This is a genomic window from Streptomyces sp. NPDC058697, from assembly GCF_042715345.1.
GTDB classification, from domain to species: Bacteria; Actinomycetota; Actinomycetes; order Streptomycetales; family Streptomycetaceae; genus Streptomyces; species Streptomyces liliifuscus.
This window is the reverse complement of record NZ_JBHXSU010000011.1, coordinates 1-57410: the sequence shown is the minus strand read 5'-3', so window position 1 is coordinate 57410 and position 57410 is coordinate 1. Positions and strand designations below refer to the sequence as shown.

Genomic DNA, 57410 nt, shown 5'->3' with positions numbered 1-57410 from the left:
GTTCAGGAAGACCTCGCCCGTCGGGTCACCCGCGGCGATGCGGTGAGCCAGCGGCTCCAGCCGGCGGGCGATGTCCTCGGCGTGCCGCGCCTGTAGCGCCTCGACCCCGGCGGCGACGACCGTGCCGAGGGCCACCTGGTCGTCGTGCGTACCGGTGCCGTCCCGTGTAAGGGCGCTCAGACGTCGGGCCTCGGCACTGTCCCGCAGGACATCGCGCAGGGCGGTGTCCTCGTCCTGCAGCGCCTTGACGTTGAACTCGACGCGGTCCTCGACCTCCCGGAGCCGATCGGTGAACAGCGACTCCTGGTCCGCGAGCGCGCGACGCACAGCGCCGTCGTCCGGAGCAAGGGTGCCGAAGCGCAGAGGCAACACGGCACCCGCGGCACCGAGCATCAGCAGCACTCTCTGATGGGCGATCAGATCTCTTCGCTTGGCGCGTAGTTGAGCCGGCGCCTCGCTGACGACGGCGGCCACGCGGGCGGCGCGCACCGCCCTCAAGGGCGCGGGCGAAGCCCCGATTCCGGTGGCACCGTCGACCGGCAGCGGATGGTCCGCGTCCGTGACCGCATAGAGGTAGAGCGGCATCCTCAGGCCCCCTCGCCCTGCTGCCCCTTGCCGCGCCGGGTCTTGTCGCGTGCGGCGGTGGGTGCCTTCTCTTGGCCGGTCGCGGCCGAACCCGAGGCGTCGGCCGCTTCCTGCGCGGTGGGCTCCGTCACCTGCTCCACGCCACCGACATCGTCGGCGCCGGGTACCACGGGATCCGTCACCGGGGCGGCGGTACCGGCCACTGGAGCCGCGGTACCGGCCACCGGGACGACAGCACTCACCCCGGCCGTCGTCGTCGGGACGACGGCCCCCACCACAGTGTCGGCCGTCCGGCCGACTGTGCCGACCACTCCACCGACGGCAGGCGCCACACCGCCAACCAGTCCACCGACGGTCGGGGTGACGGCGCCGACGACGCCACCGACCGTCTGTCCGACCGCCCCGAGTGCCTGCCCCACCGTCTGTCCCAGGTTCCCGACCTGTCCGACCGTCTGTCCGAGGTTCCCGACCTGCCCGACCGTCTGTCCGAGGTTCCCGACGACCGGGACCACAGCACCGGTCCCGGGCGGGCCGGCGGTGACGGGCGGCCCCTGCGTGACGACGGCGCCGGGAGCGGGAACCGCCGCGACGCCCGGCGAGACAGCGACCTGGCCTCCCGGCGCCACGGCAGTGGGCAGGACCGGTGCGAACACCGTGGGCGCCGGAGTCACCACGGGAGTACCGCGGTTCTCCAGGTCGAGGCGATTGGTCGCCGCTGCGAAGCGCAGATAGGTGTCGACACTGGCGATGACGATGCGGATGTCGACGCGCAGGATCTCGATGCCGATCACCGAGACCCGGATGAAGACATCGATCACGAGTCCGCGGTCAAGGATCAGGTCGAGGATGTCATAAAGGCCTCCGTCGGTCTTCTGGGCGCGGGGGGCGGCGGTCTGGGCGAGCACGGTCATCGGTGAGGTCCCCTCTCAGAGGTGGGGCGAGTGCGTGCGTGCGGGGCAGTCGTCGGCGCTGAGCTTCCGTGCGGTCGGCGTGCGGCAACCGGGCCGAGGACCCGGTCCGGCGCAACGGGGCCGGGGGGCAAGGACGTCGCGGACATGAACACTGCGACAGCGGGCGGGGCGGTCGCGCACAGGGGACCGCGTCGCGCGGAGAAAGCCGACGGACCGGCGTCGCGGTCACTGCGCGGGCCGCCTCGCACGCGCTCACTGCCGGTCGACCTGGCCTCGGGTGTAGCGGCGGCTGCGGGCGTAGCCGAGAAGCAGGCCGTCGGCGTCGAGCCTCACCTGGTAGACGGCAAGGACACTGGTGGAGTCGGGGATTCGCTCCAGCTCCACAACCTCGACATCGACCTGCCAGCCCGTCCCGTCGCGGCTGATGGCCGAGACCGACTCCGGTGTACGGCCCAGAAGTTCGGCAAGTTGGGTGCGCGCGTTGCGCATCGCGCCCACGGCATCCCCGACCACCGGGGTCCCATCGGCGGGTGGCGCCGGCGCCGAGGGCGGCGCGGGATCGGGTAAGTCGCTCGTGCTCATAGTTCGTCCGGTCCGTCCGACTGGAAAGTACGTCCGACAAGGTCACGACGTGCCGGCAAGCCTTTCGCGCGCCCACCGAGCGGCACGACCGACATGCTCCGACTCACCAAGCGTCATGCACATGATCTCAACACATCTTGACCACGCGATACCCACACCTTCGACATACTAAGCACACGAATTTTCGCGACCCCACCCGTCACACACGGGACACCCGCACCCACAGCAGATGAAACCGCAGGCCAACTGGACGCACCCGTCATGGAGTTCGGCACGGAGTGCCGGTGATCAGCCGCGCAGCGCGTTCAGCCGGCGCCGGGCGGGTCCGAGCGCGCGCCCTCTGCGGAGCAGCCCCGCCCAGGGGTTGGTGCGGGCCTGGTCGACGGCGTCCGCGATGGTCCAGCGGCGGGGGCCGAGTCCGGGGTCGTCGAGCTGTTCCCAGGTGAGAGGTGTGGCGACCGGGGCGCCCGGCTTGGCGCGGACGGTGAAGGGGACGACGGAGGTCTGGGCGTAGGCGTTGCGCTGGATGTCCAGGTAGAGGCGGTCGCCGCGGTCCTTCTTGCGGGCGGCCGTGGTGAGCCGCTCGGGGTGTGCCTCGGTGAGGGTGTCGGCGACCGCCTTGGCGAACTCCCGTACCTCGTCGAAGTCGTGCCGTCCGTCGAGCGGTACGACGACGTGCAGTCCGCGGGAGCCGGTGGTCATCAGGGCGGACGGCAGCCGGAGTTCGCCGAGCAGCTCGCCGACCAGCCGGGCGGCCTCACGCACCGGCTCGAAGTCGTCGCCGGAGGGGTCGAGGTCGAAGACCAGCCGGTCGGGACGGTCGACCCGGCCGTCCCGCGAGACCCGCGACAGCCATCGGTGCAGGGTCAGACATGCCTGGTCGGCGAGGTACACGAGGGTCGCGGTGTCGTCGCACACGGGGTGGACGACGGTGCCGCCCTCCTTGGACACCTCGACCCGCCTGACCCAGTCCGGGTCGTGGTCCTGGACGTTCTTCTGCATGAACCGGGGCCCGCCGAGCCCGTCCGGGTACCGCTCCAGCATCAGCGGCCGTCCCCGCAGGTGCGGCAGCATGTACGGGGCGACCTCCCGGTAGTACGCGACCAGGTCGGCCTTCGTGTACTCCTTCGCCGGCCCGTCACCGGGGAACAGCACCTTGTCGGGCCGGTGGACCTCGACGGTCCGCCGTCCGGCCCGTACGGACCGTGTGCCGGCCATGGTCACTCCTTCCGGACGCCCGTGTCCCGTACGGACCGGGCGGGACACGTCACCGCATGTTCCGGGCGGCCCGGGTCATCGCACGATCGCGTTCTCCACCAGCAGCTTGGCCGCGGCCGCGATGGACTCGGCGTCGATACCGGCGGCGTGCAGCTGCTCCTCGGGCGAGGCCGAGCCGGGCATGGTGCGTACCGCGAGCCGGACCAGCCGGGGTGTGGGGCGTCCGTCGAGGAAGGCGTCGAGGACCGCGTCGCCGAGGCCGCCCTCCTCGTGGTGGTCCTCGACGGTCAGCAGGCAGCCGGTGTGCTCGGCGGCCTCGCGCAGGGCCCGACGGTCGACGGGCTTGACCGAGTACAGGTCGATGACCTGCACGGAGATGCCGTCGGCGGCCAGCGCGTCCGCGGCCTTCAGCGCCTCGTGCACGGTCACTCCGGCGGCGACGACGGTGAGCCGGTCCTGTGGGGAGACCCGCAGCACCTTGCTGCCGCCGACCGGGAACTCCTCGTTCGGGCCGTACAGGACCGGCATCCCGCCGCGCGAGGTGCGCAGATAGCGGACGCCCTCGCAGCCCGCCATCTCGGCGACGAGCTTGGCGGTCTGGTTGGCGTCGCACGGGTAGAGCACGGTCGAACCGTGCACCGCCCGGAACATCGCCAGGTCCTCAAGACCCATCTGGGAGGGCCCGTCCTGCCCGATGGCGACACCCGCGTGGGAGCCGACGAGGTTGATGCCGGCCCCGCTGACGGACGCCATCCGGACGAAGTCGTACGCACGTGTGAGGAAGGCGGCGAAGGTCGACACGTACGGCACCCAGCCGCGTGCGGCGAGCCCCACGGCGGCCGCGACCAGCTGCTGTTCGGCGATGTAGCACTCGAAGAACCGGTCGGGGTGCTCCTTCGCGAAGAACTCGGCGCGGGTCGAGTCGCTCACCTCGCCGTCGAGGGCGACGACGTCTCCGCGGGCGGTGCCGAGCGCGGCGAGCGCCTGCCCGTAGGCGTCGCGGGTGGCGACCTCGTCGCCGGTCTCGTAGCGCGGCAGTTCCAGGTGCCCGGCGCGTACGGCGTGGAGCATGCGGGCGGCGGGCGGCTGCCGGACGTCGACGCGCAGGTCGCGCACCCCGCCGAGTTCCCCGATCGCCTCGTCGGCGTCGGGCAGCGGCTTGCCGTGCAGGCCCTCGCGGTCCTGGACGGATGCGACGCCCTTGCCCTTGAGGGTGCGGGCGATGATCGCGGTCGGCTGCCCGACGGTGGAGGCCGCCTCGCCGTACGCGCGGTCGACCGCGTCCACGTCGTGGCCGTCGACCTCGATGGTGTGCCAGCCGAAGGCCCGGAAGCGGCGGGCGTACGCGTCGAGGTCGTGGCCGTGCCGGGTGGGGCCGCGCTGGCCGAGCCGGTTGACGTCCACGATCGCGACGAGGTTGTCGAGGTGCTCGTATCCGGCGTGCTCGGCCGCCTCCCACACGGAGCCCTCGGCCATCTCGCTGTCGCCGCACAGCACCCACACCCGGTAGCCGACCCGGTCGAGCCGCTTGCCGGACAGCGCGATGCCCACGCCGACGGGCAGGCCCTGCCCGAGCGATCCGGTGGCCGTCTCGACCCACGGCAGCCGGCGCGGGGTCGGGTGCCCTTCGAGTCGGCTGCCGAGCCTGCGGAACGTCATCAGCTCGGTGTCGTTGATCGCCCCGGCCGCCTTGTACGCGGCGTACAGCAGCGGTGAGGCGTGTCCCTTGGACAGGATGAGGCGGTCGTTGCCGGGGTGGGCGGGGCGTTCGAAGTCGTAGCGCAGATGGTTGGCGAACAGGACCGCCAGCAGGTCGGCGGCGGACATCGACGAGGTGGGATGCCCGGACCCCGCCGCGGCGGCGGCCCGCACACTGTCCACGCGCAACTGCTGCCCCAGTTCGGTGAGCTGACGGGTTTTCATGACTCTCCTTCGGCAGGGCGTACGGGGCCGGGGGCGGCGGGCTCGTCGGGATCGAGGCCCACGGATTCGGCAGGGCCACGCGAGGCCGGGCTGCCCGGGGCCGCACCTGCCGGACGGGCGGAACCACCGCCCGCCGGGCCACCGGCCGCCGGACCCGCGGGACGGCCGGGAGCCGGAGCGCGGGGGGCGTCGGGATCCCGGGCCGCGAGAGCGTCGGGCTCCGGGACCGGGCGGTTGCCCGGGTCACGCACCGCGGAGGCCTTGGCCCTGGGCACCCGGACCGCACCTGACCCACCGGGGCCACCGGCCCCGGAGTCCGCCGGGCTCCCGTCCCCGCCCGCGGCGGCCGCCCGCTTCTCCGGGCCGCCCGCCACCCGCGCCAGCTCCGGCGAGGCGGACTCCAGGGGTACCGACCAGGAGCGGACCAGGCCCAACTGGACACCCTGGCGCGGGAGTACGGCGTCCAGGAGCCAGTCTGCGGCGACCCGGACTCGGTTGCCGGGCATCGCGGCGAGGTGGTAGCCGCGGGCGACGACTCCGGCGAGCGGCCCGGACAGCGGGATGCCGAGCGGGTTGGCGGCGGCCTTCACCCCGCCGAGGTCGACGACGAAGCCCAGGTCGCGGTGCCGGTAGACACGCCGGGTGCCGACACCGAACGAGGCGGCGACGTTGTGGCCCGCGACCTTGCCGTGCCGCCAGGCGTGCTGCGCGGTCATTGCCGTGTACTCCCCGGGCTTCTCCAGATCGGGCACGGCGGCCGCGTCACCGCAGGCGAACACCTGGGGGTGGCCCGGCACCTGGAGGTACGGGTCGACGAGCAGCCGGCCGCGCTCCATCGGCCGCCCGACCCCCGCCACCAGTGGGTCGGGCCGCACGCCCACGCACCACACCAGGGTCCGCGTGTCGACGAACTCCCCGTCGCTCAGCCGCACTCCGGTCGAGGTGGCCTCCTCGACGGACGTTCCGGTGCGCACGTCGACACCGCGTTCGCGCAGCACCCGGTCGGCGGTGCTCGACAGCCGTTCGTCGAGTTCGGGCAGCACACGCGGGGCGATGTCGAGCAGCAGCCACCGCGGCCGCATCCCCTCCCTGAGCGGCTGTTTGCGCACCAGCTGATCGGTGAACAGCTGTCCCTGCGCGGCGACTTCGGTGCCGGTGTATCCCGCGCCGACCACCACGAAGGTGCAGCGGGAGGCACAGTTCTTGAAGTCGTCCGTGGCGGCGGCGAGTTCGATCTGCCGGGTCACGTGGTCACGCAGGTACAGCGCCTCGGGCAGTCCCCGGAAGCCGTGCGCGTGCTCGGCGACACCGGGCACGGGCAGCAGTTTGTTGACGCTGCCGACGGCCAGGACGAGCCGGTCGTACGACAGGGTGCCGCCGTCGCCCTCGGGGTCGGTGTAGTGCACGGTCCGCGCTTCGAGGTCGATGCCGTCGGCCTCGCCCAGCACCAGCCGTACGTGCGGCAGGGTGCCCGTCAGCGAGACGGTGACGCGGCGCGGCTCCAGGACACCGGCGGCGACCTGGGGCAGCAGGGGAAGGTAGAGAAAGTAGTCCGTGGGGTTCAGCAGGACGATGTCGGCCTTGTTCCGGGTCAGCCGGGACAGCGTGCGCGCCGTCTCGTACCCGGCGAATCCTGCTCCGACGATCACGACACGAGGTCGGCTCATGGGGCGCCTCCGGCGGAGTCATCCTTCGGGGCCTTCCGCGTCCCCCCGGCCGGGACACCCAAACGTCGCTTTCCCCGCGCGAGGGCGTTTCGCGCCGGGCGCCGGGCACACCGGAAAATCCGGCGGGACCCGTTCGGGCTCGGTTCCGGCCGTGCGGATCCGCGGACGGTGTCTCCTCCCCCGATTGTCCGGGGCGCGGCCCCTCACCGCATCCCACGCGACGAAGACGCACCGGTTCGGCACGCCTCCATGGGTTCACCGGGCCGGGTGACGCGGTCCCCCGGGATCCGTCGCACCCGGCAACTGGGTCGTGCCCGCACTGGAGGGGCCGGGCGCCCCGCTCACGCCGCCGGGGGGCCGACGCGGGTGGAACCGGCGGGGCGGAGGACCCGGCGAGCCCACCGGGCGGCGTTCCGGGAGCCGTACTGCCGGCGACCCTCGCCGCCTGCTCCTCGGCGGCCTGTCCGGCAGCGGACTGTCCCGCAGCAGCCTGCCCCTCGGCGGACTGCGTCGGCACGGGCCGGGATGCCGTCGGCCTCGCCGCGTCGCGCAGCGCGTAGGCCGCGGCTCCGGACGCGGCGTACAGCGAGGCCGTACGGCGCTGCCTGCGGGTCCGCTCCCGCAGTTCCTCGCGCACGGCGTCGCGGGCCGCCCGTGCCAGTTCGTCGACCAGGCGTTTGTCCAGACGTTCGGTGTGTTCGGTGTGATCGGTGTGTTCGATGCGGTCCGTGGCGGCCGGGTACCCCTACCCCTTCGCCCGCGACGCCGGGCGCCCCGGCTCCGTCCGCCCGGCAGGGCCCCGGCCCGCGTCCCGGGATCCGTGCGAAACGATCTCGTTCCCGGCCGGCCCCAACTAGGCTCGTCCGCATGGACATTCTGGGAGCCACGCTGCGCATCTGCGTCGACGACCTGGAGACTGCGGTCCCCTTCTACGAGAAGCTGGCGGGCGGACCGGCGCTCCGCTTCGAGCGCGGCGGGGTCTCCGTCGCCGCCGTCGGCTGCTTCCTGTTGATGAGCGGGCCGGAGTCGGAGCTGGAGGTGCTCCGCAAGGTCTCCGCGACCATCGCGGTCACGGACGTCGACGAAGCCCACCGGGTACTCACCGACTCGGGTGCCCACGTCGTGGCCGGCCCGGTGGCGACACCGGGCGGCCGCAACCTGATCGCGATGCACCCGGACGGCTACGTGTACGAGTACGTGGACCGCCGCGCGGCCGAGTAGGCCACCCGGCGCCCACGCCCACGTCACTCCACGTCACCCGCGCTGTCGGTGCCGGGCGGCCGCATCCGGAAGTCGTAGCGCTCCGGCAGGGGTTCGTCGGCGATACGGGACCATGCCACGCCGATCGCCTCGGCGCCCTCGCGCAGGTCGGCCACCTCGAAGCCCGCGTCGAAGACGGCCCGTGCCGCGTCCGTGTCGCCCTCGGCGAGCAGCAACTCCGCCTCGATCAGCCGGAACCGGCCGCGTTCGCGGGTCGCCGGGCGCAGCCGCTCCCACACCGAGCGCCCGTCCGCCGTCCGCCGCACCGCGAGGAGCGCGGCGATGGCCTCCCGTCCGAGCGCGGCCGTGGCGGCCGTCCAGGCCTCCCCGTCGTCGCGCCGCTCCCGGCACAGGTCGTCGAAGGCTTCCGCGTACCGCTCGGCGGCCCGTTCCCGGTTGCCCGCGTCCTGGTCGGCGACGGCGAGGCACCGCAGCAACGGCCAGAGGGACGGGGCGAGTTCCAGGGCCCGCTCCCAGCTGCGCACGGCCTGTGCCCGGTCGTCGGCGTGCCACTGGGCGACGCCCAGGTGGTACTCGGTGAGCGGCTTCGCGGGCGCCGTCTCCAGCATGTCCCGCCAGTGCCGGGCGACGAGCGTCTCCCCGGGCGGTCCCACCCGGCGGGGCTCCGGGAAGGCCCCGGACCGCAGCAGCTCCGCCCAGGGCGCCTGCGCTTCCCCGAGCGTGTCCTCCTCGAAGGGAGTGCCGGGCAACTTGAGGTCGCCGCGCAGGACTTCGAGCGCGCCCCAGCCGGATCCGACGGCCAGCACCTCACCGGGCTCGGTGTCGGCGGACGCCCGCCACGCCTCGTACGCCCTCTCGAACTCCCCGCGTGGCAGGACCTGTTGGAGCCGTTCCTCGACTCCGGAGCGTGCCGCGCCCCAGTCGGTGCCGTGCACGGTCTCCGCGTCAGCCGTCAGCGGGCCGTACGCCTCCAGCCACGCCGTCTCGCCCTCCGCGTCGAGGCGGAGGTGCTCCAGCTGGGTGCGGGCGAGCCCGGCCTGGATCTCGCAGTAGCTGCCGGTGCCGGGCTCGGTGAGCCACTCCTGCCAGCGCCGGCCGCCGGTGCCCGATCCCCACACGAAGAGCTTGCGGCCGCGGAGCACGTCGGTGGACGTCTGCACGAGCCCCTGTCCCGTCTCGTCCAGGGCGGCGATCCAGCGCCGCTGTCCGTCGGGCACCTCGTAGAAGTAGTCGGCCGGGTACTCGCCGCGCAGCGGATACGTCCGGTCGGCGCCCTCCCACACCGGAACCGGCACCCGGCGCAGCCGGCGCTCGTACCCGAAGTGCCAGGCCTCGTCGGCGGGCGCGAGCACCCTGCGCTCCTCGGGGACGGCGGTGTTGGACCACCAGTACAGCGGCGCGGCCTTCTCGTGCGGATTGCGGACGCGTACGCCGACGTACAGGAAGTCGGAGCCCTCGGGCAGCCACAGGTCGACCTGGAACGGCAGGTCGCGCAGCCGTTCCCACTCCCACAGGCGCAGCATCTCGCCGCCGTCGGGCGCGGTGACCCGGGCCGCGTGCAGGGGTGCGCAGGCGAGGGCCGAGTGTCCGGTGGCGCCGATGTTCCATTCGATGCCGCCGGAGAACCAGGCGCCGTTGAGCGCGAAGTCGGCGGGCTGCAACACCGGGTTGCGGTAGAGGAGTTCACGGTCGGACGGCTTGTGGAAGAGGGACACGACACGGCCGCCGTGGCCGGGCAGCACGGTCGCGCGCAGCCGGTCGTTCTCGATGACGAGCGCCTCGATCTCGCGGGGCTCGCGCGTTCTCCCGTATCCGTCGCGGACGCGTTCGGGCAGGAGGCTGCGCAGCGGCTCGTAGCCGATCTGACGGGCCATGTCGCGGGGCAGGCCCTCGCGTTCCCGCTCGTCCACATGGTGCGTCTCGTCGAGCGGACACAGCGGGGGGAGTGGGTTGCTGGGGCCCAGCTCCGCGGCCGGCAGCGTCAGTACGTCACGTCGGATGGTCGTCACGTCGACCATGGAACAGCGTGGACGGCGAGCCGACCAGGGGCACTCCCGGTCAGGATTGCGCAAAGGCCTCGACGACGATGTCGGCGAGCAGGGCGCCGGCGGTCCCGTCCGGGTCCAGGTCGGGGTCGTAGATGGTGACGTTGAAGCCGGCGCAGTGCGGGGAGTTCACCAACGGCCGCAGCAGTGCGGTCAGTTCGTCGGGCAGCAGTCCGCCGGGGTCGGGGCTGTCGACGGCGGGCATCACGGTCGGGTCGAGCACGTCGGCGTCGAGGTGCACCCAGAAGCCGTCCAGCTCGGGCACGTCGAAGGCCTCGGCGGTGGCCCGGGCCAGGGCGTCGGCGCCCCACTCGCGCACGTCGCCGACGGTCACCGTGGGGATCTTCAGCGCGGCGAGTTCGGCCCGGTCCTCCTCGAACTCGTCCCGGATGCCGAAGAACCGTACGTCCTCGTCCCGCAGATAGGGCTTCAGCCCCTCCAGGTCCGTCAGGTCGTCCTGCCCGCGTCCGGTCGCCAGGGCCACCTCCTCGCCGCCCGCCGCGCCGACGCTCTCGGAGTTGCCCGGGTGCCGGAAGTCGTGGGAGGCGTCCACCGCCACGAGCCCGTACCGGCCGATCCGCCGCAGCGCGAGCGAGGCGCCGAGCTGGATGGAGCAGTCGCCGCCGAGGACGACGGGCAGTTCCCCGGCCCGTACGTGACCTTCGATCCGGTCGGCGAGCGTGCGGGTGTAGGTGGCGATCGCGGCGGCGTTGAAGACGCCGTCGCCCTCCTGCCAATCGCCCCGGTCGTAGCGCGGCGGTACCACCACACCGCCCTCCAGGGCGTGCAGCCGCTGTACGATCCGCTGCTCGCGCAAGGCGCCGGCGAGCTTGTAGCAGCCGGGGACGGTGCCCGGGACGGGCGGGCGAAGGCCCAGGTTCGACGGGGCGTCCAGGACGACGAGATTCCGCATAGGACTCATGTTCGAATCATATCGCCGGTGATGGCCCAGCGTTCGTGGTCCCGCCAGGCCCCGTCGATGAAGAGGAACTCCGGCGAGAAGCCCTCAAGGCGGAAGCCGCAGCGGCGGGCCAGGGCGATCGAGGCGGCGTTGTCCGGCTGGACGTTGATCTCCAGCCGGTGCAGTCCGAGCCCGCCGAACGCGTATCGCACCACCAAGTCGAGCCCCTCGCCCATCAGCCCGCGTCCGGCCGCGTGCGCGAAGGCCCCGTAGCCGAGCGCCCCGCACTGGAAGGCGCCCTCCACGATGTTGTTGATGTTGATGAACCCGGCGATCCCTCCGCCGTCCCGCTCACAGACGAGGAACCCGGCCTTCGTCGGATCCTCGATCAGCCGTCGCGCGTACGAGGCGTAGGAGTGCGCGTTGACCGGCGGGAACAGCCAGGGCTGATGCAGCGCCTTGCTCTCACGGGCCCGGGCGATGAACTCGGCGCCGTCGTCGTGGGTGTAGTGACGTATCCCCACGGTGGTGCCTTCGGCGAGGTAGGGGGTCGTGCCGTCCATCCCACCACGGTACGCGCCGGGATGGAGACGGGGTGATGAACCTGCGGGTCCGGTGGGGGCTGGGCGCGCAGTTCCCCGCGCCCCTTCAAAGGGGCTCCCGCCCTTTGAAGGGGCGCCCCGGGCCGTCAGATTCGGCGCTTCATGAAATACGCCCCGCACAGCGCACCGATCACCGCCGTGCCGAGGAGTGCCATCCACAGGGGCATGGTGACCTCGGGGATCAGTAGGCGGATCTTGGTGGCGCGGGTGTTCTCGAAGATGAAGATCAGTCCGAGCACGGCCAGCGCGATGACGGACACCCGCCCGGGCGTCATCAGGTTCCGTCCGCCTGCCTTGCCGCCGCCACCGCTGCTCTCCGAGGTCTTCGGGCTCATGCGACCAGGATGGGCCGGGGAACGGGGGTCACGCGCGGTGAGAGGTTCCTCCGGGTGAGGCGCGGGGCCACTGGGGTGACGCGGGCGTCACGTGCACGCGGCCGTCACCGGCGGCACGACCGCCATGGCCCGCACGGCGGCGGCCGGCGTCAGGCCAGCGCGGGCACGTCCAGCGTCAGCGTCCCGGCCCCCGCGTCCAGCTCCGCCGGCACCCCGAACGGGACCGTCAGCGCCCCCTCGCAGTGCCCGAAGCCGAACTCCTCGGCGATCGGCACCCCGAGCCCGCCTAGCCGGTCGAGGGCGAGGGCCCTGATCCGGTCGTACGGGTCGCACCGCTCCCAGGAGCCGAGCAGGATCCCGGTGACGCCGTCGAGCCAGCCTGCGCGCAGGAGTTGGGTGAGATACCGGTCCAGGCGGTAGGTCTCCTCGCCCACGTCCTCCAGGCAGAGGAGGCCGCCGCGCGCCGAGGGCCGGGCGTGGGGTGTGCCGAGGTCGGCGGCGAGCAGGCTGAGGCAGCCGCCGAGGAGGACACCTCGGGCCCGCCCCGGCACCAGCGCGCTCCCGGCCGAGGTGAGGGTCCGCACCGACTCCGGTTCGAAGAGCGTCGCCCGCAGATGCTCCTGGGCGCGGGCGTTCTTGACGAAGTCGACGCCCGCGGCCATCGGCCCGTGCAGGGTGACGAGCCCCAGCCGGGTCGCGAAGGCCTCGTGCAGGGCTGTGATGTCGCTGAAGCCGAGGAACACCTTGGGGCCGGCGGCCCGCAGCGCGTCCCAGTCGAGCAGTTCGGCCATGCGCTGCACGCCGTAGCCGCCGCGGGCGCACAGCACGGCGTCCACACCCGGGTCGCACCAGGCGGACTGGAGGTCGGCGGCCCGGTCGGCGTCGGTGCCCGCCAGGTAGTCGAACGTGCCGTGCCGGTCGAGGACATGGGGTGCCACGACCGGATCCAGGTCCCAGCCGCGCAGGATGTCGAGGCCCGCCTGCAGCCGCTCCTCGGGCACGGGACCGCTCGGCGCGACGACGGCGACACGGGCTCCGGGAGCCAGCCGCCGGGGTCGCACCAGTGCCTTCACTTGGCGAGCTCCAGGGTCGGGACACCGGGCGGATTCAGGCCGAACACCTGGGCGTACAGGGAGAGTTCGGACTCCAGGGCCCGCACCATGGTGTCGGCCCGCCGGAAGCCGTGGCCCTCGCCCTCGAAGGCGATGTAGGCGTGCGGCAGCCGTCGTGCCCGCTCCTCCAGCCTGGCCAGGAACCGCTCGCACTGCGCGGGCGGGCAGATGACGTCGTCGAGGCCCTGGAGGAGCAGGAAGGGCACGGTGACGCGGTCGGCGTGCTCGGTGGGCGAGCGCTCGGCGTACCGGCCGGGGACCTCGGCGAGCGGTCCGACCAGGGTCTCCAGGTACTGGGACTCGAAGTCGTGGGTCTCGCCCGCGCCCCAGCCCGCCAGGTCGAGGATGGGGTAGATGATGGTCCCGCAGGCGTACACGTCGGTGCTCACCAGGGACGCGGCCGTGGTCCAGCCGCCCGCGCTGCCGCCGCGGACGGCGAGCCGGTCACGGTCGGCGGTGCCCTCCTCGGCGAGGGCGAGCGCGACGGCCGCGCAGTCCTCGACGTCCACGACACCCCACTGCTCGCGCAGCCTGTTGCGGTACTCCCGGCCGTACCCGGTGGATCCGCCGTAGTTGACCTCGGCGACCCCGATGCCCCGCGAGGTGAAGTAGGCGATCTGCAGGTCCAGGACGAGCGGAGCGCGGCCGGTGGGGCCGCCGTGCGCCCAGACGACGTACGGCGGGAGTTCGTCGCCGGGGGCGACATGGCCGGGGTGGTGCGGCGGGTAGATGTGCGCGTGGATCTCGCGCCCGGCGGGCCCGCTGAACGTGCGGATCTGCGGTTCCGGGTAGTGCGCGGGGTCCACCGGGTCGTCGTGCGGGGCGCCGATGACCCGCGCCCGGCCGGTGCGGGCGTCCAGTTCGACGACCTCGTAGGCGCTGCGCGGGCTGGCCGCGACGGCGGCGACCCGGCTGCCGTCGGCGGCGAGCGTGGCCGCGTACTCGGTCCAGGGTCCGGCCGCGTCGACGACCTCGCCGGTCTCCGGGTCGAGGATGCCGAGCGCGGTGGCGCCCCGCCCGTGCACGACGGCGATGAGTCCGCTGTCCAGCGGCGCGAACCAGCGCCGCCCGACCGTCCACAGCGGCCCGGCGAACTCCTCCTCGCGCGTGCAGACCGCCTCGCCGTCGCGGTAGAGGTTCCACCAGCCGGAGCGGTCGCTCGCGTACAGCAGGGTGCCGTCGGCGCACCAGTCGGCCTGGGCGATCGCCTCGTCCGGGCCGCCCGCGGCCTTCCGGGTCCCGCGCAGCGTGCCGTCGGGGCCGACGTCGGCCACCATCAGTTCGGTCCCGTCCCACGGCATCCGCGGGTGGTCCCAGCCCAGCCAGACCGCGCGCCGCCCGTCGGGCGAGAGGCGCGGCCCGGTGACGAACCGGTGCTGCCCGTCGGTGAGTTCACGTACCGCGTCCTGGTCCTGCGCGGCCGAACCGTCCAGCGGCACCGCGGCGACGACCCGCCGCACATCGGTCGGTCCGTCGCCAGTGAACTCCTCCAGTACGCACCAGACTTCGCCGAGTTCGAGATGCATCCGCGGGTCCACCCACCGCAGTCCGCCGCCCACCGGCGACACGGGGGTGAGGGGGCGCGGCTCCTTGTCGGGGCGGGCGGGCTCGTACGCGTACAGGCGCTGGTCGGCGAAGTTGACGAAGACCACCAGCGGGCCGTCGTCGCCGACCGCCCCGGCCCAGGGGTGTCCGCCGTACTCCATGACGCGGCTGCGCACGTTCCACGGGGCGGCCAGCACCGATTCCTCGGTGCCGTCGGCGCGGCGGCGCACCAGGGTGCGGCGGCCGCCCTCGGTCGGCCGGGGCTCGGTCCACCAGACCTCGTCGCCGACGAAGCCGACGAAGTCCGGATGTCCGTCGTGCGCGGCGGCGAGCGCCGCGTCGATGGGCGAGGGCCAGGAACCGTAGGCCAGGGTCTGCACGATGTCCCCCATTTTTTCCCTAGGCCGTGCGCAGAAAGCGGTCGAGTACCCGGACACCGAAATGCAGCGCCTCGACGGGCACCCGTTCGTCGACCCCGTGGAAGAGGGCCTGGTAGTCGAAGCCCGGCGGGAGCTTCAGCGGCGCGAATCCGTATCCGGTGATGCCGAGGCGTGAGAACTGCTTGGCGTCCGTACCGCCCGACATGCAGTACGGCACGACATGCCCCTCGGGCGCGAACTCCTCCACGGCGGCACGCATGTTGGCGTACGTCGTCGAGTCCACCGGTGCCTGCAGGGCCACCTCACGGTGGTGGAACTCCCACTCCACGTCCGGACCGGTGAGCCGGTCAAGGGTCGCGCGGAACTCGTCCTCGGTGCCGGGCAGATAGCGTCCGTCCACGTGGGCGACGGCCTCACCCGGAATCACGTTCACCTTGTAACCGGCGTTCAGCATGGTGGGGTTGGCGCTGTTGCGCACGGTGGCCTCGACGAGCGAGGCGGCAGGACCCAGCTTGTGCAGCAGGGCGTCGACGTCGTCGAAGTCGGGCTCGATGCCGTACACCGCGGCCATCTCGGTGAGCGCGGCGCGAACCGTCGGGGTGATCCGTACGGGCCACTCGTGGGCGCCGATCCGCGCGATCGCGGCGGCCAGCCGGGTCACCGAGTTCTCCCGGTTCACCTTGGAGCCGTGACCGGCCCGGCCGCGTGCGGTGAGCTTCAGCCAGCCGGTGCCGCGCTCGCCCGCCGCGACGGGATACAGCTCGCGGCCGGAGCCGTCGTGGAAAGTGAAGGCGCCGGACTCGCTGATGCCCTCGGTGCACCCCTCGAAGAGTCCCGGATGCTCGTCGGCGAGGAAGCCCGAGCCGTCCTCGGCGCTCGCCTCCTCGTCCGCGGTGAAGGCGATCACGAGGTCACGCCGGGGGCGCACGCCCGCGCGGGCCCACTGCCGTACGACGGCGAGGATCATCGCGTCCATGTTCTTCATGTCGACCGCGCCCCGGCCCCAGACGACCCCGTCGCGGACCTCCCCGGAGAACGGGTGCACGCTCCAGTCCTCCGCCTGCGCCGGTACGACGTCCAGGTGACCGTGGACGAGCAGCGCGTCGGCGGACGGGTCGGTGCCCTCCAGGCGCGCGACGACGTTCGCACGCCCCTTCGTGCGCTCCAGGAGTGTCGGCTCCAGACCTGCCTCGGCGAGCAGCGCGGCCGCGTACTCGGCGGCCGGCCGCTCCTGGCAGTCACCGCCGCCACGGTTGGTCGTGTCGATCCGGATGAGGTCGGAGGTGAACCGGACGACCTCGTCCAGGGCCTGCCCGTCGACCGATCCCACACCGGCCGCGTGCTCGTCGGCCGCCTGCGCGTCGGTCGCGTTCCTGCTGTCAGCCATAGGTCTCCTCCACGGCGGCCGAGACGATCGTGGTGACCGCCTTGAAGGTACGAATCCCCTCGTACATGGTCGGGCTGGTGTACGCGACCTTCCGCTCCCCGATGCGCTCGACGCCCGGGACGACGGTGGCGGCCATCGCGAGGTGCTCGGCGTCGAACTCCAGGGCCACGGTGAACGGACCGCCGTCCACGGGTTCGTGCCGCACCGCGAGCCGCGTGGCCTCCTTGGCCGCGGCGCGGATGTCGGACGCCGTACGCGCCGGTGTGCGGCACACGGCCGCGTACCGCGAGACATGGTCCTTGACGGCGACCTTCAGCGCCTCGGGGGCATAGCCGAGCGCGTCCTCGCAGGCCACGTCGTCGCCGGTGACGAGGACCACGGGGACTCCGTACTCGGCGACGACATGCGCGTTGAGCAGGCCCTCGCTGGCCCGTACGTCGTTGATCCAGACGCCGGTGATCGAGTTGGCGAGGTAGGTGTGGGCCAGGACGCCCTCCATGCCCGCTCCCGCGTGGTAGCCGACGAAGGCGATGCCGTCGACGTCACCGTGCTGCACGCCCTCCACCATGGACAGCGACTTGTGCCGCCCGGTGAGCATCTGCGCCCGTTCGTCGAGCTGCTCCAGGAGCAGGTTGCGCATGGTCCAGTGGGCCTCGTTGATGAGGACCTCGTCGGCGCCGCCGTCGAGGAAGCCGAGGACGGCCGCGTTCACGTCCGAGGTGAACATCGACCGGCACCGCTCCCACTGCGGTGTGCCCGGCAGTACGTCGGCCGGCCAGGTCACCCCGGTGGCGCCCTCCATGTCGGCGCTGATGAGGATCTTTGCCATGCTCCAGTTGTATCGCAGTCGGGAGGAGCCCCACAGGGGAGGGCGGTCAGCCGGACGAACCGACCGAAACCTTCACTCGGCCGTCGGGGTACTCCTCGTCCACGGTGATCGTGGTGCCGTCGGGTCCGGCGAGCACCGGGACGCCCGGCCGGGACGGGATCGTCGTCTCCACCCCGTTCTGGTGGAAGGTGAGCGCGGCGGTGGGCCGGCGGCCGAAGGGGGCGTCGTACGTCTGGAGGCGGCCCCGGATCACGGCCCCGGAGGTGGCGAGGGCGGGCTCGGCGTGCGCGTCGACGGGCAGGATCTGACCGTGGCCGCCGTTGGCCTTGGTCCTGTTGTCCCGGTACTTGGTGTTCCAGTACCAGATCAGCGTGCCGCTCTCGTAGTGCAGCCGTTCCTTGAGCCGGGGCAGAGTGGAGCGCCAACCCAGCTGGAACGGGCCGGCCTTGAGGTACCTGTCCTCGCCGACGTACTGCCGGTTCTCGACGACGTAGTAGCGCGCGTTGCCGTCCGCGTCCGCGGGGAGCTTCACGAGGAGGGCTTCCTTGCCCTGCTTCGAGGAGTCGACCGACAGCGGGTTCAGGACGACGGTCGAGGCCGTACCCGCCTGCGCGGTCGCATGGTCGAGCCAGCCGAGCCGCAGTTTGGCCCACGCGCCCAAGTCGGCCGGATGGGCGGACAGTTCGGCCTCGTTCGAGAGCAGTGAGCCGTGCGACATGACCGACCAGAAGCCGGTCGAGTTCTCGCCGCCCGAGGTGTCGTACAGATCGGGCAGACCCAGGTCGTGGCCGTACTCGTGGGCCAGCGTGCCAAGTCCCCTGTTCTCGTTGGTCATCGTGTAGTCGTTGACCCAGATGCCCGAGTCGCCCACCTGGCTGCCGCCGTCCCGGTTTCCGTTGGCGGGACCCAACTTGCCCTCGCCTGCCTGGAGATAGCTGACGGAGCCGCGGTGCGAGCCGATGGCATCGGTGCCGTTGACACCACCGCCGTTGGCCTGCGACTCCCCCGCGAACGTCAGCATCACCCGGTCGAGATAGCCGTCGGGTTCGTTGAAGATCCCGTCCCGGTCGTGGTCGTTGCGGTCCCAAGTGTCGTACGTGGCAAGGTACTTGGCCAGCGAGGCTGCGGTCCGGCCCGTCGCGCGCTGGTCCTCGTACCAGCTGTTGAGGCCGTCGGTGACGAGCTGCTCGTTGCAGTAGTACGTCGAGATGGCCACGCCGTTCTTCCGGCAGGTGTCGGTGCCGTAGTGCGCGAGGGGGTGGTCGACTCGGGTCCAGTCGTGGACGGTGCCGGTGATCGAGTAGACGCCGCTGGACTGGCGACGGAAGTACGACTTGAGGGTGTCGCCCGCGGCCTCGTCCGCCGTGCCGAAGATCTGCCGCTGGTAGTAGGCCCGGCTGTAGTCCCGGGTCCACACCGTGGCGTTGTCGGTGGCACGGTCGGGCTCGGGGATCCGGTTGTGCGTGTAGTCGCTGAACTCGACCGGCAGCACGAAGATCCGGTCCGCGGTGCGGGCCGTCTCCGCGTACGAGCCCTGGCGGTACTCGATGCGCTGCGAGGAGCCGCGTGTCTCGGGCGTCGCCTGCCCGGCGGCGACCTTGGCGAGGGCCAGCGCCCGGGCGCGCTGGGTCCGCTCGCCCCTCTTGCTCAGCAGATCGTGGTCGGGCGCCTCCGCGGCGGCCTCGGTCTCCGGGGAGGCGGTGGCGGCGGAGGCGCCCGGGGCGTGGACGGCCGGCGCGGCCACGGCGACGGCAGCGACGGCGGCGACCAGGGATCCGCGCAGGCGCGGGGATCTGTAGGGGAGCGCGGATCTGTGGAGGAGCGGAGACCTGCGGATGCGCTTGCTCAACGTGCGTCCTTCTCGCGGCTGCCGGGGCGCACTCAGGAGAGCATGGAGGTGCGGACGAGACGGGTTGCCCGGCAGCGTGTCGCCGCCGAGGTCACTCGGCCGCCCACAACCCCCGTACGTGTCCGAGGTGACGGGTCATGACGGCCCGTACCGCCTCCTCGTCGCGGGCGATGAGCGCGTCGAGGATGTCCAGGTGCTCGGCGGCGGAGGCCTCCAGGCGGCCCGCCTTCACCAGCGCGTGCAGGCCGTAGAGGCGGGAGCGCTTGCGGAGGTCGCGGACCACCTCGACCAGGTGGTCGTTGCCCGCGAGGGCGAGGAGGCCGAGGTGGAAGCGCATGTCCGCCTCGACGTGCGCGATGAGGTCACCGGTCGCGGCCGCGGTGACGCTCTCCTGGGCGGCCGGGCGCAGTGCCTCCAGGGCGGCGGGGTCGGCGGTGGCGGCGAGCGAGGCGGTCGTGGGGATCTCGATGAGCGAACGGATGTGCGTGTACTCGTCGAGCTGCTTCTCGGACACGGCGGTGACCCGGAAGCCCTTGTTGGGCACGGTGTCGACCAGGCCCTCCTTGGCAAGGTCGAGCATGGCCTCGCGGACGGGCGTGGCCGAGACACCGAAGCGGGCGGCGAGGCCGGGTGCGGAGTACACCTCGCCCGGACGCAGTTCCCCCGCGATGAGGGCGGCCCGCAGCGCGTCCGCGACTCGCTCGCGGTAGCTGGGCTTCTTGCCGCCCAGCGAGGGCAGGGCGGGGGCGCTGGCGCGCTGGGCGGGCATCGGGGATTTCCTTGTCGTGGTGTCGTTGGCTTCGGTGTGTCGTGGGCTTCAGAGGACGAAGCCCGCCGGGAACGGGTCGCTGGGGTCGAGCAGATACTGGGCGGTGCCGGTCACCCAGGCACGCCCGGTGAAGCTTGGCAGGACCGCCGGGATCCCGGCGACCTCGGTGGTGTCGAGGAGCCGGCCGGTGAAGTGGGTGCCGATGAAGGACTCGTTCAAGAACTCGGTGTTCAGGGGGAGTTCGCCACGGGCATGCAGCTGCGCCATGCGCGCGGAGGTGCCCGTACCGCAGGGCGAGCGGTCGAACCAGCCGGGGTGGATGGCCATCGCGTGCCGCGAGTGCCGGGCCGTCGAGCCCGGGGCGGTGAGCTGCACATGGTGACAGCCCCGGATGGACGGATCCTCGGGATGGACGGGCTCCCCCTCGGCGTTGATCGCGTCCATCAGTGAGAGCCCGGCCGCGAGGATGTCGTCCTTGCGGGCCCGGTCGAAGGGCAGGCCGAACTGGTCCAGCGGAAGGATCGCGTAGAAGTTGCCGCCGTACGCCAGGTCGTAGGTCACCGTCCGCCCGTCGGCGAGCTGGATCTTGCGGTCCAGGGCGACGGAGAAGGACGGTACGTTCCTGAGCGTGACCGCCTTCGCGGCACCGTCCTCCACCGCCACCTCGGCGACCACGAGCCCCGCCGGGGTGTCCAGGCGGATGGTGGTCACCGGCTCGACGACCTCGACCATGCCGGTCTCCACGAGGACGGTCGCGACCCCGATGGTCCCGTGCCCGCACATCGGAAGATAGCCGGACACCTCGATGTAGATGACGCCGTAGTCGCAGTCGGGACGGGTCGGCGGCTGGAGGATCGCGCCGCTCATCGCCGAGTGACCACGCGGCTCGTTCATCAGCAACTGCTTGATGTCGTCGCGGTGTTCACGGAAGTACAGCCGCCGCTCGTTCATGGTCGCGCCCGGGACCGTGCCGATCCCTCCGGTGATCACCCGGGTCGGCATGCCCTCGGTGTGCGAGTCGACGGCGTGCAGGACGAGTTTGCTGCGCATGGGTCTCCCTGAGGGTGAGGTCTCCCGCGAGTTCGCGATCGCCGGTGTGTCGCCGAAGTGGTGGGACGGGTGGATCGCCGGTGTGGTGGGACGGGTGGATCGCCGGAGTGGTGGGACGGGTGGATCGCCGGAGTGGTGGGACGGGTGGATCGCCGGAGTGGTGGGACGGGTGGATCGCCGGAGTGGTGGGACGGGCTCAGGCGAGCCCGGCGGCGACGGCCCGTTCGGTGGCCTCGCGCACGGCCTGCTCCTGCTCGGGAAGAAGCGGCACGCGCGGCGCCCGTACGGGACCGCCGTGCCGCCCCACGATGTCCATCGACAACTTGATGGCCTGCACGAACTCGGTCTTCGAGTCCCAGCGCAGCAAGGGGTGCAGCTGGCGGTAGAGCTTGCCCGCGGTGTCCAGGTCTCCCGCGACGGCGGCGCGGTACAGCGCGACGGACGCGGAGGGCAGCGCGTTCGGGTAGCCGGCCACCCAGCCCTTGGCTCCCGCGACCGCCAGTTCCAGCAGCACGTCGTCGGCGCCGATCAACAGATCGAGTTCCGGGGCGAGTTCGGCGATGCGGTAGGCACGGCGTACGTCACCGGAGAACTCCTTGACCCCGTGGATGTACCCCTCGCCGTGCAGCTTCGCCAGCAGTTCGGGCACGAGGTCGACCTTGGTGTCGATGGGGTTGTTGTACGCGACGACCGGCACGCCCGCCTTCGCGACCTCCGCGTAGTGGGCGAGGACCGAGCGCTCGTCGGCCCGGTAGGCGTTCGGGGGCAGCAGCATCACGGAGGCGCAGCCCGCGTCGCGTGCCTGCTCGGCCCAGCGGCGGGCCTCGGCGGATCCGTACGCGGCCACGCCCGGCATTACGCGCCGCCCGCCGATCGCGGCCACGGCGGTCTCGACGACCTTGGTCCGCTCCTCCGGAGTGAGCACCTGGTACTCGCCGAGCGAGCCGTTCGGTACGACCCCGTCGCAGCCGTTCTCGACGAGCCACGTGCAGTGCTCCGCGTACTTGTCGAGGTTGACGGAGAGGTCGTCGTTGAGCGGGAGGGCGGTGGCGACGAGGAGGCCGCGCCAGGGCCGGTTGTCGGTGACGTTGTCGTCGGTCATGAGAGTCCCATCCGGATTCGGTAGAGGGATTTCGGATTCGGCAGAGGCTTCTCGGTAGAGAGTTCTCGGCAGAGGGCTTTCGGTGGAGCGTGACGTGTCATGAGGGTGCGCCGGGCTCGCGCGCGAGCACCCCGAGGGGCACCGGCCGGGCGAACGGCCGTCGGGAGGGTGTCTCCGGACAGCCCGCGAGCCCCGCCACGGCCGGGCCGCACATCCGCCCCTGGCACCAGCCCATCCCGGCCCGGGTCAGCAGCTTCACAGTGCGTACGTCCCCGGCGCCGCCGAGCTCCTCGACGGCCTCCCGGACCGCGGAGGCGGGCACCTCCTCGCACCGGCACACGACGGTGTCGTCGGTGACCTGCTCGGTCCAATGGGCGGGCGGGGCACAGACCGTGTCGACGGCGGCGAAGAACTCCCGCAGCCCGGCACGCGCCTTGGCGGCCGATGCGTACGAACTCCTGTCGGGCGTACGGGAGTCGAGTCGCGCCGCGATGGACAGTCCGGCGATCCTGCCCTCGGCCGACGCGAGCGCCGCGCCGCCGATCCCCGTGGTCTCGCCGGCGGCCCAGACGCCGGGCACGTCGGTGCGCTGTTCGTCGTCCACGGCGACGTCGACCCCTTCGAGACGACAGCCGAGTGCTTCGGCGAGGTCGGTGTGCGGGAGCATGCCGTGGCCGACGGCGAGGGTGTCGCAGGGGATCCGCCGCCCGGTTCCCGGCCGGACGCGTCCGTCACCGTCGAGGGAGGCGACGGTGACGGCTTCGAGCCGGCCGCCGCCGTGTGCGGCAACGACCGTGCTGCGTACCTGGACCCTGACCCGGTGACGTGCCAACTCGGCCGCGTAACGCGCACCTTCAGCGAGTTTCGCGGGATGAGCCCCGAGCACGCGGGCATGCCGGACGAAGCCCCTGGGGTCGGCGGACTCCACGAGGGCCGCGACCCTCGCCCCCGCCGAGGCGAGCCCGACGGCCACGGGCAGCAGCAACGGCCCTGTCCCTGCCACCACGGCGGTACGCCCCGGCAGCACGAGCCCGCCCTTGAGCATGGCCTGTGCCCCACCCGCGGTGACCACTCCGGGAAGGGTCCAGCCGGGAAAGGGGAGCACCTTCTCGTACCCACCGGTGGCGAGCAGCACGGCGTCCGCGTGAACGGTGACGGGCTCTTCCTGCTCGGGCCCGAGCAGAGCGTGGACGGCGAAGGAGCCTTTGGCGGTGTCCACGGCGGCTTCGGTGCCGGACTGCCGCTCCACGAACCACACATGATGATCCGTCAGGTGAGTGATACGTCCTGCGCCGATGTGCGCCGCGAGCCCGTCACGAAGCAGTTCCCAGGTACGCCACTGGTGGTGCAGGGCCTGCGGACGGCGGGCCCCGAGTCCCGGGGCGGTCTGGCGGTAGAACTGCCCGCCCGCCTGCGGGGCGGAGTCGACCAGGGTCACCCGCACACCGCGAGAGGCGGCGGCGAGGGCGGCCGTGAGCCCGGCGGGGCCGGCGCCGATCACCGCAAGGCGGCGGCGTTCAGTCATGGTGCCCGGTCCCTTCCTGTGTGCGGATCACGTCCCCGGCCTCGGCCGGGACCAGACAAGCCCGTTGGTTCACCCGCCCGTTGACGCTCACCAGACAGTCGAAGCACACCCCGATGCCACAGAAGACACCGCGCGGCTCGCCGCTCCCCCGTGTCGTACGCCAGGACGTGATGCCCGCCGACCAGAGCGCGGCGGCGACCGTCTGACCGGGCAGGACGGCGATCTCCCGGCCGTCGAAGGTGACGGTGAAGGGGGGACCGGGCCGGGCGTCGACCAGGTCGAGCGGAGTGCGGGGCGTCACGGAGCCTCCTGGGTCACCGGATCCGGAAAGCGGTCGGGGCGGAATGGCGCGAGGTCCAGATCGGGGGACTTCTCCGCCAGCACCTGCGCGATCAAGTGGCCCGTCCCGGTGGCGAGTCCGATGCCGGCGCCCTCGTGCCCGCAGGCGTGGAAGAGCCCGGGCACGCGCGCGTCCGGCCCGATCGCGGGCAGATGGTCGGGCGTGTACGGACGGAAGCCGAGGTAGGCGCGCATGGCCCTGACCTCCGCCAGGAAGGGGAACAGCCGGGTCGCCCCCGCCGCGAGCGCCCGGGCGACGGGCAGGGAGAAGGAGCGGTCGAAGCCGACCCGCTCCCGGCTGGCCCCGATCAGTACCGGTCCCGCCGCCGTGCCCTCCACCACCGGGGAGGTCTGCAGCGCGGCCGAGTCACTGGCCACGTCGGCCACGTAGTCGGCGGCATACACCTTGTGCCGCACCCGGCGGGGCAGCGGCTCGGTGACCAGGACGAATCCGCGCCGGGGCAGCACGGGCAGGGACACCCCGGCCAGCGCGGCCAGTTCCCCGCCCCAGGTCCCGGCGGCGTTGACGACGGCGGGCGCGTGGACGTCACCATGCGATGTACGGACTCCACGCAGGGCCCCCGCCTCTGTGCGCAGCACCTCCGTGACCGTCCAGCCGGTCCACAACTCGGCACCGGCCGCGCGGGCGAGCCGTACGAGATGTGCGGCGGCCAGGGTCGGCATCACCTGGGCGTCCTGCGGATAGAGGACCCCGCCCGCGAGCCCGTTCGCCAAGCAGGGCTCCAGTTCATGGAGTTCACCGGCGGCGACGGACACGGCCTCGACACCGGCGGAGCGCTGCCCGACGGCGAACCGCTCCAGCGCCGCGAGCCCCTCGGGCGCGGACGCCACGACGACCCCGCCCTTGGCCTCGTACTCGACGGCCCCGGCCACTCCGGTCTCGGCGGCAAGATCGGCCCACAATCGCCCGGAAAGCAGGGCGAGTTCGAGCTCGGGCCCCGGTTCCTTGTCCGAGACGAGCAGGTTGCCCTCCCCCGCCCCGGTCGTACCCCCGGCCACCGGCCCCCGGTCCACCAGGACGACACTCAGCCCCGCCCGAACCGCGTACAAAGCACAGGCCGCCCCGACCATCCCGGCCCCGACGACCACAACATCGCAGGTCAGCGACTTGGTCACGCCAGTACTATGTCACATAGCTCTATCCGGGCCAAGGGTGCGCCAACTTACATCCAGCGCGCCGAGATACTCCGATCACCGGCGCCCCGATAGGGGCGCGGGGAACTGCGCGATCAGCCCCCACGCACCCGCACCCGCACCCAACCTTCAAACCCCACACCTCAACTGAGGATCACTCGAACCCTCAGCCCCGCCCCACCACAACCCACTTCGAAGGCAACTCGATCCGCGTACCGTCCGCCAAGAACTCCGTCGTCACAAGCGGCAACTCCCCACTCGCCAGAACAACAAGCCCAGCAGCCCGCAGATACTCGGGCACAGCGCCATCAGCCACCGCCCCCGGCGCGATGCCATGCCGAAAGACGGGCGCAAGCTTGGCCGGCGGCCCCCCGGGCCCTTGGGCGATACCTCGCAACAGCGGCCCCGCCGCCTCCGCAAGCTCGACGACAAAGGCCCGCCCCCGGTCACCCACAAGGGCGGCAAGCCCATCGACCAACGGCTGCCGGTCATCCGGCTCGCACTGATGCAGAACACCCCGCATATACACGTTCGCGTCACCGAGCTCCGCGTGCAGCGTCTCCGCCTCGGCCTTCTCGACCGCGTCGAACAGCCGGTAGGAGGCCTGCCCCGCCCGGTCCGCGAGCCGGGCGTGATCGAGGGCGGCAGCCGACAGATCGGCACCGATGACATGCGGATAGCGGTCGGCGAGGAACCGGGTCTGGGTCCCGTTGCCGCACCCGAGGTCCACAAGAGGCAGCCCGGGAGCCGCCAGGTGCGGTTCGAACAGCGCGAGGTGGACCCCGGCCGTCACCGCGGGCTCGGCGTCCCAGAAGACGGCCCCCTGCTCGCCGGGAGCCTCACGCCAGAAGCCCTCCCAGGCCTCTCTGTACCGAGTCGTCACACTCATGAAAGCTCCCCAGGACGCGACCGCGGACCGCCGAAAAGTGACGGGCAGTCCGGTTTATCGCGCCCGGAGTGAAGCGACAAGCACGCGGCGCACACCTTCACCGCTCATTCGGCAGCCGTACGCCGATGTGCGCCCCTCGTGCCCCTCGCTCCCCAGAAACCGGCACTCCCCAGGACCCGGCTGCGGTGGCCCGGGCAGGCAAGGCCGACAGCGCTAGCGGCGAGGCAGGGTCAGCTCGAACCACACCGTCTTGCCGGAGCTCGTCCGGCTGGTCCCCCACTCCCGCGCCAGCGTGCTGACGACACGCATCCCGCGCCCGGACTCGTCGAGCGGGCGCGCGCTGAGCAGCGTAGGCAGGGTGTGGTCGTCGTCGTCCACCTCGCACAGCAGCGTCTCGCCCCGGACGAGCCGCAGCTCGATGGGCCGGCTGTGGGAGTGCCGTACGGCGTTGGTCACGAGCTCGCTGACCATCAACTCGGTCAGATCGACAAGGGAGTTGAGCCCCCACACATGGAGCTGTTCGCGGACCACGGCACGTGCCCTGCCGACCTCCATCCGGTCGTGGCCGATCCGCCACCGGGCGACGTCCTCGGGTTCGATGCCGTTGAGCCGGGCCATCAGGAGCGCCACGTCGTCCTTGCGGCCGCCGCGGGTGTTGAGAGCGCGGATGATGGTGTCGCAGGCGTCGTCCATGGACGCGGCCGGGTGCGCGGCGGACTCGCAGAGCGTGGCGAGTCCGACACCGATGTCCTCGCCGCGGACCTCGACCAGGCCGTCGGTGCACATCACGAGCCGGTCGCCGGGCGCCACCGGGATCCGTACGGACTCGAAGGGCACCCCGCCGACGCCGATGGGTGCGCCCGTGGGCAGGTCGAGCAGATCACTGCGGCCGTCCTCGGCACGGACCAGCACCGGTGGGATGTGGCCCGCGTTGGCTATCTGCAGCTCGCTCTCGATGGGGTCGTACACCGCGTACAGGCAGGTCGCGAGGTAGTGCTCGCCGAGGCGCTGGGCCAAGTCGTCGAGGTTGCGCAGGAGTTGGGCGGGCGGCAGGTCGAGGGCGGCCATGGTCTGGACGGCCGTGCGCAACTGCCCCATCATCGCTGCGGAGTTGAGACCGTGGCCCATCACGTCGCCGACGACGAGCGCGGTCCGTGACCCGGGCAGTTTGACCGAGTCGAACCAGTCGCCGCCGACCCGCCCCAGCAGCGTGCCCGGCAGATAGCGGGTCGCGATGTCGCAGCCCGCCATGCGCGGCGCGATGTGCGGCAGCATGCTGTCCTGGAGGGTCTCGGCGACGCTCTCCTGGTACGTGTACATCCGGGCGTTGTCGAGTACGAGCCCGGCGCGGGCGGCGAGTTCGGCTCCGGTGACGCGGTCCATGTCGTTGAACTCGACGCGCTCGGGGTGCCGCAGCAGGATCATGAAGCCGAGGACCACATTGCGGGCCTTGAGGGGCACGACCAGCATGGAGCGGCCCGTGATGAGGGGCCGGATGTCGCGCTTCTCGAACTGCGCGGCGATCATGTGCCCCATCTGCTCGCTGATGCGGGGCACCAGGACGGGGTCGCCGGTGGTCATGCACTGGAAGAACGGGGTGTGTGCCGGGAACGGCATGGCCTCGCCGACGGGTACGACGTCGTCCCAGCGGCCAGGCTCGTCGGTGTGCTCCACGGCGACCCGGTGCCACATGGTGGTCGTGTCGGGCACGCCCTCGGGGAAGCCCTCACCCGCGACGACCTGTTCGCGGAGATAGGTGCCGGCCACGTCGGTGAAGCGCGGGACCACGGCCCGGCTGACCTCGACGATGGTGCGGGACAGGTCGAGCGAGGTGCCGATGCGCCCGCTGACCTCGTTCAGGAATTCCAGGCGCTCGCGAACGGCCGCGTATTCGAGGTCCTCGCCCTCGTCGGGTTCGTCCTGCGGCACGGGTGCGCCGGCCGCGGCGGCAGCGGCCGCCCGCTCCTGGCGCGCCTTGCGCTCGGCACGCCGGGGCACGCCCCAGTCGGGAGTGACGGGCACCCGGTCGTTCTGGCTGAACTCCAGGACGGGATAGCCCAGTTCGAGGACCTGGGCGACGATGCGGGCGCTCTCGCCGACGCTCATGCTGGGGAGGATCTCGGGCAGCCTGCGGGCCAGTTCCTCGGCGCCGGGGAAGTCGGTGTGGAGCGCGAACCCGGGTGCGATGCGCTCCACGGCGAGCCCCGCGCCGGTGTCCTCGTGGCGCAGCCCGCCCGCGTCGGCGGCGAGCACGAGCAGCCGCTCGGGCCCGGGCCCCACCAGCGGATACGCCCACCACAGCACGTCGATCCGGTCGCTGTCGGGCGCCGACAACCGCGCACGCCCCGCAGCGGGATAGGACAGCCGCCCGTCGAGGGACGACTCCAGGTCGGGCCCGAGGCCGTCGTACGGCGAGTACGCGCCGTAGGGAGCGACCTCGTCGTCATCGGGCAGGGCACCGGACACGGGCAGCAGATCGACGGCGGGCCGTCCGACCGCTTCGTCCTTGACGGCTCCGAACAGCCGCCGGGCGCCCCGGCTCCAGTGCGAGACCAGACCCTCACGGTCGACGACCACCACGGCCAACGGAATCCGGCCCGCCGCGACCCCGTCACCGCCCGCAAGGCCGTGAGCTGTGCCCCTCTCGGTGCCACGGTCCATGGCCCAGGCCCTCTCTCCCCACGGTCCGCAAGATCTGTACCACCACAACCACGTTACGTCCGCGCCCGGTTGCCATGTGTGGCATTGAGGGAAATAACTCCGGCGCACACCCGCGCCCCGTCAGGGGCTCTTTTGGGGGCGCGGGGAACTGCGCGCCCAGCCCAATACGCCCCGCAGCCAACAACGAACCCTCAAGCCACTGTCTTCAGTCCTCATGCCCCAACTGAAGATCCCGCTCGGTCCTCCCACCCCCGGCCACCTGCAAAACAGTAGCCACCGGCGGGTACCCGGCGGCGATCACCGTGTACTCCCCCGAAGAAAGATCAACGAACCGGAACGTTCCGTCACCCCCGGTGGTCAACGTGTCCACCACATTCCCCGCGGCATCCAGCAGCGTCACCCGCGCATCCTCGACAGGCCGCCCCCCACTGGCCCGCACGGTCCCCCGAAGCACCGCCCCACCGGCGAGCTCGACATCCTGGCGGGTCTCCCGCGCGGCCTGCACGCTCACCGGCAGGGCCGCGGGCCGAAAGGCCGGAGCGCTCCCGGCCAGCGTGTACTCCCCCGCCACCAACTCCGTGATGACGTAACCCCCTTCACGCCCACTGCGTGTCGTGGCGACCACCTCACCGTGCACGTTGGTGAGCGTGACGGTCGCGTCCCGTACGGGCGTCCCGTCCGCCGTCACCACGCTCCCGGCCAGCCGTCCGGCGCCGCCGAGGACGACGTCCAGCTCGACCGGCCGCTCCCCGACGGTGACGCTGACGGCCTGCGGCTGATGCCCGCCGGCCGCGGCGATGAGGACGTACGACCCGGCGCCGGGCGTCGACAGCGCGTACCGTCCGTCGTCCCCGCTCGCGCCCCGTCCGATCTGCTGTCCCGCGACGTCGATGAGGGTGAGCGCGGCGCGGGGCACGACGGTGCCGTCGGGGTGCTGGACGGTGCCGCAGACGGGCACCCCGGAGGCGTACGACGAACGCGCCTGCGGGACCGAGGAGTTGTAGGACGCGGTGGTCTCGGGGGCGGCAGAGGTGTGGTGGGACACCAGCGGTTTCTCCTTGAGGAAGAAGGCGACGAGCAGGCCCAGGACGAGCACCGGCACCAGGTAGAGGAAGATCCGCGGCATGGCGTCGGCGTAGGCCGCGATGTAGCCGTCGCGAAGCTCGGCGGGCAGTGCGTGGACGAGCTGCGGGGTGATGGACTCGGGGTCGGGCAGGCCGGCCCCGGCGGGCAGCCGTTCGGCGAGGGAGTCGGCGAGCCGGTCGGCGAAGAGCGTGCCGAAGATCGCGGCGCCGACGCTGCCGCCGATCTGCCGGAAGTAGTTGTTGGCGCTGGTCGCGGTGCCGAGGTCGCGGGGTTCCACGGAGTTCTGCACGGCGAGGATGAGTACGGGCATGACCAGGCCGATCCCGGCACCGAGCAGTGCCATCCAGATGCTGTAGTGCAGCCGGGGCGTGTCGACCTCCAGCCGCGACAGGAGCCACATGCCGAGGACGGAGAGAACGCCGCCGACGATCGGGTAGATCTTGTAATGGCCGCTGCGGCTGATGAGTTGGCCCGAGACGACCGAGGCGCCGACGATGCCGGCCATCATCGGGAGCATGAGCAGGCCGGACTCGGTGGCGGTGGCGCCGTCGACCATCTGCAGGTAGGTGGGCAGATAGCTGGCCGCTCCGAAGAGGGCGACCCCGACGATCACGCCCACCAGGCCGGTGACGTTGAAGACCCCGTCGCGGAACAGCCGCAGGGGCATGAGGGGTTCGACCGCGAAGTGTTCGACGACGAGGAACAGGACCGTCGAGACGACGGCTCCCGCGCCGAGTCCGAGGATGACGCGCGAGCCCCACGCGTACTCCGTTCCGCCCCAACTGGTCAGCAGGACCAGGCAGGTCGAGGCGGCGGCGAGCAGCAGGGAGCCGAGGACGTCGAGGCGGCGCCGGGCGGTCGGCTTCGGCAGTTTGAGCACGACGGCGACGACGACGAGCGTGACCAGGCCGAAGGGCACGTTGATGTAGAAGCACCAGCGCCAGGAGAGATGGTCGGTGAAGTAGCCCCCGAGCAGGGGTCCCGCGACCGACGCGAGGCCGAAGGCGGCGCCGATCAGGCCCATGAACCGGCCGCGTTCCCGGGCCGGCACGATGTCCGCGATGATCGCCTGCACGCCGATCATGAGTCCGCCGGCGCCGACGCCCTGGAGTGCGCGGAAGGCGATCAACTGGTCCATGGTGCGCGACCATCCGGCCAGCGCGGAGCCGATCACGAAGACGACGATCGCGAACTGGAAGACGCCCTTGCGGCCGTAGAGGTCGCCGAACTTGCCGTAGACGGGCAGTCCGACGGTGGCCGTGAGCAGATACGCGGTGATCGCCCAGGACATCTTGTCCAGGCCGTGCAGCTCCCCGACGATCTTCGGGAGAGCGGTGGCGACGATCATCTGCTCCAGTGCGGCGAGCAGCAGCGCGAGCATCAGCGCGAAGAACACCATCCGCACGCGGCCCGGGCTGAGCTCCTCGAACTGCGGTGGTTCCGGCGGCCCTTGGGGTGTGTCAGGGGCCGGGGCCGAAACGCCGCGTTCGCTCGCCGCCAGAGTCGTCCCGCCCACGTGCTGCTCCCCTCGTCGCGCCTGCGCGGCCCATTTCTCGCATTACGCGACAACTGGGAGCAAGCGCGACGAGTCGCCCGTCAGTGGAGCTCAAGGGGCGTAACCGCCGGTGGGAGCCCTACGGCGTACGACGGAGCCATACCGAAAACCACTCGAAACGGTGAGCGTGAGAATCGCCCGGCCGAGCGCGTCCGCGCGCTCACCGGGACTGCCCCGAGAGCTACTTCTCGACCTCGGTGGCGAGCTTCGCCAGCACCTCGTCGTAGATCCGCCCGAGACCCTTGGGCGCGAAGGTCTTCTCGAAGAAGCCGCCGATGCCGCCGGCGCCGTTCCACACCGAGGTCACGACGACCCGGGACCGGCCCTCGCCTGCCGGGGTGACCCGCCAGGTGGTCACCATCGAGGAGTTGCGGTCCTTCTCGACGAGCTCGCCGTCGGTGGGCTCGCTCACTTCGAGGAGGCAGTCGCGGACGCGCTTGCTCGTGGCCTGGAGCCTCCAGTGGACGAGGCTGCCCTCGCCGTCACCGCCCTCGCGCACCTCGTACTCGCTGAAGTGCTCGCTCAGGAGCTTCGCACGCGTGCCGGTGTAGTCGGCCAGCGCATCGAACACGTCGTCCGGCTGAGCCGCTACGACTCGCTCAGTGGTGGCCTCGACCTGCGCCATTGCGTTCCTCCAGCACTCGGGATCTCGGGGGTCAGCGCTCAGCCAACCATCAGGCGGGCGAGCCGCCCAAATCGGGGTCCCCTCAGGGCCCCTGAGCCTCGGACGCCACGCCCGTCGAAAGTGAGTTCGCACGATCAAGGGAACATGTGTTCTATTCTGTGTTCAGTGCTACCGAGGAGGCGTCATGCGCTGGGAGAACCTCACAGTGGAGTCCGAAGGCAACCTGCCGAAGGACGCCGCGCTGTTCGGCGCGGACGCGGTGACCACACGAACGTTCGACACCCCGGAGTTCCGTGGAATCACGTTCCACGAGATCCGGGCCAAGTCGATCGTGAACCGGGTGCCGGGCGCCTCGCGCATGCCCTTCGAGTGGACGGTCAACCCCTATCGGGGGTGCACGCACGCGTGTGTCTACTGTTTCGCCCGCAAGACCCACAGCTATCTGGACCTCGACACGGGCCTCGGCTTCGACAGCCAGATCGTGGTGAAGGTGAACGCCCCGGAGCTGCTGCGGCGGCATCTCGGCTCGCGGCGCTGGCTCGGCGATCACATAGCGATGGGCACGAACGTGGACTGCTACCAGCGCGCCGAGGGCCGCTACCAGCTGATGCCCGGCATCATCGCGGCCCTGCGCGACCACGCGAACCCCTTCTCGATCCTCACCAAGGGCACGCTGATCCTGCGTGACCTCGACCTCCTGAAGCAGGCGGCCGCGGTGACCGAGGTCGGGATCTCCGTCTCGGTGGGCTTCACCGACCACGAGCTCTGGCGGACCGTGGAGCCGGGCACGCCCGCCCCCGAACGCCGCCTCGACGCCGTCCGCACGCTGAGCGAGCACGGCATCGACTGCGGGGTCCTGATGGCCCCGGTGATCCCCTTCCTGGGCGACGACCCGTCCCAGCTGCGCGCGACGGTACGGGCGATCGCGGCCTCCGGCGCGACCTCGGTCACCCCGCTCGTGCTGCATCTGCGGCCGGGGGCGCGCGAGTGGTTCATGAGCTGGCTGGGGCACCACCACCCGTATCTGGTACGCCGTTACGAGCGGCTGTACGCGGAGGGGGCCTACGCGCCGAAGTGGTACCAGCGCCGGATCACCCGTCAGGTCCATGAACTGGCCGAGGAGTACGGGATAGGTCCCACGCGCGCGGGGATGCCGCGCAGGATCCCGGCACCCGCCGAACCGGCCCTCCCGGAGCCGACCCAGCTCACCCTCCTCTGACCGGCACCGCTTTTCCCGACCGGCACCGCCACCCGCTCCGACCAGCGCTTCTCAGCTGCATCCGGGCGCATCGCGCGGCCCGATCGGGTCAAACTCCGGTCAGAACCGGTTCTTCCGGGCGCCCGCTCCGGGACGATACGGCGAAGGCCGTGGAGTGCACGGCCCACACCCTCCGTCCTGGGAGGTCCGATGCTGCATCTCCCCGGGGGACACCCCCCGGACCCCCGGCCCGAGGATCAGGCCAGAATCCCTGCCCGGAAGATCCTTGCGAGGCGATTCATCGTGAACCGACGCGCAACCGCCCTGTGCGGTGCCGCTGCCGTGGTGGCCGGAATGATCACCGCGATCCCGGCCGGTGCGAGCGCGGACTCCGCGACCGCACCGCGCACCACGCTCTCCGCCGACCCGGCGAAGCTCACCTGGAAGAAGTGCGGCACCACCTCCTATCCGACGCTCCAGTGCGCGTCCCTGAAGGTGCCGCTCGACCACACGCACCCGGGCGGCGAGCGCATCACGCTCGCGCTGTCGCGGGTCCCGCACACCGCGAAGAAGTCCCAGGGACCGCTCCTGGTGAACCCGGGCGGCCCCGGCGGCAGCGGTCTCACGCTCGCCGGATTCGTCGCGGCCACGCTGCCGAAGGCGGTGGCCTCGCAGTACGACGTCATCGGCTTCGACCCGCGCGGCGTCGGCGCCAGCAAGCCCGCCCCGAACTGCAAACCGGGGCACTTCACGCCCGTGCGCCCCGACTCGGTGCCGAGCACCCCCGCCCTGGAGAAGGCCAACCTCGACCGGGTCAAGGCCTTCGCGAAGGCGTGCGGCACGAAGTACGGCAAGCTGCTGCCGCACCTCGACACCGTGAGCGCGGTCCAGGACATGGACGCGATCCGGCACGCCCTCGGCGCCAAGAAGATCAACTACTTCGGGTACTCGTACGGCACCTACCTGGGCGCCGTCTACGCGAAGCTCCACCCGGACCGCGTACGGCGCATGGTGCTCGACTCCATCGTCGATCCCACCGGGGTCTGGTACGAGGACAACCTCGCACAGGACTACGCCTTCAACGACCGTCACCGGGCCTTCATGGCCTGGGTCGCCAAGAACAACGCGACCTACAAGCTCGGCACCGATCCGGAGAAGATCGAGACCAAGTGGTACGCGATGCGGGCGGCGCTGGCGAAGAAGCCCGCGGACAAGACGGTGGGTGCCTCCGAACTGGAGGACACGTTCGTCCCCGGCGGCTACTACAACGGCTACTGGCCCTACCTCGCCGAGGCGTTCGCGGCCTTCGTGAACGACAAGAACGACGACCCGCTGGTCGAGGCGTACGAGAACTTCGGTGCCGTCGACCCCGCGGGCGACAACAGCTACAGCGTCTACACCTCGGTGCAGTGCCGTGACGCGACCTGGTCGCGCGACTGGGAGCAGTGGCGCGAGGACAACTGGGAGGTGTACGAGAAGGCGCCCTTCATGACGTGGAGCAACGCCTGGTACAACGCGCCGTGCGCCTTCTGGCCGACGGACTCCCTGGAGCCCGTGGACGTCTCCAACGACTCGGTGCCGCCGGTGCTGCTGTTCCAGGCGACGAACGACGCGGCCACCCCGTACGAGGGCGGTGTCATGGTCCATCATCTGCTGGGCGACTCCAGCCTGGTGGTCGAGCAGGGCGGCGGCAACCACGGCGTCACCCTGAGCGGCAACGCCTGCCTGGACAAGCATCTGGCCACGTATCTGGCCGACGGCTGGGTGCCCCGCAGTGGCGGTGAGGTCGACGCGGTCTGCAAGCCGCTGCCCGACCCGTCACCGCTGAGCAAGAAGGCCTCGGGCTCGTCGCGCGGCGCGACGCTGCACGGGCTGCTCGGATTCCGGGGCTGAGCCCCGGCAGGTGAGCGGCGGCGGCCCGTCGGGGGCGTTGTCAGTGGCGTGGTGCACGATGGATGCATGGCCGAACTGACACGCATCTCCGCCCCCGACGGGGTCGCCCCCGCCGCCGCCTACACCCACGTCGTCATGGGCACGGGCCGCTTCGTGGCGGTCTCGGGCCAGCTCGCGCTCGACGAGGACGGCAAGCTCGTCGGGGAAGGTGATCCTGCGGCGCAGGCCCGTCAGGTCTTCGAGAATCTGCGGCGCTGTCTCGCCTCGGCGGGGGCCGGCTTCGACGACGTGGTCAAACTGACCTTCTTCGTCACGGACATGGCGTACATGCCGGCCGTCCGCGCGGCCCGGGACGAGCACATATCCCCCGGCCGCCTCCCGGCCGCCTCGGCCGTGCAGGTCGCCGCCCTGGTGGGCCCGGAGTTCCTGATGGAGATCGAGGCGTTCGCGCTGCTGCCCGAGTGATCCGCGGGTGCGGCCCGGGCGCTCTACGGGCCCGCCGGAATTCACGGGCCCCCTCGCCCACGGCCGCCTAGGGTGCCGCCATGGACGAACGCCTCCGCTCCCCCTCTCCTGCCCTTCCTCCCCTTCCTCCGGCCCTTCACGTGCGCGAGATGGTCCTGGCCGACTGTCCCCGCGTTGCCGAGATCCGCGTGCGCGGCTGGCAGAAGGCATACCAGGGGATGATGCCGCAGGCGTACCTGGACGGACTCGACCCGGCGGACGACGTCGGGCGGCTGCGGGCCCGCTTCGAGCAGGCCGGTGAGAGCGTGGTGAGCCTCGTCGCGGAGTGGGAGGACGATGTCGTCGGCTGGGCGTGCCACGGCCCCTACCGGGACGGTGAAGTCCGCACCGCGGCAGCCGAGTTGTACGCGATCTACGTGGACCCCGGCCGGCTCGCGCGCGGTGTGGGCCGCGCCCTGCTGCGGGAGTCCGTCGCCCGCTGCACGGCCGCCGGGCACGGCCGGATGCTGCTGTGGGTGCTCCAGGAGAACGCGAGCGCACGCCGCTTCTACGAGAAGGCCGGTTTCGCACCGGACGGCGCGGAGGAGCCGTTCGAGGTGGCGGGTGTGGAGGTGCCGGAGGTGCGTTACGCCCTTGTGCTGGGCGGCTCCTGAGGGAGGCTCATGTCTGGGACTCACGTCCTGGGGCTCAGGTCGGAGGGCTCGTGTCGTCGGGGTCGCGTCCTTGGGGCAAGCTCACGCAGAACACCGCGCCGTTCGGGCGGCCGGGCTCGTACCAGGCATCGCCGCCGTTCGCGCGGGCCAGGCTGCGGGCGATCCACAGGCCGAGGCCGGTGCCCTCGGTGGCCGCCGCCGTGGCGGGGTCTCGGCGGTAGCGCTCGAAGAGGTGAGGGACGAAGGACTCGGGCACACCGGGGCCGTGGTCCGCGACGGACAGTTCGATGCGTCCGCCGGTGGCGCGCGCCGTGATCTCCACGGGCTCCCGGCCGTAGGCGAGGGCGTTCTCCAGGTAGTTGGTGAAGATCTCGGCGAAGCCGACCCGGTCGACGCGGGCCACCAGTTGCGCCGGGACGGCGAGTCGCAGATCACGGCCGCGGGCCGCGGACTCGGCGAGCCGTTCCAGGAGGAAGTCCAGCACCGCCACCGCCTCCGGCACACCCTGCTGCCACGCCCCGTCGATGCGGGCGGCGGTGAGCAGCTTGCGGACGAGCGACTGCAGCCGGGCCGTGCGCTCGGCGATCCGCTCGACCAGTTCCGCGCGTCCCTCGTCCGTCAGGTCGGGCGGCGGCTCCTTCAGTACGTGCACGAGGGCGCCCAGGGCGGCGAGCGGGTTGTGCAGTTGGTGCGCGGCCACCGCGGCGACCACGCTCTGGTGTTCGAGGGCGGACTGGAGGACATGGTCAGCCTGCCGTCGGCGGGTTGCGTCGCGCAGCGCGGCCACATACAGCCGGCGGTCGTCGAGTCGGGCCAGGGTGACCCGCATCTCGACGACCTTGCTGCGGCCGTTCGGCAGGACCAGTGTGACCTCGGTGGCCTCGCCGTGGACCAGCGGGAAGCCGAAGACGGAGCCGATCAGTTCGTCCGCGGGGCGCTCCAGGAGTGTCGCCGCGGCCGGGTTGCAGGCCCGTACGCGTCCGTCGGCGTCCACCGCGACGATGCCGTCCGGGGCGGCGAGCATCATGGCCTCGTAGAGATTCCGCGGCTCGTCGTCAGTCATTTGTGTCGCCCCCGCCGCCCCTACCCATTCCCGTCCCTTACTCAGGGGCTCCGCCCCCGAACCCCCGCTCCTCAAACGCCGGAGAGGCTGAAGATTTCGCGGCCCGGGCCGACACATCCAGCCCGTCCGGCGTTTGAGGACGAGGCCGTTCAGGCCGATAAGGGGGGTCTGGGGGCGCAGCCCCCAGGGACGGGACGGGTAGGGGCGGCGGGGGCGAAGAACCACGCTTTCGGCCTCAACTCTGGACTGCCGCAACGCCGTTGGACCAGACACAGGGAACACATTTCCGAGTACGGCCGGGTCCCGACGGCACCGCACGGCACTACGCTCGAAAGCGCATCGCCACAACCGGCCAGGGAGAGCCGGCCATCCGGAGGGGGAGCATCCGGGATGATCCGCGTGCTCGTGGTCGAAGACCAGCGCGCGCTGGCCGACGCCCTGGCCATCGCCATCGCGGCGCAGCCCGACCTGGACTGTGGCGACGCGGTGGGCACGGTCGACGAGGCGTTGCGGGAGGCGGCCCGTCGGCCACCCGCCGTGGTGCTCATGGACATCCATCTGCCGGGCAAGGACGGTATCGAGGGCACCCGGCTACTGAAGGCCGCTCACCCCTCGACGCGGGTGGTCGTCCTCACCGCGGACGCCACCCCCGACCAGCTGGCACGGGCGGTCACGGCGGGCGCCTCGGCCTTCCTCGCCAAGCACAGCGCCTTCGGGGACATCCTCACCGCGATCCGCACTACGGCGGAGGGCAAGCTCCTGGTGGAGGAGTCCACACTGGCGGCGCGGCTGCCCGAGCAGCAGTGGGAGCGGAGCGGGCTGACCCGCCGCGAGCACGAGGTGCTGGCCCTGCTCGCCCAGGGACACGGTCTCAAGGTGATCGCGGACCGGCTCGTACTCAGCCGGCACACGGTGCGCGGGCATGTGAAGAGCGTCCTGGTGAAACTGGGCGCCCACAGCCAGCTGGAGGCCGTGGTCACGGCAACGCGCCTGGGCATCCTGCCGCGCCCGACCGCGTGACATCGCATGACACCGCAGCGTGCAGAACGGTGAATCAGCCCATCTGAGGGGGCCGTTCGCCCCGACTGGGGGATGCCCGGTCCCCCGCCCGCTGCCTATCGTGCGAAAAGTGCGGCCCCGCGGACCGGGGCCGTCGGGGAGCAGGACCCGGGCCAGATGCGCGGAGATGACGGCAGGTCGGATCCCGCGACGTTCGTCCGCCTGCCGGTCGCCCGTCTCCCGCCGGGCGAACCCCCGGCGACCCCGCCTTCTCCAGGGCCACCCGTCATCCCTCTGCTCACAAGGCACTCCCCCGTGCCCAACCAGTCCCATCCACATCCATCCGTGCCCAGCCAGTCCCAGCCACGCCTATTCGCGTGGCGTGCGCTGCGCCGGCAGCCTCTTCAGCGCACCGGCCGCCGCCTGGGCCAGCGGCGGATGGACGAGAGCCTCGTTCAGGACGGGCCGGGCCCGTTCGTCGCCCAGGGCGCCGAGCCCGTCCACGCACGCGATGGCGACACGGCGGTAAGGGTCGTGCGGGCGGAACCTGCGGGCCAGGGTCGTGATCAGCGCCGGTACGGACTCGGGAGCGCGCAGCTCGACCAGGAGCCGTACCGGATGGAGGGCGTAGGCGACGCGCAGTTCGTTGGTGGCCAGGGCGGCCGCCGCGCGGGCGGTGCGCGGGTCACCGAGCCGGGCCAGGGCGTGCGCGGCGGACGCGCAGCGCTGCGGATCACGGTGGTTGAGCAGCAGGACGAGTGCTTCGAAGGCTCGCCGGTCCCCGGCGAGCCCGAGCCGGAACGCGGCCAACTCCCTTGCCCAGAGCCGCTGTTCGGGCGCGATGAGCACGTCGGCCAGTTCGTCGAGGTCGTCGGTCGAGGCCAGCCGTTCGTACGAGTACGACGCGGCCGCGCCCGCCTCGTGCCGTAAGCGCTGGGTGAGCGATCGCAACTCTTCGTCCATATCGCCGAAGCCTATCGGCGACGTACGTCACATTCACCGGGGACTGGCGCGCTCGTTACCCACGAGTTAAGCTCAATCGAGCGAGTTACCCACTCGCTGACTTGCTCGTGGTGGCCTGGTGACGCAGCCGCCGCGGGTGCTGGTCGGTTCGGTACTTCACGTACCTCAGTACGACACGGCTCCGGGACAGGGCCGGTCGGGTCTTCCTCACCGTTTCGTGGGATCGCGATTTCGCCCACTCACGGCGCCGGGCCTGTGCGCTTTCGTCGCCCGGCATCACCCGCAACCTCCGCACCGCGTGCGCCCGTCGGCGTATCCGGGTGCGTCCCTCAGTCGTCACTCATCCTGGAGTCCCGCGATGGCCACTCCCCTGTCCGACCCTTCCCTGTCGCTCTCCGCGTCCCCGCTCAAGACCGTCGCCGTCGTCGGCCTCGGCACTATGGGGACCGGCATCGCCGAGATCCTGGCCAAGGCCGGCCGCGAGGTCGTGGGCATCGACATCAGCGAGGCCGCCGCCGCGCAGGCGACCGCCGCCCTGGAGTCCTCGACCGCCCGCGCAGTGCAGCGCGGACGCCTCACCGAGCAGGAGCGCGACGACGCCCTCGCCCGCTTCGTCACCTCCACCGACCTGCGGGCCGCCGCCGACGCGGACCTGGTGATCGAGGTGGCTCCGGAGTCGTACGACATCAAGCACCAGATCTTCCGGGAGCTGGACGGCATCGTGCGTCCGGAGACGATCCTGGCCACCGGCACCAACGCGCTGTCCGTCACGCGTCTCGCCGCCGACTCGGCCCGCCCCGAGCGGGTGCTTGGCCTGCACTTCTTCAACCCGGCCCCGGCGATGAAGCTGGTCGAGGTCGTCTCGTCCGTGCTGACCGCGCCGACCGCCGTCGCCGCCGTCACGGACCTCGCCCTCGAACTCGGCAAGGAGCCCGTCGCCGTCGGCGACCGCCCCGGCTTCGTCGCCGACGGGCTGCTCTTCGGCTACCTCAACCAGGCCGCCGCGATGTACGAGGCGAAGTACGCGAGCCGCGAGGACATCGACGCCGCGATGAAGCTGGGCTGCGGCCTGCCCATGGGCCCGCTCGCCCTGCTGGACCTGATCGGCGTCGACACCGCCCGTACGGTCCTGGAGGCCATGTACGCCGAGTCCCACGACCGGCTGCACGCGCCCTCTCCCATCCTCAAGCAGCTCAGCGAGGCGGGCCTGACCGGCCGCAAGTCGGGGCGCGGCTTCTACACGTACGACGCCCCGGGCAGCGCGACCGTCGTGCGGGACGCGCTGACTCCCGTCGAGGGCGCCTCGCCGGTGCCCGGCCGTACCGTGCGCTCGGTCGGCGTCGCGGGCTCCGGCACCATGGCGTCCGGTATCGCCGAGGTCTTCGCGAAGGCCGGGTACGAGGTCGTGCTCGCCGCCCGCAGCGAGGAGAAGGCGCAGACCGCCAAGGCCCGTATCGGCAAGTCGCTCTCACGCTCCGTCGACAAGGGCCGGATGACCGCCGAGACCGCCGCCGAGACTCTGGCACGGATCACTCCGGCGGGCTCGTACGACGCCTTCGCGGACGTCGATCTGGCGCTGGAGGCGGTCGCCGAGGACCTGGAGATCAAGCGGCAGCTGTTCGCGGTGTTCGACAAGGTCTGCAAGCCGGGCGCGATCCTGGCCACCACGACCTCGTCGCTGCCCGTCGTGGCCTGTGCCCGCGCCACATCGCGGCCGCAGGACGTGATCGGCATGCACTTCTTCAACCCGGCCCCGGCGATGAAGCTGGTCGAGGTCGTGCGTACGGTCCTGACGGCCGACGACGTGCACGCGACGGTCCGGGAGGTCTGCGCGAAGGTCCGCAAGCACCCGGTGGACTGCGGCGACCGGGCCGGTTTCATCGTGAACGCGCTGCTGTTCCCGTACCTGAACAACGCGATCAAGATGGTCCAGGAGCACTACGCGACGCTCGACGACATCGACGCCGCGATGAAGCTCGGCGGCGGCTACCCGATGGGCCCCTTCGAGCTCCTCGACGTGGTCGGCCTGGACGTCTCGCTGGCCATCGAGAAGGTCCTGCACCGCGAGTTCCGCGACCCGGGCCTCGCCCCCGCGCCCCTCCTTGAGCACCTGGTGGCCGCGGGCTGCCTCGGCCGCAAGACGGGCCGCGGCTTCCGCGAATATGCACGGCGCTGAGCCGCCCCTCGACGCCGGACCCGGGGACCGGCCCGGCGAGCCCGCCTCCGGACCATGGGACCGGCCCGGAGGCGGGCCTGCGGCCGGATCCGGTGCCGGTGCCGGCCCCGGGCCGGGAATCGGGCAAGGGACGGGGGCCGAGCGGAGGTCCGACGGCGGGTCCGTGAACGGGACAGAGCACCGGGCGGTCGCCGGGTCCGTGAACGGGACAGGGCAGCGGGCGGTCGGCGGGTCCGTGAACGGGACAGGGCAGCGGGCGGTCGGCGGGTCCATGGGCGGGTTCGCGAGCGGGGCGGGGTCCTCGGACGATGGCCGGCCCGGTGGCTTGTTGGCCGGTCACGCCGACTGGGGCGGGCTGCTCGATCCGGCCGCCGCCCCCGTCCCGGTGCCGGTCGGGGAAAGACCCGGTCATGAGCGCTCCGCCGCGTACATGCAGTACGTTCGGGGCATGTCCCAGCCCGCCAAGTCCTCCCGTACACCAGCCACGCCCGACGCTCCTGAGAGCGCCGCGGGCAGTCGCGCTGCCGCGCAGCGGCTCAAGATGCGCCGAGAACTGGCGGCCGCCGCGATGGAGCTGTTCGCGACTAAGGGGTACGAGGCGACGACCGTCGACGAGATCGCGGCCGCGGCCGGGGTCGCCCGGCGCACCTTCTTCCGGCACTTCCGCTCCAAGGAAGAGGCGATCTTCCCGGACCACGACGACACGTTGATCCGGGCCGAGGCGGTGCTCAACGCGGCGCCTGCGCACGAGCATCCGCTCGACACGGTGTGCCGCGGCATCAAGGAAGTCATGAAGATGTACGCGGCGAGGCCGGAGATCTCGGTGTCGCGCTACAAGCTGACCCGCGAGGTACCGACCCTGCGGGAGGCGGAGATCGCGTCCGTGGCGCGGTACGAGCGGCTGTTCACCCGCTATCTGCTGGGCCACTTCGACGAGCACGCCCACGACGACGACGCCAACGACGACCCGCTGCTCGCGGAGGTCGCCGCGTCCGCGGTGGTCACGGCCCACAACCACGTGCTGCGGCGGTGGCTGCGGGCGGGCGGCCAGGGTGACGTCGAGAGCCAGCTGGACCACGCCTTCGCGATCGTCCGGAAGACCTTCGGTACGGGGATCGGGGCGGGCCGGGAGACCGCGCCGCTCTCGGCGCCCTCCTCCGCCGCGTCCGTGGAGGGCGAGGTGCTGGTGACCGTGGCCCGTGTGGACGCTCCGCTGCACCAGGTCATGCGGACCATCGAGCAGGCACTGAAGGAACGGTCGTAGCAGCACTCCGCGGAACCGCGGCCCAGCCGCTGCCCTCGCCAATCGCCTGATCGCCTGATCGCCTGATCGCCGGACGAGCTCAATGGGAGCGCGTCCGGCAGTTTTTTGCCCATATTCGGGCGTTTCCCGAGCCAGTCTGATCGATCATCGCTCACGTGTTACGTAAAGATTTCACCTGAGCGCAACTTCTGGCACTCCGTGCCTTGCGGCGTGACACGGCGTGCCATACGTTGAAGTTGTCCGGGCGGCCGGCGTGCAGAGATCCTTCGTACGCCGGCTGTCCCCGCAAACCAATGGTCTGCGCGCCCGGACGCCTGCGTCACAGGCAACCTTCCGCGCCACAACGCGCTGCCGAGCACCACCTTCGCCGAACCGACGGCACTGCCTCACACCAGCAGCAATCACCCGACGTAACCCTCAGCGTTCCCCTCAGACGCTCATCGCCGGAGGCACCATCGTGAAGGAAATCCTGGACGCGATTCAGTCGCGGACGGCCACGTCCGCCGACTTCGCCGCACTGCCGCTCCCCGAGTCGTACCGCGCGATCACCGTGCACAAGGACGAGACGGAGATGTTCACCGGACTCGCCACCCGCGACAAGGACCCCCGCAAGTCGATCCACCTGGACGACGTGCCGGTGCCCGAACTCGGCCCCGGCGAGGCCCTGGTGGCCGTGATGGCCTCCTCGGTCAACTACAACTCCGTGTGGACCTCGATCTTCGAGCCCCTGTCGACCTTCGGGTTCCTGGAGCGCTACGGCAAGCTCAGCGACCTCACCAAGCGCCACGACCTGCCGTACCACATCATCGGTTCCGACCTGGCGGGCGTCGTGCTGCGCACCGGTCCGGGCGTGAACGCCTGGCGGCCCGGTGACGAGGTCGTCGCGCACTGCCTGTCCGTCGAGCTGGAGTCCAGCGACGGGCACAACGACACGATGCTCGACCCCGAGCAGCGCATCTGGGGCTTCGAGACGAACTTCGGCGGGCTCGCCGAGATCGCGCTCGTCAAGTCCAACCAGCTGATGCCCAAGCCCGACCACCTGTCGTGGGAGGAGGCCGCCGCACCAGGGCTGGTCAACTCCACCGCGTACCGGCAGCTGGTCTCCCGCAACGGCGCCGGCATGAAGCAGGGCGACAACGTCCTCATCTGGGGCGCCAGCGGCGGACTCGGCTCGTACGCCACCCAGTTCGCGCTCGCCGGCGGCGCCAACCCCATCTGTGTGGTGAGCAGCCCGCAGAAGGCGGACATCTGCCGTGCGATGGGCGCCGAGGCGATCATCGACCGCAACGCCGAGGACTACCGGTTCTGGAAGGACGAGCACAACCAGGACCCGAAGGAGTGGAAGCGTTTCGGCAAGCGCATCCGTGAGCTGACCGGCGGCGAGGACGTCGACATCGTCTTCGAGCACCCGGGCCGCGAGACCTTCGGCGCCTCCGTCTACGTCACCCGCAAGGGCGGCACGATCGTCACCTGCGCCTCGACCTCGGGCTACAACCACGAGTACGACAACCGGTACCTGTGGATGTCCCTGAAGCGGATCATCGGCTCACACTTCGCCAACTACCGCGAGGCCTGGGAGGCCAACCGGCTCATCGCGAAGGGCAAGATCCACCCGACGCTCTCCCGCGTGTACTCGCTGGAGGAGACCGGGCAGGCCGCGTACGACGTGCACCGCAACCTCCATCAGGGCAAGGTCGGAGTCCTGGCGCTGGCGCCCGCCGAGGGCCTCGGCGTGCGCGACGAGGAGAAGCGCGCCCAGCACGTCGACGCCATCAACCGCTTCCGGAACATCTGAGGGCCACCCCATGACTGAGCGCCAGACGCCGCAGGCGAAGAACGAAAGGGACCGGCCGTGGCTCATGCGCACCTACGCCGGTCACTCCACGGCCGAGGCGTCCAACGAGCTGTACCGGCGCAACCTCGCCAAGGGCCAGACGGGTCTGTCGGTCGCGTTCGACCTGCCGACACAGACCGGCTACGACCCCGACCACATCCTCGCCCGCGGCGAGGTCGGCCGGGTGGGCGTGCCCGTCTCGCACCTCGGTGACATGCGCCGGCTTTTCCAGGACATCCCCCTGGATCAGATGAACACCTCGATGACCATCAACGCCACCGCCATGTGGCTGCTGGCGCTCTATCAGGTCGTCGCCGAGGAGCAGGGCGTCGACATCACCAAGCTCCAGGGCACGACCCAGAACGACATCGTGAAGGAGTACCTGTCGCGGGGGACGCACGTCTTCCCGCCGGTGCCCTCGCTCCGTCTGACGACGGACATGATCTGCTACACGGTCAACAACATCCCCAAGTGGAACCCGATCAACATCTGCAGCTATCACCTGCAGGAGGCGGGAGCCACCCCGGTCCAGGAGATCGCGTACGCGATGTCCACCGCGATCGCCGTCCTGGACGCGGTGTTCGCTTCCGGGCAGATCGCGGAGGAGCAGAAGGGGGACGTGGTCGCACGGATCTCCTTCTTCGTGAACGCGGGCGTCCGCTTCGTCGAGGAGATGTGCAAGATGCGGGCGTTCGGCCGCATCTGGGACAGGATCACGCGCGAGCGGTACGGCATCGAGAACCCCAAGCACCGTCGCTTCCGGTACGGGGTCCAGGTCAACTCGCTGGGTCTGACCGAGGCCCAGCCGGAGAACAACATCCAGCGGATCGTCCTTGAGATGCTGGCCGTGACCCTCTCCAAGGACGCACGTGCGCGTGCCGTCCAACTCCCGGCCTGGAACGAGGCGTTGGGCCTGCCCCGGCCCTGGGACCAGCAGTGGTCCCTGCGCATGCAGCAGGTGCTCGCGTACGAGAGCGACCTGCTGGAGTACGCGGACATCTTCGAGGGCTCGCACGTCATCGAGGCCAAGGTCGCCCAGCTGGTCGAGGACTCGTTCGCCGAGATCGACCGGATCCAGGAGATGGGCGGCGCGATGGCGGCCGTCGAGTCGGGCTATCTGAAGTCGCAGCTCGTCTCCTCGCACGCCGAGCGCCGGGCCCGTATCGAGTCCGGTGACGAGAAGATCGTCGGCGTCAACATCTTCGAGTCGACCGAGCCGAACCCGCTCACGGCCGATCTGGACGCCGCGATCATGACGGTCGACCCGGCGGTCGAGGCCCGGGTGACCGCCGCCCTCAAGGACTGGCGCGACACCCGCTACCAGCCCCCCTTCAACCATCCGCGCCCCTGCAAGGCGCTGGAGCGGCTGAAGGAGGCCGCGAAGGGCACCGGCAACCTCATGGAGGCCACCCTGGAGTGCGCCCGTGCCGGAGTCACGACCGGCGAGTGGGCCGGTGCCCTGCGCGAGGTGTTCGGCGAGTTCCGCGCCCCCACCGGTGTGTCGTCCGCGCCCGTCGCGGTGACCGCCGAGGAGGGCACGGCGATGGCACTGGTCCGCCGCAAGGTGGAGCTGACCGCGAAGGACATGGGCGTCGGCAAGCTCCGCTTCCTGGTGGGCAAGCCGGGCCTGGACGGGCACTCCAACGGCGCCGAGCAGATCGCCGTACGGGCCCGTGACGCCGGCTTCGAGGTGGTCTACCAGGGCATCCGGCTCACGCCCGAGGAGATCGTGACCGCGGCCGTGGCCGAGGACGTGCACGCGGTGGGCCTCTCGATCCTCTCCGGCTCGCACGCCCAACTGGTCCCCGACGTGCTGGAACGGCTGCGTGTGGCCGGTGCCACAGACATCCCGGTGATCGCCGGTGGCATCATCCCCAATGGCGACGCCGAAGACCTGCGGGCCGCGGGAGTGGCCGCGGTCTTCACTCCGAAGGATTTCGACATCACCGGAATCATCGGCCGGATCGTCGACGAGATCCGGAAAGCGAACAAGCTCGACCCACTGGAGGTCCCCGCATGACAAGCCCCGTCAACCGTCTTCGTCCGCGGCGCTCCTGCCTCGCCGTGCCGGGGAGCAACCCCCGCTTCCTGGAGAAGGCGCAGGGCCTCCCGGCCGACCAGGTCTTCCTGGACCTGGAGGACGCGTGCGCGCCGCTGGCCAAGCCCGAGGCGCGGCACACCATCGTCAAGTTCCTCAACGAGGGCGACTGGACGGGCAAGACGCGGGTCGTGCGCGTCAACGACTGGACGACCGAGTGGACGTACCGCGATGTCGTGACGGTGGTCGAGGGCGCGGGCCCGAATCTCGACTGCATCATGCTGCCGAAGGTCCAGGACGCCCAGCAGATCGTGGCCCTGGACCTCCTGCTGACGCAGATCGAGAAGACGATGGGCTTCGAGGTCGGCAAGATCGGCATCGAGGCGCAGATCGAGAACGCCCAGGGCCTGAACAACGTCAACGAGATCGCGACGGCCTCCCAGCGCGTCGAGACGATCATCTTCGGCCCGGCCGACTTCATGGCGTCGATCAACATGAAGTCGCTGGTCGTGGGCGAGCAGCCGCCCGGCTACCCGGCGGACGCCTACCACTACATCCTGATGAAGATCCTGATGGCCGCCCGCGCCAACAACCTCCAGGCGATCGACGGCCCCTACCTGCAGATCCGCAACGTGGAGGGCTACCGCGAGGTCGCGGGCCGCGCCGCCGCGCTCGGCTTCGACGGCAAGTGGGTGCTGCACCCGGGTCAGGTCGAGGCGTCCAACGAGATCTTCTCGCCCTCCCAGCTGGACTTCGACCACGCCGAGCTGATCCTGGACGCGTACGACTTCTACACGTCCGAGGCGGGCGGCAAGAAGGGCTCCGCGATGCTCGGCGACGAGATGATCGACGAGGCCAGCCGCAAGATGGCGTTGGTCATCTCGGGCAAGGGCCGGGCCGCCGGCATGGAGCGCACCAGCAAGTTCGAAGCCCCGGAGGCCTGAGCACATGCAGTTCGGACGCACCTACGAGGAGTTCGAGGTCGGCGCGGTCTACAAGCACTGGCCTGGGAAAACGGTCACGGAGTACGACGACCACCTCTTCTGTCTCCTGACGATGAACCACCACCCGCTCCACATGGACGCCAACTACGCCGAGAACACAACGGACTTCGGCAAGAACGTCGTCGTGGGGAACTACATCTACTCGCTGCTGCTCGGCATGTCCGTGCCCGACGTGTCCGGCAAGGCGATCGCCAACCTGGAGATCGAGTCGCTGAAGCACGTCGCGCCGACCTTCCACGGCGACACGATCTACGGCGAGACCACGGTCCTCGACAAGACGCCCTCCCGGTCGAAGAACGACCGCGGGATCGTGTACGTCGAAACCAAGGGCTACAAGCAGGACGGCACGCTGGTCTGCGTGTTCCGCCGCAAGGTGATGGTCCCCACCGAGACGTACATCAAGGAGCGCGGCGGCGAGCAGCCCGGCCGCCCCCAGCTCAAGGAGCAGGAGAAGTAGCCATGGCGCGACTCGCCCAGACCGCCGGTCTGACCGACATCCAGCAGGAGATCCTGTCCACCGTACGGGACTTCGTGGACAAGGAGATCATCCCGGTCGCGACCGAGCTGGAGCACCGCGACGAGTACCCGCAGCAGATCGTCGACGGGCTCAAGGAGTTGGGCCTCTTCGGCCTCATGATCCCCGAGGAGTACGGGGGTCTGGGCGAGTCGCTCCTCACCTACGCGCTGTGCGTGGAGGAGATCGCGCGCGGCTGGATGTCGGTGTCCGGCATCATCAACACCCACTTCATCGTGGCGTACATGCTCAAGCAGCACGGCACGCAGGAGCAGCGGGAGTACTTCCTGCCGCGGATGGCGGCGGGCGAGGTGCGCGGCGCGTTCTCGATGTCGGAGCCGGCACTCGGCTCGGACGTCTCGGCGATCACGTCGAAGGCGGTCAAGGACGGCGACGAGTACGTCCTCAACGGTCAGAAGATGTGGCTGACGAACGGCGGAACGTCGACGCTCGTGGCCGTTCTGGTGAAGAGTGACGAAGGCCACCCCGAGGGCACGGCACCCCACAAGTCGATGACGACCTTCCTGGTGGAGAAGGAGCCCGGCTTCGGCGAGGTCCGTCCGGGCCTCACCATCCCCGGGAAGATCGACAAGATGGGGTACAAGGGTGTCGACACCACCGAGTTGATCATGGATGGCCTGCGGATTCCGGCCAATCGCGTGCTCGGCGGGGCCACCGGCCGAGGGTTTTACCAAATGATGGACGGCGTCGAGGTCGGCCGCGTCAATGTGGCGGCGCGTGGCTGTGGCGTCGCTCAGCGTGCGTTCGAGCTGGGCGTCTCCTATGCCCAGCAGCGTCACACTTTCGGCAAACCGATCGCCCAGCACCAGGCGATCCAGTTCAAGCTGGCCGAGATGGCTACCAAGGTCGAGGCCGCCCATGCGATGATGGTGAATGCGGCACGCAAAAAGGACTCCGGGGAGCGAAACGACCTCGAAGCAGGGATGGCGAAGTACCTCGCCTCCGAGTACTGCAAAGAGGTCGTGGAAGACGCCTTCCGGATCCACGGCGGTTACGGCTTCTCCAAGGAGTACGAAATCGAGCGCCTCTACCGTGAGGCCCCGATGCTGCTCATCGGTGAAGGTACCGCCGAGATCCAGAAAATGATCATCGGACGCAGGCTGCTCGAAGAGTATCGGACGCAGGGCTAGATATACCGATTCGGGGTGTTTTCATCGAGAAGAAGATCACACCCCGTCAGCACTCTTCGGACGCCGACTCGGCTTCCTGGCTTGCCCAGTTGTGGCCCGCGACCGGTACGATCCCGGGAAAGCCGCCGTCCCCCGTTACAGCGCGGCATCATCCGCTACGAAGGTCATCCATGCCCCACAGCCAAACCTCTGCACCACGCGACAGCCTGGCAGGCGTACGTATTGCGCGCGGAGCATCGCCGTGGCTCCTCCCGACCGTCGCCACCGCAGCCCTCAGCCTGGTACGCGCGCGCAAGTCCGGCGCCGCCAAGGCCGTCGCCGTACCCGCCACCGCGCTGGCGGCGGGCATGCTGTGGTTCTTCCGCGACCCCGAGCGCGAGATCGCCCCGGGCCGGGTCATCTCCCCGGCCGACGGTGTGGTGCAGAGCATCATGCCGTGGAAGGACGGTCGCACCCGCGTCGCGATCTTCATGAGCCCGCTGAACGTCCACGTCAACCGCGCGCCTCTCTCGGGCACGGTGACGTCCGTCGAGCACATCCCCGGCGGTTTCGTTCCGGCGTTCAACAAGGAGAGCGAGAACAACGAGCGCGTTGTCTGGCACTTCGACACCGAGCTCGGCGACATCGAGATGATCCAGATCGCCGGTGCGGTCGCGCGGCGCATCGTGCCGTACATCCCTCAGGGCACGAAGGTCGAGCAGGGCGACCGGATCGGGCTGATCCGCTTCGGGTCGCGCGTCGACATCTACCTCCCCGAGGGTGTCGAGGTCGACGTGGAGGTCGGCCAGAAGACCGTGGCGGGGGTGACTCGCATTGACCGTGATTGATCCCGAGACACAGGCCGGCTGGGTGCCGGAGGCCGACGAGCTGGACGACGAGGAGGAGATGCCCCTCTCTCTCCGCCTCTCAATAGCGGACACCCTCACACTCGGCAACGCCACGTGCGGCTTCATGGCGGTGTACTTCACCACCACGGGCATCCTGATCCCGCACCTCACGGGCAGCCAGGAGACGGGCATGGCGCGGCACAGTGCCGCGACCGCCGTGATCCTGATGCTGTGCGCCGCGGTCTTCGACCTGTTCGACGGCCTGGTCGCCCGCAAGCTGCGCTCCTCCCCCATGGGCGCGGAGCTGGACAACCTCTCCGACCTGATCAGCTTCGGCCTGGCGCCGGCGTACTTCGTGCTGGTCTACGGCATGGTCGCCGACGACGCGCATCAGCGAGTGGCGGCGGTGGGGGCGATCGTGGTCCTGCTGGCGGTCGTGCTGCGGCTCGCCAGATTCTCCTGCGTCACGGTCAAGGACGGCACCTTCCAGGGCATGCCCTCGCCGTTCGGCGCGCTGACCGTCGTCTCCATCGTGCTGCTTGAGCTGCCGTTCGTCGCCACGCTCATGGCGATCATCGGCACCGCGTGGCTGATGGTGAGCCGGGTCGAGTACCCGAAGCCGCGGGGGCGGCTCGCCGTGGCGATGCTCTCCTGGATCGTCACGAGCATGGCGTTGCTCGCCGCCTGGGCGTTCGATGCGCCTGGTGGGCAGCTGCTGCTTCAGACCGGGTGTGCGTTGCAGCTCGTTACCGGAGCGGTGATTCCCCTCTTCGCTACGGCTCGGAGGGTGAACAACTTCAGGGACAACCGGCGTGAGGCTCGGGCGGCGCAGCTGCCGTAGTTGTCTTGTTGCATTACTCGAAGGGCCCCGAACCTGTTGGTTCGGGGCCCTTCGTGTGGGGTGACTTCGGGTGCGATTTCGGGTGCGGGTTCGTTGTGGCTTGTAGCGCAGTTCCCCGCGCCCCTGAAAGACAAAAGACTGCGCCGTTCCCCGCGCCCCTGAAGGGGCGTGGCCCAACTCAGGTGGTCGGTGTGTACTCCGCTGCCACGTCCGAGGCCTCCGCGTCCCGGACCACCTTCATGCCGCCTGTCACCGTTTTGTCGGGCTGGAGGATGACGCTCTGTTTGGAGGAGGGGGCGTTGGGGTCGGTGAAGTCCTGGGGGATGCCGAAGCCGGTGTCGAGGGAGTTGATGGTGAGGAGGGCCTTGTCGACGCCCTCGCGGGTCAGGTCCTTGGCTGCGCAGGCCTTCTTGAGGGCCTCGCCGAAGGCGTAGACCGCGGTCCAGCCGGCGACGACTCCGTTGTCGAGGGCGTCCTTCGGGTACGCCGCCTTGTAGTCGGCCACCAGCTTCTGGGCCTCCGGAGTGTCCGCGCCGATGGGAAGTGAGGGCGAGGCCACGTAGTAGTTCTTCATCAGGGCCGGGCCCGCCTGGGTCGCCAGGAGCTGCGGGGCGAAGGCCGAGTTGTTGCCGATGATCGGGACGTCGAAGCCGCCGGCCGCCGCGACACCGACGAGCGAGGCCGCCTGACGCGGGCCCGCGCTGATCACGACCGCGTTGACGCCGGCCTTCTTCAGGGCGGCGACCTGGGCGGTCATGTCGTTGTCGGTCGGCTTGATCTTCTGTTCGACGACGGTCAGACCGGCCTCCTTCGCGATGTGCTTCGAGCCGACCAGCGCGCTCTCGCCGTAGTCGCCCTCGAAGTAGACATGCCCGATCTTGTCGCCCTTCTTGATGCCCTTCTCCTTCATCAGGAAGTCGACGGCGTTGATCGTCTCGATGTCGTACGTGGATCCGATGACCCGGATGTACGGGCTGCCGAGCAGCGTGGCCGACCAGGCCTGCGGCAGGACCAGGCCCTTGTCCTGGCCGTCGATGCGCTGCTTGACCGCGGCGACGAACGGGGAACCGATGAACTGCGTGAAGCCGAGCACCTTCGGCTCCAGCTCGGTGTACCCGGCGAGGGCCTTCTGCGGGTCGTAGCCGTGGTCGCGGACGGTGAGCTCGACCTTGTAGCCGCAGACGCCGCCGTCGGCGTTCAGCTGCTTCACATACAGCTGCTGGGCCTGGGTGACGCTCTTGCCGAGGGTCGCGTACACGCCGGTCATGTCGGTGAGGACGCCGAGCGTGATGGTCTTGCCGGAGATGCCGTCGCCGGTCTTCATCTCGCCCGCGGCGGTCCCCTTGCCCTTGCTGTCGTTGTCGGTGTCCTTGGCCTTGGAGCTGCACCCGGCCAGCACGAGCAGCGCGGCGAGCGCTCCTGCGGTCACCTGGGCCGCGTATGTCGTCCTCATCGTTCCTCCCCTGGATTGGACCGTGAACCGGTCCTGACACGACGCCCGGCGGCCACCCTGACCAGGCCGCCGGGCAGGAAGAGCACCACCGCGACGACGGCGGCGCCGTAGAGGTACCGGGATGCCTCGCCCGGTGCGATCCCGCCCGTACCGGGGGCGGAGACCAGGGGCAGCGCATCGCTGTAGCGGGTCAGCAGCTGCGGCAGCAGGGAGACGAACGCGGCCCCGACCACCGCCCCCGAGACCGAACCGAGCCCGCCGATGACGATCATGGCGAGGTATTCGAGCGACAGCGTGATGCCGAAGTAGTCCGGCACCGTCCGCTGGAAGACCAGGGCGAGCAGGACGCCCGCGAGGCCCGCGTACATCGAGGACAGGACGAAGACGGCGGCCCGGTAGCGGGCGACCGGGACGCCGATGACGCCGGCCGCGATGCGATGGTCGCGGATCGCGTTCATGGCGCGTCCGGGGCGGCTTCGCAGCACTCCGCGGGCGAAGAGCGCGCAGCCGAGGAGGAGGACGAGTCCCGCGTACCAGAGCTTCTCCGCCGAGCCGAACGGCACGGCTGCGACGACGAGTTCACTGTCGTCGAAGGTGAGTCCGAAGAGGCTCAGGGGCGGTACGTCGCGGCCGTTGAAGCCGCCGGTGAGGTCGCGGGCGTTGAACAGCACGTGCTGGCCGATGAAGATCAGCGCGAGTGTGGCGATGCCCAGGTAGGCGCCGCGCAGCCGGCCCGCGATGGGGCTGAACAGGCCGCCCGCCAGGCCCGCGACGAGGACGGCGAGGACGGCCGCGAGCCAGGTCGGCAGGCCGAGACCGGTCAGCCCGTCACCCCCTTCGGCGGCGAACACGCAGTAGCCGTACGCGCCGACCGCGAGGAAGAAGGCGTGGCCCATGGAGAGTTGGCCCGTGGAGCCGGTGAGGAGGTTGATGCCGATCGCCCCGATCGCGGCGGCCATCGCGAACAGCCCGGCCTGGAGCCAGAACCGGTCCAGGTAGAAGGGCAGGGCGAGCAGGAGGACGGCTCCGGCGGCCCAGACGTACGTACGCGTGCGGGCGGCGGGGCGCAGCGGTCTCACGAGGGCCTCAGACACGGGCGAGCTCCTTCGTGCCGAACAGCCCGGCGGGCCGGATGAGCAGGATGACGGTCATCACGAGGTAGGGGGCGAGGTCGCCCAACCCCCGGCCCAGGAAGGTCAGTTCGCTCTGGTAGCCGGTGGCCAGGGACTCGGTGACGCCGACGAGGAGTCCGCCGACGAGCGCGCCCGTCGTGGAGTCGAGGCCGCCGAGGATCGCGGCGGGGAATGCCTTGAGTGCGGCGAGCGAGGTGGCTCTCTCCAGTCCTGGGGTCGGGAACACGGTCAGGAACAGCGCGGCCACGGCCGCGAGTCCGCCGGCCACGGCCCAGGCCCCTAGCGACACCCTGCCGAGCCGTACGCCCATCAGCGCGGCCGTCTCCGGGCTCTCGGCGGCGGCCCGCATCGCGACGCCCCAGGAGGTGTAGCGGAACGCGAGCAGGAACACGGTGATGAGCAGCGCCGCGGCCACGAACGCGGCGATGCGCGTGTGGGCCAGGGAGATGGGGCCGAGGGTGAGCACGGCGTCGCCCCACGGGTCGCCCAGGGGCAGGACGTCCGTGCCGATACGGCGGGTCAGCTCGGTGGTGAGCAGGATGTCCACACCGATCGTGACGATGGCGAGGACGCTGTGGTCGGACCCCCGGTAGCGGCGCATCACCAGGAACTCCACGGCCGCGCCGACCACCGCGGCCCCGGCGATCCCGACCAGCAGCGCGGGCCAGAAGCCGATGTCGTCGTGGAGGGTCGCGGTGACGTACCCGCCCGCCAACAGCAGTGACGCATGAGCGAAGTTGACGACCTCGGTGGCCCGGAAGATGACCACGAAGCCGAGGGCGATGAGGGCGTAGACCGACCCCATCGACACGCCGTTGAGGAGGAGTTCGGCGAAGGTGCTCACGAGGCGTTCTCCTCTCCCCGGAACTTCGCGGGTCCCTGGGATCGATCCGGATCGCCCGTTTCCTCGGAGCGGCCCTCCCCCAGGTAGGCGCGTACGACCGCCGGGTCGTTCTGTACGTCGGCGGGGGCGCCGTCCGCGATCAGGCGCCCGAAGTCGAGTACGGTCACCGCGTCAGCGAGCCGCATCACCACCCCCATGTCGTGTTCCACCAGGACGATCGAGATGCCGAGGCTGTCGCGAACTCCCGCGATCACGGCGGAGGTTCGGCGGCGCTCGTCGGCGGTCATGCCCGCGACCGGCTCGTCCAGGAGCAGCAGGCGCGGCTCCATGCAGAGGGCGCGGGCGAGTTCGGCGAGTTTCTGCTGCCCGTACGGGAGGGAGCCCGCCGGGCGGCCGAGGTAGGGCGCGATGCCGACGAACTCGGCGATCTCGCGGACGCGTTCACGGTGCCGGCGTTCCTCGCGGGCCGCCGCGGGGAGGCGGAGTCCCGCTGACAGGAAGCCGGTTCGGGTGAGCCGGTGGCGTCCGAGGAGCAGGCTGTCCTCGACCGTGGCGAGCGGGGGCAGCGCGAGGTTCTGGAAGATGCGGGCGACGCCCAGATCGGCGATGCGGTGCGGAGGCATGCCGGTCAGTTCGTGCTCGCCGAAGAGGACGCTGCCGGATGTGGCGCGGTAGACCCCGGACAGGACGTTGAAACAGGTGGACTTTCCGGCGCCGTTGGGGCCGATGAGGGCGTGCACGGTGCCGGGGCGCACGGTGAAGTCGACGGCGTCCAGGGCGGTGAGGCCCGCGAAGCGGACGGTCAACTCCCTTACGTGGAGCGGCGGGACGTCGGGGGGCGGCGAAGTGGCCTCCGATCGCTGGGAGTCCGGCCGGGCGGGGTCCGGCTCGTCGTCGCCCGGTGTGCCGTCGCTGGGCATGGCGTCGCTCGGCATGTCGGTGTTCACCCCTTCCAGCGGGTCAGTGCCGGGTGCGTGGTGCGGGCCCGCTCGGCGTCGGCCGCCGCGTCCTCGTCGACGACGCCCAGATAGCGGCGGCGCACCTCGTCGGAGGCGGCCAGTTCGTCCGCGGGACCCGACAGGGTGACTTCGCCGACTTCGAGGACGTACGCGCGGGAGGCGAGCCGCAGGGCGAGGGCGGCGTTCTGTTCGACGAGCAGGATCGAGGTGCCCTGGGCGTTGATCTCCCGCACTGTGTCGGCGATCCGCTCGGCCATCAGCGGGGCGAGTCCGAGGGACGGCTCGTCGAGGAGCAGGATGCGCGGGGTGGCCATCAGCCCGCGGCCGACCGCGAGCATCTGCTGTTCTCCGCCCGACAGCAGGCCGGCGCGCTGCTGGGCGCGGTCGGCGAGGACGGGGAACAGTTCGTGGACGCGGCGCAGTGCGGCGGCCCGGCCGGCCCGGCCCCCGGTGGCGCCCAGCGCCCCGGCGCGGAGGTTGTCGGCGACGGTCATCCGGGCGAACACCCGCCGCCCTTCCGGTATTTGGGACACTCCGGCGGCGACGACGCGGTCCGGCGACAGCCCGTCGAGACGGCGGCCGTTCAGGCTCACCGTGCCGCCGGTGACCGCGCCGCCGTGGAAGGACAGCGTCCGGCAGACCGCCCGGAGCAGGGTCGACTTGCCCGCGCCGTTGCCGCCGAGGACGGTGACCACGGCTCCCTCGGGCACTTCGAGGGACACCTGGCGCAGTGCGCGTACGGGCCCGTAGCCGACCGACAGGTCGTGAACGACCAGACCGGAACCGCCCGAACCATCCGAACCGCCCATCGAACTCCCCCTGTTCTCGCCCCGTGTGGCGCTCACCACAGCACCGGCGGGGGCGTCCGTCCACGGGGTGCGGGCGAATCGCTGCGGGTGACCAGCGGGCGCGGCCATGCGTTGTGCGCGCGCACAACGCTGCGTGTCAGGGGCCTGTGCGGGGCGGCCCGCCGGTGGCATCCTCCGGCCATGGGAGCCCGCAGAAGGCGCACCGGTCATGACTGGAAGATGCTCACCGAGTCCTGTACAGCGCTGCTGGAACGGCTGCCCGAGCTCGTCGACGAGCACATGCGGCAGCTCGCCGAACACTCCTCCGTCTATGGGGAGTTCCTGCCGTACGACCAGCAGTGGCGGGAGGCCGAGGAGGCGATGCGGATCGGGATCCAGACGCTCTCCGCGCCCCGGGACTCGCCCCGCCGTGACCTGGAGTACGCGGAGGAGGCGGGGCGGCGGCGGGCCCAGCAGGGGTTGCCGCTGGAGTTGCTCGTGCACGCGTATCGCGCCGCGGGGTATCTGGTGTGGGACGCGTTGATGGAGGAGGGGGCGGCGGCCGGGCAGGAGCCGGAGCGGCTCGTGGTGCTGATGCGTTCGGCGACCATGGTGTGGTCCGCCGTGGACGCGCAGGCGGCCGTGGCCACCGAGGCGTACCGGGCGACCGAGATGGAGCTTCGGCGGCGTACCGACGAGCGGCTGCAGGCGTTGCTCGACGCGCTCCTCGAAGGGCAGGAGGCGCCCGGGCTCGCGGCCCGGGCCGCCGCCGGGCTCGATCTTCCCGAGCGGGGGCCGTATGCGGTGGTCGTGCTGCGGTCCGAGCGGCGGGAGTCGTATCGGCGGCCCGTGGAGGGGGACGGGTTCCGGTTCATCTGGCGGATGCGGGCCGACTGTGAGGTCGGGGTGGTCGCTCTCGCGGACGGGCAGGGGCTCGACGGGGTCGCGCGGGCGCTCGACGGGCGTTGTTCCGGTCCCGGTGGGATCAGTCCCGTCGTCGCCGGACTTGCCGAGCTCGGGCGGGCTCGGCGGCTGGCCGAGCTGGCGCTTCGTACGTGCCCGCCCGATGCGACGGCCGTTGTGCGGCTCGATCAGCGGATGCCGACCGCGCTCGTCGTGAGCCAGCCAGAGTTGGCGGGGCGGCTTGTGTCCGACGTGTTCGGGTCACTGCTCGAACTCGAACCTGCGGATCGGGCGGTGTTGCTGGAGACGCTGGATGTGTGGCTCGCGTGTGAGGGGTCTGCGGGGCGGGCGGCCGGGCGGCTGTACTGCCATCGGAACACGGTGTTCAACCGTCTGCGGCGGTTGGAGCAGCTGACGTCCCGGTCGTTGGCCCGGCCTCGGGATTTGATCGAGATGACGTTGGCGTTGGATGCGTATCGGCTGAGCTAGGGGTTTTCGCCCCCGCCGCCCCTACCCATTCCCGTCCCTTACTCGGGGGCTCCGCCCCCGAACCCCCAAAAGACTGCGCAGTTCCCCGCGCCCCTAGGTTTTTAGGGGCG

47 protein-coding genes and 1 pseudogene (1 of these 48 running past the window's edge) are annotated in these 57410 nt (G+C 71.1%); 16 read left to right on the top strand and 32 right to left on the bottom strand.

Annotated elements, in window-relative coordinates:
• The 6 genes and pseudogenes from ACFWXQ_RS25355 to ACFWXQ_RS25330 form a co-directional block, all read right to left on the bottom strand.
• Positions 1-585: the 5' portion of a GvpL/GvpF family gas vesicle protein gene (locus ACFWXQ_RS25355; protein ID WP_383951345.1), read on the bottom strand. Its footprint begins 129 nt before the window's first position; 585 of the gene's 714 nt are visible here — the first part of the coding sequence; the start codon lies at positions 583-585; its stop codon lies beyond the left edge, outside the window.
• 686 nt (positions 586-1271) lie between these two features.
• A pseudogene (gene gvpJ, locus ACFWXQ_RS25350) lies at positions 1272-1496 on the bottom strand (gas vesicle protein GvpJ); the annotation flags it as partial.
• Positions 1497-1748: 252 nt separating this feature from the next.
• Positions 1749-2078: a gas vesicle protein gene (locus ACFWXQ_RS25345; RefSeq protein ID WP_383951342.1), complete on the bottom strand. Its 330-nt coding sequence runs from the start codon at positions 2076-2078 to the stop codon at positions 1749-1751.
• A 288-nt stretch (positions 2079-2366) separates the two neighbouring features.
• Positions 2367-3296 carry a non-homologous end-joining DNA ligase gene (gene ligD / locus ACFWXQ_RS25340; protein WP_383951340.1) on the bottom strand — a complete coding sequence of 310 codons (930 nt, stop codon included), beginning with the start codon at positions 3294-3296 and terminating at the stop codon, positions 2367-2369.
• A gap of 75 nt (positions 3297-3371) precedes the next feature.
• Positions 3372-5219 (bottom strand): transketolase, encoded by a 1848-nt coding sequence (locus tag ACFWXQ_RS25335; protein ID WP_383951337.1) that lies wholly within the window; start codon positions 5217-5219, stop codon positions 3372-3374.
• Positions 5216-6886: an FAD-dependent oxidoreductase gene (locus ACFWXQ_RS25330; protein WP_386269222.1), complete on the bottom strand. Its 1671-nt coding sequence runs from the start codon at positions 6884-6886 to the stop codon at positions 5216-5218. Before ACFWXQ_RS25330 ends, ACFWXQ_RS25335 begins: the two co-directional genes overlap by 4 nt.
• 867 nt (positions 6887-7753) lie before the next feature.
• Between ACFWXQ_RS25330 and ACFWXQ_RS25325 the strand changes: the two genes are divergently transcribed.
• The gene (locus ACFWXQ_RS25325; protein ID WP_055617463.1) at positions 7754-8107 is read left to right on the top strand and encodes a VOC family protein; all 354 of its coding nucleotides are present in this window, start codon (positions 7754-7756) and stop codon (positions 8105-8107) included.
• Positions 8108-8130: 23 nt separating this feature from the next.
• Here the strand turns inward: ACFWXQ_RS25325 and ACFWXQ_RS25320 are convergent, their stop codons facing one another.
• The 19 genes from ACFWXQ_RS25320 to ACFWXQ_RS25230 form a co-directional block, all read right to left on the bottom strand.
• Positions 8131-10125: a DUF5107 domain-containing protein gene (locus tag ACFWXQ_RS25320; RefSeq protein ID WP_383945651.1), complete on the bottom strand. Its 1995-nt coding sequence runs from the start codon at positions 10123-10125 to the stop codon at positions 8131-8133.
• Positions 10126-10165: 40 nt separating this feature from the next.
• On the bottom strand, positions 10166-11065 hold the full coding sequence (locus ACFWXQ_RS25315; RefSeq protein ID WP_383945659.1) for an arginase family protein: 900 nt from the start codon (positions 11063-11065) through the stop codon (positions 10166-10168).
• Between the two features lie 5 nt (positions 11066-11070).
• The gene (locus tag ACFWXQ_RS25310; RefSeq protein ID WP_383945649.1) at positions 11071-11616 is read right to left on the bottom strand and encodes a GNAT family N-acetyltransferase; all 546 of its coding nucleotides are present in this window, start codon (positions 11614-11616) and stop codon (positions 11071-11073) included.
• Positions 11617-11741: 125 nt separating this feature from the next.
• On the bottom strand, positions 11742-11990 hold the full coding sequence (locus tag ACFWXQ_RS25305) for a DUF1049 domain-containing protein (RefSeq protein ID WP_383945646.1): 249 nt from the start codon (positions 11988-11990) through the stop codon (positions 11742-11744).
• A 149-nt stretch (positions 11991-12139) separates the two neighbouring features.
• On the bottom strand, positions 12140-13063 hold the full coding sequence (locus tag ACFWXQ_RS25300; protein WP_383945643.1) for an LD-carboxypeptidase: 924 nt from the start codon (positions 13061-13063) through the stop codon (positions 12140-12142).
• Complete coding sequence (locus tag ACFWXQ_RS25295) at positions 13060-15039, bottom strand: prolyl oligopeptidase family serine peptidase (protein WP_383945640.1); 1980 nt, start codon at positions 15037-15039, stop codon at positions 13060-13062. The genes ACFWXQ_RS25300 and ACFWXQ_RS25295 overlap by 4 nt, the downstream gene beginning before the upstream one ends.
• 7 nt (positions 15040-15046) lie before the next feature.
• On the bottom strand, positions 15047-16414 hold the full coding sequence (locus ACFWXQ_RS25290) for a M20/M25/M40 family metallo-hydrolase (RefSeq protein WP_383945637.1): 1368 nt from the start codon (positions 16412-16414) through the stop codon (positions 15047-15049).
• Positions 16407-17243, bottom strand: coding sequence for a M55 family metallopeptidase (locus ACFWXQ_RS25285; protein WP_189840910.1), 837 nt, complete (start codon positions 17241-17243; stop codon positions 16407-16409). Before ACFWXQ_RS25285 ends, ACFWXQ_RS25290 begins: the two co-directional genes overlap by 8 nt.
• 46 nt (positions 17244-17289) lie before the next feature.
• A complete protein-coding gene (locus ACFWXQ_RS25280; RefSeq protein ID WP_383945634.1) occupies positions 17290-19092 on the bottom strand; it encodes an immune inhibitor A domain-containing protein in 1803 nt (600 codons plus the stop codon).
• Between the two features lie 91 nt (positions 19093-19183).
• Positions 19184-19861, bottom strand: a complete 678-nt coding sequence (locus ACFWXQ_RS25275; protein ID WP_383945631.1) for a GntR family transcriptional regulator — start codon at positions 19859-19861, stop codon at positions 19184-19186.
• 48 nt (positions 19862-19909) lie between these two features.
• A complete protein-coding gene (locus ACFWXQ_RS25270) occupies positions 19910-20911 on the bottom strand; it encodes a proline racemase family protein (RefSeq protein ID WP_383945629.1) in 1002 nt (333 codons plus the stop codon).
• A gap of 196 nt (positions 20912-21107) precedes the next feature.
• Complete coding sequence (locus ACFWXQ_RS25265) at positions 21108-22013, bottom strand: dihydrodipicolinate synthase family protein (RefSeq protein ID WP_383945626.1); 906 nt, start codon at positions 22011-22013, stop codon at positions 21108-21110.
• 97 nt (positions 22014-22110) lie between these two features.
• Positions 22111-23538, bottom strand: a complete 1428-nt coding sequence (locus tag ACFWXQ_RS25260; RefSeq protein WP_383945623.1) for an NAD(P)/FAD-dependent oxidoreductase — start codon at positions 23536-23538, stop codon at positions 22111-22113.
• Positions 23531-23839, bottom strand: coding sequence for a (2Fe-2S)-binding protein (locus ACFWXQ_RS25255; RefSeq protein WP_383945620.1), 309 nt, complete (start codon positions 23837-23839; stop codon positions 23531-23533). Before ACFWXQ_RS25255 ends, ACFWXQ_RS25260 begins: the two co-directional genes overlap by 8 nt.
• Complete coding sequence (locus tag ACFWXQ_RS25250) at positions 23836-25014, bottom strand: NAD(P)/FAD-dependent oxidoreductase (protein WP_383945617.1); 1179 nt, start codon at positions 25012-25014, stop codon at positions 23836-23838. The genes ACFWXQ_RS25255 and ACFWXQ_RS25250 overlap by 4 nt, the downstream gene beginning before the upstream one ends.
• A 184-nt stretch (positions 25015-25198) precedes the next feature.
• Positions 25199-25921 (bottom strand): class I SAM-dependent methyltransferase, encoded by a 723-nt coding sequence (locus ACFWXQ_RS25245; RefSeq protein WP_383945614.1) that lies wholly within the window; start codon positions 25919-25921, stop codon positions 25199-25201.
• A 213-nt stretch (positions 25922-26134) separates the two neighbouring features.
• Positions 26135-28582, bottom strand: coding sequence for a SpoIIE family protein phosphatase (locus ACFWXQ_RS25240; protein ID WP_383945611.1), 2448 nt, complete (start codon positions 28580-28582; stop codon positions 26135-26137).
• Positions 28583-28787: 205 nt separating this feature from the next.
• The gene (locus ACFWXQ_RS25235) at positions 28788-31184 is read right to left on the bottom strand and encodes an MFS transporter (protein WP_383945608.1); all 2397 of its coding nucleotides are present in this window, start codon (positions 31182-31184) and stop codon (positions 28788-28790) included.
• 220 nt (positions 31185-31404) lie between these two features.
• Positions 31405-31848, bottom strand: a complete 444-nt coding sequence (locus tag ACFWXQ_RS25230; RefSeq protein WP_383945606.1) for an SRPBCC family protein — start codon at positions 31846-31848, stop codon at positions 31405-31407.
• Positions 31849-32032: 184 nt separating this feature from the next.
• Between ACFWXQ_RS25230 and ACFWXQ_RS25225 the strand changes: the two genes are divergently transcribed.
• From ACFWXQ_RS25225 to ACFWXQ_RS25210, 4 genes are all read left to right on the top strand, one after another.
• The gene (locus tag ACFWXQ_RS25225; RefSeq protein ID WP_383945604.1) at positions 32033-33067 is read left to right on the top strand and encodes an Rv2578c family radical SAM protein; all 1035 of its coding nucleotides are present in this window, start codon (positions 32033-32035) and stop codon (positions 33065-33067) included.
• 333 nt (positions 33068-33400) lie between these two features.
• Complete coding sequence (locus ACFWXQ_RS25220; protein ID WP_383945657.1) at positions 33401-34939, top strand: alpha/beta hydrolase; 1539 nt, start codon at positions 33401-33403, stop codon at positions 34937-34939.
• Positions 34940-35005: 66 nt separating this feature from the next.
• The gene (locus ACFWXQ_RS25215) at positions 35006-35404 is read left to right on the top strand and encodes a RidA family protein (RefSeq protein ID WP_383945601.1); all 399 of its coding nucleotides are present in this window, start codon (positions 35006-35008) and stop codon (positions 35402-35404) included.
• A gap of 80 nt (positions 35405-35484) precedes the next feature.
• Positions 35485-36057, top strand: coding sequence for a GNAT family N-acetyltransferase (locus tag ACFWXQ_RS25210; RefSeq protein WP_383945598.1), 573 nt, complete (start codon positions 35485-35487; stop codon positions 36055-36057).
• Positions 36058-36091: 34 nt separating this feature from the next.
• Here the strand turns inward: ACFWXQ_RS25210 and ACFWXQ_RS25205 are convergent, their stop codons facing one another.
• Positions 36092-37120: an ATP-binding protein gene (locus tag ACFWXQ_RS25205; RefSeq protein WP_383945595.1), complete on the bottom strand. Its 1029-nt coding sequence runs from the start codon at positions 37118-37120 to the stop codon at positions 36092-36094.
• 390 nt (positions 37121-37510) lie between these two features.
• Here ACFWXQ_RS25205 and ACFWXQ_RS25200 point away from each other — a divergent pair, with 390 nt between their 5' ends.
• Positions 37511-38140 (top strand): response regulator, encoded by a 630-nt coding sequence (locus tag ACFWXQ_RS25200; RefSeq protein WP_383950974.1) that lies wholly within the window; start codon positions 37511-37513, stop codon positions 38138-38140.
• A gap of 348 nt (positions 38141-38488) precedes the next feature.
• Here ACFWXQ_RS25200 and ACFWXQ_RS25195 read toward each other — a convergent pair whose 3' ends face one another.
• Entirely contained in the window at positions 38489-39082 is a 594-nt protein-coding gene (locus tag ACFWXQ_RS25195; RefSeq protein WP_383950971.1) for an adenylosuccinate lyase, read from the bottom strand.
• 358 nt (positions 39083-39440) lie between these two features.
• On the opposite strand from ACFWXQ_RS25195, the gene ACFWXQ_RS25190 reads away from it, so the two are divergent.
• From ACFWXQ_RS25190 to pssA, 9 genes are all read left to right on the top strand, one after another.
• On the top strand, positions 39441-41258 hold the full coding sequence (locus ACFWXQ_RS25190) for a 3-hydroxyacyl-CoA dehydrogenase family protein (protein WP_383950968.1): 1818 nt from the start codon (positions 39441-39443) through the stop codon (positions 41256-41258).
• Positions 41259-41706: 448 nt separating this feature from the next.
• Positions 41707-42522, top strand: coding sequence for a TetR family transcriptional regulator (locus ACFWXQ_RS25185; protein WP_383950977.1), 816 nt, complete (start codon positions 41707-41709; stop codon positions 42520-42522).
• 457 nt (positions 42523-42979) lie between these two features.
• Positions 42980-44317 (top strand): crotonyl-CoA carboxylase/reductase, encoded by a 1338-nt coding sequence (gene ccrA, locus ACFWXQ_RS25180; RefSeq protein ID WP_383950965.1) that lies wholly within the window; start codon positions 42980-42982, stop codon positions 44315-44317.
• Positions 44318-44327: 10 nt separating this feature from the next.
• A complete protein-coding gene (locus tag ACFWXQ_RS25175) occupies positions 44328-46376 on the top strand; it encodes a protein meaA (RefSeq protein WP_383950962.1) in 2049 nt (682 codons plus the stop codon).
• Entirely contained in the window at positions 46373-47338 is a 966-nt protein-coding gene (locus ACFWXQ_RS25170) for an HpcH/HpaI aldolase/citrate lyase family protein (protein WP_383950960.1), read from the top strand. Before ACFWXQ_RS25175 ends, ACFWXQ_RS25170 begins: the two co-directional genes overlap by 4 nt.
• A gap of 4 nt (positions 47339-47342) precedes the next feature.
• A complete protein-coding gene (locus ACFWXQ_RS25165; protein ID WP_383950957.1) occupies positions 47343-47855 on the top strand; it encodes a MaoC family dehydratase in 513 nt (170 codons plus the stop codon).
• A gap of 2 nt (positions 47856-47857) precedes the next feature.
• Positions 47858-49063: an acyl-CoA dehydrogenase family protein gene (locus tag ACFWXQ_RS25160; protein ID WP_200395003.1), complete on the top strand. Its 1206-nt coding sequence runs from the start codon at positions 47858-47860 to the stop codon at positions 49061-49063.
• Between the two features lie 170 nt (positions 49064-49233).
• A complete protein-coding gene (locus ACFWXQ_RS25155; protein WP_055612050.1) occupies positions 49234-49890 on the top strand; it encodes a phosphatidylserine decarboxylase in 657 nt (218 codons plus the stop codon).
• Between the two features lie 22 nt (positions 49891-49912).
• Complete coding sequence (pssA, locus tag ACFWXQ_RS25150; RefSeq protein WP_055612055.1) at positions 49913-50731, top strand: CDP-diacylglycerol--serine O-phosphatidyltransferase; 819 nt, start codon at positions 49913-49915, stop codon at positions 50729-50731.
• A 178-nt stretch (positions 50732-50909) separates the two neighbouring features.
• Here the strand turns inward: pssA and ACFWXQ_RS25145 are convergent, their stop codons facing one another.
• The 5 genes from ACFWXQ_RS25145 to ACFWXQ_RS25125 are packed head-to-tail and all read right to left on the bottom strand — an operon-like array spanning position 50910 to position 55929.
• Entirely contained in the window at positions 50910-52184 is a 1275-nt protein-coding gene (locus ACFWXQ_RS25145) for an ABC transporter substrate-binding protein (RefSeq protein WP_383950953.1), read from the bottom strand.
• On the bottom strand, positions 52181-53278 hold the full coding sequence (locus tag ACFWXQ_RS25140) for a branched-chain amino acid ABC transporter permease (protein WP_383950950.1): 1098 nt from the start codon (positions 53276-53278) through the stop codon (positions 52181-52183). Before ACFWXQ_RS25140 ends, ACFWXQ_RS25145 begins: the two co-directional genes overlap by 4 nt.
• The gene (locus ACFWXQ_RS25135; RefSeq protein WP_307520277.1) at positions 53271-54161 is read right to left on the bottom strand and encodes a branched-chain amino acid ABC transporter permease; all 891 of its coding nucleotides are present in this window, start codon (positions 54159-54161) and stop codon (positions 53271-53273) included. The genes ACFWXQ_RS25140 and ACFWXQ_RS25135 overlap by 8 nt, the downstream gene beginning before the upstream one ends.
• Complete coding sequence (locus tag ACFWXQ_RS25130; protein ID WP_383950946.1) at positions 54158-55096, bottom strand: ABC transporter ATP-binding protein; 939 nt, start codon at positions 55094-55096, stop codon at positions 54158-54160. The genes ACFWXQ_RS25135 and ACFWXQ_RS25130 overlap by 4 nt, the downstream gene beginning before the upstream one ends.
• Before the next feature lie 8 nt (positions 55097-55104).
• Positions 55105-55929 (bottom strand): ABC transporter ATP-binding protein, encoded by an 825-nt coding sequence (locus ACFWXQ_RS25125; protein ID WP_383950944.1) that lies wholly within the window; start codon positions 55927-55929, stop codon positions 55105-55107.
• Positions 55930-56109: 180 nt separating this feature from the next.
• Here ACFWXQ_RS25125 and ACFWXQ_RS25120 point away from each other — a divergent pair, with 180 nt between their 5' ends.
• A complete protein-coding gene (locus ACFWXQ_RS25120) occupies positions 56110-57300 on the top strand; it encodes a PucR family transcriptional regulator (protein ID WP_383950941.1) in 1191 nt (396 codons plus the stop codon).
• The last annotated feature ends 110 nt before the right edge of the window (positions 57301-57410 follow it).

Coding starts and splice junctions, on each gene's coding strand:
- ACFWXQ_RS25215 (WP_383945601.1), top strand. CDS start 35,006: ATGGCCGAACTGACACGCATCTCCGCCCCCGACGGGGTCGCCCCCGCC.
- ACFWXQ_RS25155 (WP_055612050.1), top strand. CDS start 49,234: ATGCCCCACAGCCAAACCTCTGCACCACGCGACAGCCTGGCAGGCGTA.
- ACFWXQ_RS25345 (WP_383951342.1), bottom strand. CDS start 2,078: ATGAGCACGAGCGACTTACCCGATCCCGCGCCGCCCTCGGCGCCGGCG.
- ACFWXQ_RS25335 (WP_383951337.1), bottom strand. CDS start 5,219: ATGAAAACCCGTCAGCTCACCGAACTGGGGCAGCAGTTGCGCGTGGAC.
- ACFWXQ_RS25175 (WP_383950962.1), top strand. CDS start 44,328: ATGACTGAGCGCCAGACGCCGCAGGCGAAGAACGAAAGGGACCGGCCG.
- ACFWXQ_RS25230 (WP_383945606.1), bottom strand. CDS start 31,848: ATGGCGCAGGTCGAGGCCACCACTGAGCGAGTCGTAGCGGCTCAGCCG.
- ACFWXQ_RS25240 (WP_383945611.1), bottom strand. CDS start 28,582: ATGGACCGTGGCACCGAGAGGGGCACAGCTCACGGCCTTGCGGGCGGT.
- ACFWXQ_RS25190 (WP_383950968.1), top strand. CDS start 39,441: ATGGCCACTCCCCTGTCCGACCCTTCCCTGTCGCTCTCCGCGTCCCCG.
- ACFWXQ_RS25315 (WP_383945659.1), bottom strand. CDS start 11,065: ATGCGGAATCTCGTCGTCCTGGACGCCCCGTCGAACCTGGGCCTTCGC.
- ligD (WP_383951340.1), bottom strand. CDS start 3,296: ATGGCCGGCACACGGTCCGTACGGGCCGGACGGCGGACCGTCGAGGTC.
- ACFWXQ_RS25325 (WP_055617463.1), top strand. CDS start 7,754: ATGGACATTCTGGGAGCCACGCTGCGCATCTGCGTCGACGACCTGGAG.
- ACFWXQ_RS25275 (WP_383945631.1), bottom strand. CDS start 19,861: ATGCCCGCCCAGCGCGCCAGCGCCCCCGCCCTGCCCTCGCTGGGCGGC.
- ACFWXQ_RS25200 (WP_383950974.1), top strand. CDS start 37,511: ATGATCCGCGTGCTCGTGGTCGAAGACCAGCGCGCGCTGGCCGACGCC.
- ACFWXQ_RS25130 (WP_383950946.1), bottom strand. CDS start 55,096: ATGCCGAGCGACGCCATGCCCAGCGACGGCACACCGGGCGACGACGAG.
- ACFWXQ_RS25225 (WP_383945604.1), top strand. CDS start 32,033: ATGCGCTGGGAGAACCTCACAGTGGAGTCCGAAGGCAACCTGCCGAAG.
- ACFWXQ_RS25125 (WP_383950944.1), bottom strand. CDS start 55,929: ATGGGCGGTTCGGATGGTTCGGGCGGTTCCGGTCTGGTCGTTCACGAC.
- ACFWXQ_RS25145 (WP_383950953.1), bottom strand. CDS start 52,184: ATGAGGACGACATACGCGGCCCAGGTGACCGCAGGAGCGCTCGCCGCG.
- ACFWXQ_RS25320 (WP_383945651.1), bottom strand. CDS start 10,125: ATGGTCGACGTGACGACCATCCGACGTGACGTACTGACGCTGCCGGCC.
- ACFWXQ_RS25245 (WP_383945614.1), bottom strand. CDS start 25,921: ATGAGTGTGACGACTCGGTACAGAGAGGCCTGGGAGGGCTTCTGGCGT.
- ACFWXQ_RS25270 (WP_383945629.1), bottom strand. CDS start 20,911: ATGCGCAGCAAACTCGTCCTGCACGCCGTCGACTCGCACACCGAGGGC.
- ACFWXQ_RS25210 (WP_383945598.1), top strand. CDS start 35,485: ATGGACGAACGCCTCCGCTCCCCCTCTCCTGCCCTTCCTCCCCTTCCT.
- ACFWXQ_RS25120 (WP_383950941.1), top strand. CDS start 56,110: ATGGGAGCCCGCAGAAGGCGCACCGGTCATGACTGGAAGATGCTCACC.
- ACFWXQ_RS25170 (WP_383950960.1), top strand. CDS start 46,373: ATGACAAGCCCCGTCAACCGTCTTCGTCCGCGGCGCTCCTGCCTCGCC.
- ACFWXQ_RS25185 (WP_383950977.1), top strand. CDS start 41,707: ATGTCCCAGCCCGCCAAGTCCTCCCGTACACCAGCCACGCCCGACGCT.
- ACFWXQ_RS25330 (WP_386269222.1), bottom strand. CDS start 6,886: ATGAGCCGACCTCGTGTCGTGATCGTCGGAGCAGGATTCGCCGGGTAC.
- ACFWXQ_RS25310 (WP_383945649.1), bottom strand. CDS start 11,616: ATGGACGGCACGACCCCCTACCTCGCCGAAGGCACCACCGTGGGGATA.
- ACFWXQ_RS25265 (WP_383945626.1), bottom strand. CDS start 22,013: ATGACCGACGACAACGTCACCGACAACCGGCCCTGGCGCGGCCTCCTC.
- ACFWXQ_RS25285 (WP_189840910.1), bottom strand. CDS start 17,243: ATGGCAAAGATCCTCATCAGCGCCGACATGGAGGGCGCCACCGGGGTG.
- ACFWXQ_RS25305 (WP_383945646.1), bottom strand. CDS start 11,990: ATGAGCCCGAAGACCTCGGAGAGCAGCGGTGGCGGCGGCAAGGCAGGC.
- ACFWXQ_RS25205 (WP_383945595.1), bottom strand. CDS start 37,120: ATGACTGACGACGAGCCGCGGAATCTCTACGAGGCCATGATGCTCGCC.
- ACFWXQ_RS25290 (WP_383945637.1), bottom strand. CDS start 16,414: ATGGCTGACAGCAGGAACGCGACCGACGCGCAGGCGGCCGACGAGCAC.
- ACFWXQ_RS25260 (WP_383945623.1), bottom strand. CDS start 23,538: ATGACTGAACGCCGCCGCCTTGCGGTGATCGGCGCCGGCCCCGCCGGG.
- ACFWXQ_RS25165 (WP_383950957.1), top strand. CDS start 47,343: ATGCAGTTCGGACGCACCTACGAGGAGTTCGAGGTCGGCGCGGTCTAC.
- ACFWXQ_RS25220 (WP_383945657.1), top strand. CDS start 33,401: ATGATCACCGCGATCCCGGCCGGTGCGAGCGCGGACTCCGCGACCGCA.
- ACFWXQ_RS25195 (WP_383950971.1), bottom strand. CDS start 39,082: ATGGACGAAGAGTTGCGATCGCTCACCCAGCGCTTACGGCACGAGGCG.
- ACFWXQ_RS25295 (WP_383945640.1), bottom strand. CDS start 15,039: ATGGGGGACATCGTGCAGACCCTGGCCTACGGTTCCTGGCCCTCGCCC.
- ACFWXQ_RS25160 (WP_200395003.1), top strand. CDS start 47,858: ATGGCGCGACTCGCCCAGACCGCCGGTCTGACCGACATCCAGCAGGAG.